General features: G+C 70.3%; 59 protein-coding genes and 5 pseudogenes (1 of these 64 only partly in view). 33 read left to right on the forward strand and 31 right to left on the reverse strand.

The window, feature by feature from the left end:
• The 3 genes from NLX94_RS20285 to NLX94_RS20295 form a co-directional block, all read right to left on the reverse strand.
• On the reverse strand, positions 1-1032 hold a 1032-nt coding region (locus tag NLX94_RS20285; protein WP_254384397.1), incomplete at its 3' end, for an acyl-CoA dehydrogenase family protein.
• Positions 1029-1370 carry a hypothetical protein gene (locus NLX94_RS20290; protein ID WP_254384398.1) on the reverse strand — a complete coding sequence of 114 codons (342 nt, stop codon included), beginning with the start codon at positions 1368-1370 and terminating at the stop codon, positions 1029-1031. The genes NLX94_RS20290 and NLX94_RS20285, both read right to left, overlap by 4 nt.
• A 77-nt stretch (positions 1371-1447) precedes the next feature.
• Positions 1448-2005: a DoxX family protein gene (locus NLX94_RS20295; RefSeq protein WP_254384399.1), complete on the reverse strand. Its 558-nt coding sequence runs from the start codon at positions 2003-2005 to the stop codon at positions 1448-1450.
• 155 nt (positions 2006-2160) lie between these two features.
• On the opposite strand from NLX94_RS20295, the pseudogene NLX94_RS20300 reads away from it, so the two are divergent.
• The 6 genes and pseudogenes from NLX94_RS20300 to NLX94_RS20325 form a co-directional block, all read left to right on the forward strand.
• Positions 2161-2319 (forward strand): annotated as a pseudogene (locus tag NLX94_RS20300) (NAD-dependent epimerase/dehydratase family protein); the annotation flags it as partial.
• 206 nt (positions 2320-2525) lie between these two features.
• Complete coding sequence (locus tag NLX94_RS20305; RefSeq protein ID WP_254384400.1) at positions 2526-2936, forward strand: DUF3291 domain-containing protein; 411 nt, start codon at positions 2526-2528, stop codon at positions 2934-2936.
• Positions 2937-2991: 55 nt separating this feature from the next.
• Positions 2992-3702, forward strand: a complete 711-nt coding sequence (locus NLX94_RS20310; RefSeq protein WP_254384401.1) for a glycosyltransferase family 2 protein — start codon at positions 2992-2994, stop codon at positions 3700-3702.
• Positions 3699-4331, forward strand: coding sequence for a DUF2064 domain-containing protein (locus tag NLX94_RS20315; RefSeq protein ID WP_254384402.1), 633 nt, complete (start codon positions 3699-3701; stop codon positions 4329-4331). The genes NLX94_RS20310 and NLX94_RS20315 overlap by 4 nt, the downstream gene beginning before the upstream one ends.
• Before the next feature lie 572 nt (positions 4332-4903).
• Positions 4904-7597: a DNRLRE domain-containing protein gene (locus NLX94_RS20320; protein WP_254384403.1), complete on the forward strand. Its 2694-nt coding sequence runs from the start codon at positions 4904-4906 to the stop codon at positions 7595-7597.
• A 28-nt stretch (positions 7598-7625) separates the two neighbouring features.
• Complete coding sequence (locus NLX94_RS20325; RefSeq protein WP_254384404.1) at positions 7626-8165, forward strand: hypothetical protein; 540 nt, start codon at positions 7626-7628, stop codon at positions 8163-8165.
• Between the two features lie 95 nt (positions 8166-8260).
• On the opposite strand, the gene NLX94_RS20330 is transcribed toward NLX94_RS20325, so the two are convergent.
• Positions 8261-8827: a DM13 domain-containing protein gene (locus NLX94_RS20330; protein WP_254384405.1), complete on the reverse strand. Its 567-nt coding sequence runs from the start codon at positions 8825-8827 to the stop codon at positions 8261-8263.
• A 151-nt stretch (positions 8828-8978) separates the two neighbouring features.
• Positions 8979-9668 (reverse strand): TetR/AcrR family transcriptional regulator, encoded by a 690-nt coding sequence (locus tag NLX94_RS20335; RefSeq protein ID WP_254384406.1) that lies wholly within the window; start codon positions 9666-9668, stop codon positions 8979-8981.
• Between the two features lie 63 nt (positions 9669-9731).
• On the opposite strand from NLX94_RS20335, the gene NLX94_RS20340 reads away from it, so the two are divergent.
• The gene (locus tag NLX94_RS20340) at positions 9732-11108 is read left to right on the forward strand and encodes an 8-oxoguanine deaminase (RefSeq protein WP_254384407.1); all 1377 of its coding nucleotides are present in this window, start codon (positions 9732-9734) and stop codon (positions 11106-11108) included.
• A gap of 4 nt (positions 11109-11112) precedes the next feature.
• On the opposite strand, the gene NLX94_RS20345 is transcribed toward NLX94_RS20340, so the two are convergent.
• Entirely contained in the window at positions 11113-11310 is a 198-nt protein-coding gene (locus NLX94_RS20345; RefSeq protein WP_254384408.1) for a hypothetical protein, read from the reverse strand.
• 126 nt (positions 11311-11436) lie between these two features.
• Here NLX94_RS20345 and NLX94_RS20350 point away from each other — a divergent pair, with 126 nt between their 5' ends.
• The 14 genes and pseudogenes from NLX94_RS20350 (at position 11437) to NLX94_RS20415 (ending at position 28622) form a co-directional block, all read left to right on the forward strand.
• Complete coding sequence (locus NLX94_RS20350; protein WP_254384409.1) at positions 11437-11613, forward strand: hypothetical protein; 177 nt, start codon at positions 11437-11439, stop codon at positions 11611-11613.
• Between the two features lie 92 nt (positions 11614-11705).
• On the forward strand, positions 11706-12794 hold the full coding sequence (locus tag NLX94_RS20355; protein WP_254384410.1) for a helix-turn-helix domain-containing protein: 1089 nt from the start codon (positions 11706-11708) through the stop codon (positions 12792-12794).
• A 109-nt stretch (positions 12795-12903) separates the two neighbouring features.
• A complete protein-coding gene (locus NLX94_RS20360; protein WP_254384411.1) occupies positions 12904-13509 on the forward strand; it encodes a hypothetical protein in 606 nt (201 codons plus the stop codon).
• Between the two features lie 58 nt (positions 13510-13567).
• Positions 13568-15628: a flotillin family protein gene (locus NLX94_RS20365; RefSeq protein WP_254384412.1), complete on the forward strand. Its 2061-nt coding sequence runs from the start codon at positions 13568-13570 to the stop codon at positions 15626-15628.
• 92 nt (positions 15629-15720) lie between these two features.
• Positions 15721-20583 carry a DNA repair ATPase gene (locus NLX94_RS20370; protein ID WP_254384413.1) on the forward strand — a complete coding sequence of 1621 codons (4863 nt, stop codon included), beginning with the start codon at positions 15721-15723 and terminating at the stop codon, positions 20581-20583.
• A gap of 28 nt (positions 20584-20611) precedes the next feature.
• Entirely contained in the window at positions 20612-20839 is a 228-nt protein-coding gene (locus NLX94_RS20375; protein WP_254384414.1) for a hypothetical protein, read from the forward strand.
• Between the two features lie 423 nt (positions 20840-21262).
• Positions 21263-21427, forward strand: a pseudogene (locus NLX94_RS20380) (D-alanine glycine permease); the annotation flags it as partial.
• 139 nt (positions 21428-21566) lie between these two features.
• Positions 21567-22883 carry a Na+/H+ antiporter NhaA gene (nhaA, locus tag NLX94_RS20385; RefSeq protein WP_254384415.1) on the forward strand — a complete coding sequence of 439 codons (1317 nt, stop codon included), beginning with the start codon at positions 21567-21569 and terminating at the stop codon, positions 22881-22883.
• A gap of 13 nt (positions 22884-22896) precedes the next feature.
• Positions 22897-23160, forward strand: coding sequence for a hypothetical protein (locus NLX94_RS20390; RefSeq protein ID WP_254384416.1), 264 nt, complete (start codon positions 22897-22899; stop codon positions 23158-23160).
• Positions 23161-23362: 202 nt separating this feature from the next.
• Entirely contained in the window at positions 23363-24634 is a 1272-nt protein-coding gene (locus NLX94_RS20395) for a sodium:proton antiporter (RefSeq protein WP_254384417.1), read from the forward strand.
• Entirely contained in the window at positions 24621-25100 is a 480-nt protein-coding gene (locus NLX94_RS20400; RefSeq protein ID WP_254384418.1) for a CBS domain-containing protein, read from the forward strand. Before NLX94_RS20395 ends, NLX94_RS20400 begins: the two co-directional genes overlap by 14 nt.
• Positions 25097-26395: an ArsB/NhaD family transporter gene (locus NLX94_RS20405; RefSeq protein WP_254384419.1), complete on the forward strand. Its 1299-nt coding sequence runs from the start codon at positions 25097-25099 to the stop codon at positions 26393-26395. The genes NLX94_RS20400 and NLX94_RS20405 overlap by 4 nt, the downstream gene beginning before the upstream one ends.
• A 116-nt stretch (positions 26396-26511) precedes the next feature.
• Positions 26512-28038, forward strand: coding sequence for an FAD-dependent monooxygenase (locus tag NLX94_RS20410; protein ID WP_254384420.1), 1527 nt, complete (start codon positions 26512-26514; stop codon positions 28036-28038).
• Positions 28035-28622: a TetR/AcrR family transcriptional regulator gene (locus tag NLX94_RS20415; RefSeq protein ID WP_254384421.1), complete on the forward strand. Its 588-nt coding sequence runs from the start codon at positions 28035-28037 to the stop codon at positions 28620-28622. Before NLX94_RS20410 ends, NLX94_RS20415 begins: the two co-directional genes overlap by 4 nt.
• A 38-nt stretch (positions 28623-28660) precedes the next feature.
• Here the strand turns inward: NLX94_RS20415 and NLX94_RS20420 are convergent, their stop codons facing one another.
• From NLX94_RS20420 to NLX94_RS20430, 3 genes are all read right to left on the reverse strand, one after another.
• Positions 28661-29383, reverse strand: coding sequence for a TrkA family potassium uptake protein (locus NLX94_RS20420; RefSeq protein ID WP_254384422.1), 723 nt, complete (start codon positions 29381-29383; stop codon positions 28661-28663).
• Positions 29376-30749 (reverse strand): potassium transporter TrkG, encoded by a 1374-nt coding sequence (locus tag NLX94_RS20425; RefSeq protein WP_254384423.1) that lies wholly within the window; start codon positions 30747-30749, stop codon positions 29376-29378. The genes NLX94_RS20420 and NLX94_RS20425 overlap by 8 nt, the downstream gene beginning before the upstream one ends.
• Positions 30750-31038: 289 nt before the next feature.
• Positions 31039-31584: a CGNR zinc finger domain-containing protein gene (locus tag NLX94_RS20430; protein ID WP_254384424.1), complete on the reverse strand. Its 546-nt coding sequence runs from the start codon at positions 31582-31584 to the stop codon at positions 31039-31041.
• Positions 31585-31689: 105 nt separating this feature from the next.
• On the opposite strand from NLX94_RS20430, the gene NLX94_RS20435 reads away from it, so the two are divergent.
• Together NLX94_RS20435 and NLX94_RS20440 are read left to right on the forward strand one after the other, a co-directional pair.
• The gene (locus tag NLX94_RS20435; RefSeq protein WP_254384425.1) at positions 31690-31989 is read left to right on the forward strand and encodes a hypothetical protein; all 300 of its coding nucleotides are present in this window, start codon (positions 31690-31692) and stop codon (positions 31987-31989) included.
• Positions 31990-32017: 28 nt separating this feature from the next.
• On the forward strand, positions 32018-33112 hold the full coding sequence (locus NLX94_RS20440) for a DNA alkylation repair protein (RefSeq protein ID WP_254384426.1): 1095 nt from the start codon (positions 32018-32020) through the stop codon (positions 33110-33112).
• A gap of 181 nt (positions 33113-33293) precedes the next feature.
• Here NLX94_RS20440 and NLX94_RS20445 read toward each other — a convergent pair whose 3' ends face one another.
• The gene (locus tag NLX94_RS20445) at positions 33294-33710 is read right to left on the reverse strand and encodes a hypothetical protein (protein WP_254384427.1); all 417 of its coding nucleotides are present in this window, start codon (positions 33708-33710) and stop codon (positions 33294-33296) included.
• Positions 33711-33848: 138 nt separating this feature from the next.
• Between NLX94_RS20445 and NLX94_RS20450 the strand changes: the two genes are divergently transcribed.
• Positions 33849-34412 (forward strand): TetR/AcrR family transcriptional regulator, encoded by a 564-nt coding sequence (locus tag NLX94_RS20450; protein WP_254384428.1) that lies wholly within the window; start codon positions 33849-33851, stop codon positions 34410-34412.
• Here NLX94_RS20450 and NLX94_RS20455 read toward each other — a convergent pair.
• On the reverse strand, positions 34409-35026 hold the full coding sequence (locus NLX94_RS20455; RefSeq protein ID WP_254384429.1) for a TetR/AcrR family transcriptional regulator: 618 nt from the start codon (positions 35024-35026) through the stop codon (positions 34409-34411). The two genes, NLX94_RS20450 and NLX94_RS20455, sit on opposite strands and share 4 nt — an antisense overlap.
• Positions 35027-35132: 106 nt before the next feature.
• Here NLX94_RS20455 and NLX94_RS20460 point away from each other — a divergent pair, with 106 nt between their 5' ends.
• Positions 35133-35687 carry a carboxymuconolactone decarboxylase family protein gene (locus NLX94_RS20460; RefSeq protein WP_254384430.1) on the forward strand — a complete coding sequence of 185 codons (555 nt, stop codon included), beginning with the start codon at positions 35133-35135 and terminating at the stop codon, positions 35685-35687.
• On the opposite strand, the gene NLX94_RS20465 is transcribed toward NLX94_RS20460, so the two are convergent.
• The 3 genes from NLX94_RS20465 to NLX94_RS20475 form a co-directional block, all read right to left on the reverse strand.
• Positions 35620-36513 carry a cytochrome c biogenesis CcdA family protein gene (locus NLX94_RS20465; RefSeq protein ID WP_254384431.1) on the reverse strand — a complete coding sequence of 298 codons (894 nt, stop codon included), beginning with the start codon at positions 36511-36513 and terminating at the stop codon, positions 35620-35622. The genes NLX94_RS20460 and NLX94_RS20465 overlap by 68 nt on opposite strands.
• A gap of 7 nt (positions 36514-36520) precedes the next feature.
• Complete coding sequence (locus NLX94_RS20470; protein ID WP_254384432.1) at positions 36521-37111, reverse strand: redoxin domain-containing protein; 591 nt, start codon at positions 37109-37111, stop codon at positions 36521-36523.
• Between the two features lie 96 nt (positions 37112-37207).
• Complete coding sequence (locus NLX94_RS20475; protein WP_308402470.1) at positions 37208-38020, reverse strand: Crp/Fnr family transcriptional regulator; 813 nt, start codon at positions 38018-38020, stop codon at positions 37208-37210.
• Here NLX94_RS20475 and NLX94_RS20485 point away from each other — a divergent pair.
• On the forward strand, positions 37947-38603 hold the full coding sequence (locus NLX94_RS20485; RefSeq protein WP_254384434.1) for a hypothetical protein: 657 nt from the start codon (positions 37947-37949) through the stop codon (positions 38601-38603). The genes NLX94_RS20475 and NLX94_RS20485 overlap by 74 nt on opposite strands.
• Here NLX94_RS20485 and merB read toward each other — a convergent pair.
• The 3 genes from merB to merA form a co-directional block, all read right to left on the reverse strand.
• Positions 38533-39201: an organomercurial lyase MerB gene (gene merB / locus NLX94_RS20490; RefSeq protein ID WP_374684000.1), complete on the reverse strand. Its 669-nt coding sequence runs from the start codon at positions 39199-39201 to the stop codon at positions 38533-38535. The genes NLX94_RS20485 and merB overlap by 71 nt on opposite strands.
• A gap of 97 nt (positions 39202-39298) precedes the next feature.
• Positions 39299-39658: a MerR family transcriptional regulator gene (locus tag NLX94_RS20495; RefSeq protein WP_254384435.1), complete on the reverse strand. Its 360-nt coding sequence runs from the start codon at positions 39656-39658 to the stop codon at positions 39299-39301.
• Between the two features lie 21 nt (positions 39659-39679).
• Positions 39680-41098 carry a mercury(II) reductase gene (merA, locus tag NLX94_RS20500; protein WP_254384436.1) on the reverse strand — a complete coding sequence of 473 codons (1419 nt, stop codon included), beginning with the start codon at positions 41096-41098 and terminating at the stop codon, positions 39680-39682.
• A gap of 116 nt (positions 41099-41214) precedes the next feature.
• Here merA and NLX94_RS20505 point away from each other — a divergent pair, with 116 nt between their 5' ends.
• The 3 genes and pseudogenes from NLX94_RS20505 to NLX94_RS39635 form a co-directional block, all read left to right on the forward strand.
• A complete protein-coding gene (locus NLX94_RS20505; RefSeq protein WP_254384437.1) occupies positions 41215-41589 on the forward strand; it encodes a helix-turn-helix transcriptional regulator in 375 nt (124 codons plus the stop codon).
• A 22-nt stretch (positions 41590-41611) separates the two neighbouring features.
• Positions 41612-41836, forward strand: coding sequence for a mercury transporter (locus tag NLX94_RS20510; protein ID WP_254384438.1), 225 nt, complete (start codon positions 41612-41614; stop codon positions 41834-41836).
• Positions 41837-41866: 30 nt separating this feature from the next.
• A pseudogene (locus NLX94_RS39635) lies at positions 41867-42022 on the forward strand (DUF1707 domain-containing protein); the annotation flags it as partial.
• 151 nt (positions 42023-42173) lie between these two features.
• Here the strand turns inward: NLX94_RS39635 and NLX94_RS20515 are convergent.
• Positions 42174-42752: an SRPBCC family protein gene (locus tag NLX94_RS20515; RefSeq protein WP_254384439.1), complete on the reverse strand. Its 579-nt coding sequence runs from the start codon at positions 42750-42752 to the stop codon at positions 42174-42176.
• Positions 42753-42855: 103 nt separating this feature from the next.
• Between NLX94_RS20515 and NLX94_RS20520 the strand changes: the two genes are divergently transcribed.
• Positions 42856-43572: a CDP-alcohol phosphatidyltransferase family protein gene (locus NLX94_RS20520; protein ID WP_254384440.1), complete on the forward strand. Its 717-nt coding sequence runs from the start codon at positions 42856-42858 to the stop codon at positions 43570-43572.
• Here NLX94_RS20520 and NLX94_RS20525 read toward each other — a convergent pair.
• From NLX94_RS20525 to NLX94_RS20540, 4 genes are all read right to left on the reverse strand, one after another.
• Complete coding sequence (locus tag NLX94_RS20525) at positions 43559-43879, reverse strand: MmcQ/YjbR family DNA-binding protein (protein ID WP_254384441.1); 321 nt, start codon at positions 43877-43879, stop codon at positions 43559-43561. The genes NLX94_RS20520 and NLX94_RS20525 overlap by 14 nt on opposite strands.
• Before the next feature lies 1 nt (position 43880).
• A complete protein-coding gene (locus NLX94_RS20530) occupies positions 43881-44249 on the reverse strand; it encodes a hypothetical protein (RefSeq protein ID WP_254384442.1) in 369 nt (122 codons plus the stop codon).
• Between the two features lie 573 nt (positions 44250-44822).
• On the reverse strand, positions 44823-45578 hold the full coding sequence (locus NLX94_RS20535; RefSeq protein ID WP_254384443.1) for a nucleotidyl transferase AbiEii/AbiGii toxin family protein: 756 nt from the start codon (positions 45576-45578) through the stop codon (positions 44823-44825).
• Positions 45578-45904 (reverse strand): hypothetical protein, encoded by a 327-nt coding sequence (locus tag NLX94_RS20540; protein ID WP_254384444.1) that lies wholly within the window; start codon positions 45902-45904, stop codon positions 45578-45580. The genes NLX94_RS20535 and NLX94_RS20540 overlap by 1 nt, the downstream gene beginning before the upstream one ends.
• A 1087-nt stretch (positions 45905-46991) precedes the next feature.
• On the opposite strand from NLX94_RS20540, the pseudogene NLX94_RS20545 reads away from it, so the two are divergent.
• Together NLX94_RS20545 and NLX94_RS20550 are read left to right on the forward strand one after the other, a co-directional pair.
• A pseudogene (locus NLX94_RS20545) lies at positions 46992-47120 on the forward strand (glyoxalase superfamily protein); the annotation flags it as partial.
• A 247-nt stretch (positions 47121-47367) separates the two neighbouring features.
• Entirely contained in the window at positions 47368-47979 is a 612-nt protein-coding gene (locus NLX94_RS20550) for a hypothetical protein (protein WP_254384445.1), read from the forward strand.
• A 21-nt stretch (positions 47980-48000) separates the two neighbouring features.
• Here the strand turns inward: NLX94_RS20550 and NLX94_RS20555 are convergent, their stop codons facing one another.
• The 9 genes and pseudogenes from NLX94_RS20555 to NLX94_RS20595 form a co-directional block, all read right to left on the reverse strand.
• Positions 48001-48705 (reverse strand): 4'-phosphopantetheinyl transferase superfamily protein, encoded by a 705-nt coding sequence (locus NLX94_RS20555; protein ID WP_254384446.1) that lies wholly within the window; start codon positions 48703-48705, stop codon positions 48001-48003.
• Complete coding sequence (locus NLX94_RS20560) at positions 48684-49523, reverse strand: acyl-ACP desaturase (protein ID WP_254384447.1); 840 nt, start codon at positions 49521-49523, stop codon at positions 48684-48686. The genes NLX94_RS20555 and NLX94_RS20560 overlap by 22 nt, the downstream gene beginning before the upstream one ends.
• The gene (locus NLX94_RS20565) at positions 49520-50380 is read right to left on the reverse strand and encodes a cyclopropane-fatty-acyl-phospholipid synthase family protein (protein ID WP_254384448.1); all 861 of its coding nucleotides are present in this window, start codon (positions 50378-50380) and stop codon (positions 49520-49522) included. The genes NLX94_RS20560 and NLX94_RS20565 overlap by 4 nt, the downstream gene beginning before the upstream one ends.
• A complete protein-coding gene (locus NLX94_RS20570) occupies positions 50377-50637 on the reverse strand; it encodes an acyl carrier protein (protein ID WP_254384449.1) in 261 nt (86 codons plus the stop codon). The genes NLX94_RS20565 and NLX94_RS20570 overlap by 4 nt, the downstream gene beginning before the upstream one ends.
• Positions 50612-51169, reverse strand: a complete 558-nt coding sequence (locus NLX94_RS20575) for a PaaI family thioesterase (RefSeq protein ID WP_254384450.1) — start codon at positions 51167-51169, stop codon at positions 50612-50614. The genes NLX94_RS20570 and NLX94_RS20575 overlap by 26 nt, the downstream gene beginning before the upstream one ends.
• Positions 51159-52826, reverse strand: coding sequence for an AMP-binding protein (locus tag NLX94_RS20580; RefSeq protein WP_254384451.1), 1668 nt, complete (start codon positions 52824-52826; stop codon positions 51159-51161). Before NLX94_RS20580 ends, NLX94_RS20575 begins: the two co-directional genes overlap by 11 nt.
• A 188-nt stretch (positions 52827-53014) precedes the next feature.
• Positions 53015-53356 (reverse strand): annotated as a pseudogene (locus tag NLX94_RS20585) (transposase); the annotation flags it as partial.
• A gap of 155 nt (positions 53357-53511) precedes the next feature.
• Complete coding sequence (locus NLX94_RS20590) at positions 53512-53958, reverse strand: nuclear transport factor 2 family protein (protein ID WP_254384452.1); 447 nt, start codon at positions 53956-53958, stop codon at positions 53512-53514.
• 52 nt (positions 53959-54010) lie between these two features.
• Positions 54011-54895, reverse strand: a complete 885-nt coding sequence (locus NLX94_RS20595) for an SDR family oxidoreductase (protein WP_254384453.1) — start codon at positions 54893-54895, stop codon at positions 54011-54013.
• A gap of 417 nt (positions 54896-55312) precedes the next feature.
• Here NLX94_RS20595 and NLX94_RS39385 point away from each other — a divergent pair, with 417 nt between their 5' ends.
• Positions 55313-55656, forward strand: partial view of an EF-hand domain-containing protein gene (locus NLX94_RS39385; protein WP_254384454.1) — the 5' portion only. The gene runs 208 nt beyond the window's last position; 344 of the gene's 552 nt are visible here — the first part of the coding sequence; it begins with the start codon at positions 55313-55315; its stop codon lies off the right edge, out of view.

Consider the following 55656-nt stretch of genomic DNA (forward strand, 5'->3'; position numbering starts at 1 on the left):
ACGGAAGAAGCGTTCGATGGACAGGTGGTGGGAGAACGCTGCTCCTCCGCATACCCGCATGGCGTCGTCGGTGACGGCCAGGGCGGTGTCGTTGGCCAGTGCCTTGACCCCGAGGACGTAGAGCGGAGTCTGCTCGTCGGGGGCTGCGATGCTGGCCGCCGCGGCACGCAGGTAGGCGGTCGCGGCCTCCAGCTGCAGCGACATGCGGGCCAGGCGGGCGCGGATGGTGGGCAGCTCGGCGAGGGTCTGGCCGGTGTGCTGGAGGGTCGCTCCGCTGGTGTGCCGCACGGCGGCATCGAGTGCGGCACGGGCCAGACCCAGGGAGACGGCCGCGTTGCCCAGGTTGAACCAGGGCATGACCGTCTCGGTCATCAAGGTGAGTCCGCTGCCGGGCGCACCGAGGCGCAGACTGTCAGGGACTGTCATGTCGAACCGCATCGGTGAGGACGCGTTGCCGCGCAGGCCCAGCCCCTGGAAGGTCCCGGTGACGGCAACGCCCGGGGCGTCCGCCTCGATGGCGTACAGGTCGACGGTGCCCGCCTCGTCGGCGGAGAGCACGGACGTGACGTAGATCTGTGCGTGTCCGGCGGAGGTCACCCAGCTCTTGTCGGCGGTGAACCGCGCCTCGTGGCCGCCGTTGCGCTTCGCCTGGGAGATGGGCGCCCAGAAGTGCGAGCGGGAGCCGGGCTCGCTGAACGCCAAAGTGGCCAGTGCCTTGCCCGTGGCCAGGTCGCCCGGCAGGGCCGGCATCCCCGGTGGGGGTGCGGCGAGTACCGTCATGGCGCCGCTGACGTGCATCAGGTAGACCATGGCCGCCGATCCGCATGCGCCCGCCAGCTCGTCTGTGACCTGGGCGAACTCCTCAGGGCCGGCTCCCAGACCGCCCTCCCGCTCGGGCAATGTCAACCCCAGCAGGCCGGACGTGCCCAAAGCCGCTACCGCCTCCTTGGGGAACCGGCCCTCCGCGTCAACGGCGGGCGCGTGCTCCGCGGCGGCGGCCAGAACCGGCTGCAACAGGCTGTCGAGGTTCATGCGGGATCGTGCCTTCCCGTGACGGGAGTGGGGGCGGCCGGGCTGTCGGGTATGGGAGCAAGGCCGAGGGCGAGCAGGCCCACCGCGAACCCGAGCAGCAGGGCCACGGTGGAACCGTCGCCCCCGAGCAGGTTCGCACCGGTCCAGCCGATCTGCACCAGCTGCAGGACGGCAGCCGCCAGGAAACCCGCCCCGGCCAGGGCGATCAGCGAACGCACCCCTGAGAGACCCGCCGCCACGGCCGCCGCGGCCAGGAGCAGCAGCACCAGAGTCCCGGCATCACCCAGCGCGACGAGCCCCCAGGGCGGGCCGTCGGCGATGGCCAGGACGCTGCTCACCGCAGCGCCAATACCCAACCCGACGGCCGTCCGGCCGATCGCGGATCGTTGAGTCCGCATCGAAACACCCCTCTCTTTCAGGACGCCGCGAGCAGCAGCCGCGACAGCCTGCTGCCCCGCTGCCGCCATACGGGGCGCAGGGCGCCGTCCACGCCGTAGGCGCGTCCCGCTGCGGTGGCCAGCAGCGCCAGGTGCACGGCGTACATCAGGAAGTACGACCAGAACCACTCGTGCGGGGTGTTCAGCACGGAGAACAGGATGGCGGTCGTCTGGACCAGTCCGACCGCCGCCCAGAAGCGGGTGGCCAGGCCCACCAGCAGGAACGCGCCCAGGCAGGCCTCGATCGCGAAGGCGCCCCAGGCGAACACCGCGAAGTTCGGAATGATCACATGCTCGACCAGCCACGCCCACGGGGCGAAGACCTCGTTGTCGACCCCTTTCAGGGTCCAGGCGTACAGGTCCTGCGGGGGGTCGCTGTCGTTCCCAAAGTCCGGCGGGCGCTTCCAGGAAAGGTTCTGGATCCACAGCAGACCGACCACGACGCGGCACACGGCCAACAGCACCCGGGAGACGCGGGACGAGCTCAGCGGCTCCGGCTCCGGCTCGGGAGCCGAGGACCGATTGGTGACGGCCATGCCGAACGACCTCTGATCTTGTTCCAGGAACTCAGGGAGTCCTCTGCCGTACATCCATCGACTCACGTCGGTACCCGCTCGGCAAGCCGCAGGGGCTTGTGTCGTCCCGGCGTGCACACGGGCAGCAAGGCGCAGCATCGCCTAGCGTCCCCGGCATGCGTGTACTGGTCACCGGAGGCGCGGGATTCATCGGCTCACACATCGTGACCGCGCTCGCCGCGCGCGGCCATGAACCCGTCGTCCTCGACGCACTGCTTCCCACGGCGCATACGGCCGTCCCCACGGGGTCCATGGTCGTATACGGAGAGGGCCGCTACGACTGCGAATGCGACGACCAGCGCCGCGTACTCACCCCCGATCGTTGACCACCGCTGCCTGCTCCTAGGCCGCGGCTTCTGTCCGGGCGCCTTGGCTCGTGTCACCGGTACGCCCCGTTCACGTCGCGGCCAGACCGGCAGCGGGTCACGCTGGGATGGCTCGGGGATCAGACCAGGCCGACCGCGGATGAGGAGGGACCGGGATGCCGACCTTGCCCTGGATCGCCACGCCGGCCGCAGCCGGCACAACCGGGTCGCTTCCGGACGAGGTGCTGGTCCTGGGTTCGCGCCTGCTCCTGCGCCGTGCCCGGGACATTCCGCGCTTCATCGCCGCAGCCCAGGCCATTCGACGTCAGGTCATGGCGGCCGACGGGGCTCTCGGCCTGTCCCTGCGGGCCGAGCCGTTCGCCAAGACCTTCTGGACACTCTCGGCCTGGCGTGACCAGGAGGCGCTGGACTCGTTCGTGGAAGCCCTGCCGCACGAGCGGACCATGAGGGACTTCCACCTCCGGCTGCGCGATCCGGTGTTCGTCGCCTGGACTGTGCCCCGCAACGCTCTGCCGGTCGACTGGTCCGATGCCGTAAGCAGGATCGCCGGACACGCACCCCGATGATCCCGAACTTGCCAGAAAGCCCTGGATGTGTGGTTTGGGTGAGTACGGTGAGGGGGTGACCGACCCGGATGCGACGACGGTGGACGTCGTCTTGCCGTGCCTGGACGAAGCCCGCGCCCTGCCCTGGGTGCTGGAGCGCATCCCGCCCACCTGGCGCGCGATCGTCGTCGACAACGGCTCCAGCGACGGTTCCGGCGCGATCGCCTCCACGCACGGCGCCACGGTCGTCTACCAGCCGGAACGTGGCTTCGGCGCCGCCTGCCAGGCGGGGCTGCTCGCGGCGGAGGCCGAGTTCGTCTGCTTCTGCGACTGCGACGCCTCCCTGGACCCCGGGCTGCTGCCCGCCTTCGTACGGGAGGTGGCCGCCGGGACGACCGATCTGGTGCTGGGACGACGTCGGCCGCAGGGGCACGGCACCTGGCCCCTTCACGCCCGGGCCGGGAACCTGGCCCTGTCCCGGATGATGCGCAGGCGCACCGGACTGCGGCTGCACGACCTGGGGCCCATGCGCGCCGCCCGGCGTGAGCCGCTCCTCGGCCTCGGGCTCACCGACCGGCGCAGCGGCTACCCCCTCCAGATGGTCGTACGCGCGGCCGACGCGGGCTGGCGTGTCAGCGAAATCGACGTCCCCTACCTTCCGCGGACAGGGAGGTCGAAGGTCACCGGCACCTTGCGCGGTACCTGGCAGGCGGTGCACGACATGCGCGCGGTACTTGCGGAGCCACCGCTGACCGCCCCCGCATCCGGTGGGGCGGGTGCGCGGTGACCACGCTGCTCATCCTTGCCAAGGAACCGGTGCCCGGGCGGGTGAAGACCCGGCTCACTCCGCCGTACACGCCCCAGGAGGCGGCCCTCCTGGCCGAGGCCATGCTCACCGATTCCCTGCACGCCATGCTCGCGGCCCCCGTACAGCGGCGTCTGCTGGTCCTAGAAGGCGCGCCCGGCTCCTGGCTGCCGCCCGGCATCGATGTCGTGCCGCAGGGGCGGGGCCGGCTGGACGAACGGCTGGCCGCGGCCTTCGGACTCTGTACCGGTCCCGCCGTCCTGATCGGCATGGACACCCCGCACGTCACCCCCGCCATCCTCGCGCCCGCACTGGCCGAGGACGCCTGGCGGACCTGCGACGCCTGGTTCGGCCCGGCTGAGGACGGTGGTTTCTGGGCACTGGGACTCGCCGAACCCGATCCTGCGCTGCTACGCGGAGTGCCGATGGACGTATCCGACACGGGAACCCGGCAACGGCGGCGGCTGACCGAGGCCGGACTGACGGTGCGCGAACTGGAGGTGCTGCGCGATGTCGACACCGCAGCCGACGCGCTGGCGGTGGCCGCCGAGGCCCCGCACACCCGCTTCGCCTCCACCCTGGCCTCACTGACACAGGCCGGGCCGCGATGACCACCAACGTCACACCGCGACCACGCCCGGCAGGCGCCCCGGTACGCCGATGCGCCCCTATCGGCCCGACACGCACCCATGACCCGCCACGACGGTTCGATGCCGCCCGCCGGTCGTTGGAACGGTGCGCGCGTCACACACGCCGATCGAGAAGGACGCCAGCTGCGAACCCGTGATCAACCCGCCTGCCGTCCGCACCGGGACGCCCTGGTAGGCAGATCTCGCACATAGCACGGCAAGCCGTCATTCTTCTCTCACCTCCTCGGAGTTCCCGGTTCCGGGGTCGCCATGATCACTCCCATGCGCTGAGAATCCACGTGGACACCAACCAGTGTTCGTTGACAGCATCCGCACGTCTGTTCCCAACTTTCCAGGATTTTCTAGGAGTTGACAGCGTGCAGAGACCAAACGGGGTAGTCGGCCGGTCCCGTGGACCGGTACGAAAGGCCCTGCGTAGCGGGGGTGTGGCTGTTCCCCTTGCCCTGATTCTGCTGGCCCAGGCGGGCAGCGCGGCAGTCGCCGCTCCCACCGCCGGCGCTGCGGATTTACGCTCGGCCGGGCAGGGCAGTGCTGTGCGCAGTGTCCAGGACCGTGAGGAGACCGCTGCCCGTCTGACCGCGCAGGCGCAAGGGCGCCGGATCGAGGTCGTGGAGGCGCGCACGGAGAGCACCTCCGTGTGGGCGAATCCCGACGGGACGATGTCGGTGGAGTCCTTCGCCGCACCTGTCCGCTACCGCGAGAACGGCACCTGGGTGCCGGTGGATGTCTCTCTCGTGAAGGACTCCGATGGTTCGGTGCGGTCGAAGGCGCACCCCCGTGGTCTGAAGCTGGCCGGGCGCACCGGTCCGGCGGGCGGTGACCTGGTCACGCTCGGCAGTGGCGACCAGGCAGTCGCCTTGGGCTGGCAGGGCTCTCTGCCCGATCCGGTTCTGGAGGGCTCGAAGGCCACGTACCCCGACGTGAGCGCCGGCACCGATCTGGTGGTCGAGGCGACCCGGACCGGGTTCGAGCAGTACCTGGTGGTCAAGGACCGTTGGGCGGCCGGGCAGGCCGCTTCGTTCACGCTGCCGGTGCGGGCCAAGGGCCTCAAGGTCGGCCAGGGCGCGGATGAGACGGTCACCTTCACCGATGCCAAGACGGGGAAGACGGTCGGCCAGTTGCCGACGCCCTTCATGTGGGACGGCTCCCGCGACAAGTCCGGCCGTGAGGGCGCCAAGCGTGCCCCTGTCGACCTCGACGTCGTACCCCGGGGGGAGGAGTTCGACCTCAAGGTCACCGCGGACAAGGGCTTCCTGGCCGCCGCGGATACCCAGTTCCCGGTCACCATCGACCCCGCGGTGTACTTCGGCACCAACTTCGACACCTTCGTCCGCAACGGCGACACCGCCGATTTCTCCGGCGGCATCGGGCTGAGCGTCGGCCGGGAGTGGCAGCGCACCGAGGCCCGCTCCTTCATCAACTTCCCCCGGCACTCCTCGGTGACCGGGCAGGACATCCTCAACGCCGAGCTGAATCTGTTCGCGACGTGGTCGGACTCCTGCGAGCCCCGCTCGTGGGAGATCTGGGACACCGGTACCGCCTCGGCGGCGACCCGCTGGAGCACCCAGCCTGCCTGGCGCTCCAAGGTGACGGCCTCCACGCAGACGCACGGGCACGGCGACTGCGGGCCGCGCTGGCTGTCGGAGGACATCACCCCGCTGGTCAAGCAGTGGTCCCAGACCAGCCGGACCGTGGACACCATCGGGCTGCGGGCCACCGACGAAGCCGACTACAAGTCCTACAAGATCTTCGCTTCCGCCGACGCGCCGGCGAACGCGCCCTCGATCCTGGTGACGTACGAGGCTCCGGCCGACCCGGTCAAGGACCACGTCGTCTACTGGAACGACGTCCTGCAGGAGACCTACCGCCAGGTCGGAGGCGCGCCGGGCCCGCTGGCCCGAGCGGGCGCCATGATGCACGGCGCCGTCTACGACGCGGCCAACTCCGCGCGCTGCGCCGAGGGCGCCACCAAGTGCCTGGGTGACCCCTACCTGGTCAAGGCGAGCGCGGCCACCAGCGCTGTGCCGGATGTGAACAGTGCCATCGACCACGCTGCCTTCGAGGTTTTGAAGTCGCTCTACCCGCAGTACAACTTCGACGACGAGATCGCCGCGGCGCGCTCCACCATTCCGGCTGCCGTCACCGCCGAGCAGCGCGCGGCGGGCACCGATGTCGGTCAGAAGGCCGCCGCCGCGATGATCGCGAACCGGCAGAACGACGGCTCGGCCGCGGCCGCCCCGTACACGGGCAGCACAGTTGCCGGGAACTGGCGTCCGACCGGAACCGGGAACGGCGCCACCCCGGAATGGGGCAAGGTCAAACCCTTCGGCATGGCCTCCAGCGCGCAGTTCCGCCCGGCCGGCCCCGCCGGTCACACCGTGATGGACACCCTGCTCAAGAGCCAGCCCTACACGGACCAGTTCAATGACGTGAAGAGCCTGGGCGGAGCGACCTCCACCACCCGTACGGCCGACCAGACCAAGGCCGCGCTGTTCTGGGCCAACGACCTGGACCTGACCTACAAGCCCCCGGGCCAGCTCTTCGAGCACACCCAGATCCTCTCCCGCCAAAACGGCCTGACCGTCGCGGGCAACGCCAAGCTGTTCGCCCTCACCGCGTTCGCCATGGCCGACGCCGCGGTCACCGCCTGGGACGCGAAGTACCAGACCGACATCGACCTGTGGCGACCCGAGAGCGCCATCCGCGTGGACGGCGACGGCAACCCGAACACAACCGGCGACGCGAACTGGCAGCCACTCTCCCAGGACCGCAACGGCAACCACTTCAGCCCTGCCTTCCCTGCGTACATCTCCGGCCACGCCACCTTCGGCGGCGCCTGGGCCAAGGCCATGCAGGACTGGTTCGGCACCGACCAGATGAGCTGGACCGCCACCACCGAAGACCCCAATGCCCTCGGTGTGACCCGCACGTTCACCACCTTCTCGGCCGCGGCCACCGAAAACGCCGTCGGTCGCGTCTGGCTCGGTGTGCACTATCGCTGGGACGGCACCGACGGCGTCAGCGCCGGCAGCAAGGCCGCCGCATACGTGTCGGCCAACAAGCTCAAGGCCAACACCGCCGCCACCTGGGTCAAGTACGAGGACCTCAACAACCGCGCCGGCTGCGAGGCACAGGGCAAGCGCCTGCTCGCCGAACACCGCTGGACGGCCTACCAGTGCACCCAGATCCAGGCCCCCAGCCCCGACCACACGCTCTACGTCAAGTAGCCCGCCCATGACAAGGAGAGACACCACCATGCGTGTGAGATACACACCCCGGACACGTGCCGGGCGGGCCGTTCTGGCCGTCGTAGCAGCCCTCGCGATCGGCGCCGCCGCAGCGCCCCTGTCCAGCGCCGTCTCCGGACCGGACACCCAGTCCGCGGCCGCCCGCAACGACGGCCCCAACGACCGGCTGCTGCGCACCCCCGAAGCACCTCGGATATCGGACGGCCCCTACGCCGGATTCCAGGTCTGCGGCGGCGGCATCAAGCCGGTCGTCACCAGCGTTTCGCCGACGCTGGCAGCCACCCTGGAGTCGGTGGCCCCGCCCGGCACCGTCGAAGACGGCACAGAGACCGGCCCGCGCCGGAAGGTCGTCTTCGAAGTCGACGCCGCCGACGGCAAGCCGGCCGTGCGCAAGCAGCTGACCAGTGACAACAGCCACGACGCGGGCTTCCAGCTACCCGAGGGCAAGCTCACCGAAGGCGAGTACCGCTGGCGGATGAAGGTCAAGGACGGCTCCGCCGTCTCCGAGTGGACCGCCTGGTGCGACTTCACCGTCAAGCGCGCCTGACCAGGCATGTGACCCGCACCTGGTGAACCTCGCCGCGCCGTGCGGACCGCGGCCCGCCGACTACACGTCGGCGGGCCGCTGCCGTTGCCGCTCTGTCAGGCCTTGGCGAGTGCCGCGGCGCCGAAGGAGACGTTGAAGCGGTCGCACCAGATGCTCACGCTCGTGTACTGGGAGAGGTCCACATCGGCGGGAAGGACGTAATTCTGGTCGCCCTTGTTGCCCTTGAGCTTGCCCAGACTGACGTACTTGCCGTCATCGAAGACCTCCCAGCCCGCCTTGCCTTCCTTCACCGGAGCATCGGTCAGCCACACGTGCAGGTCGGGACCGTTGCTGGTGTCGAGGTTCTCCAGGCGCAACGTGTGCGAACCGTCCGCCAGACGGACGATCTTCACTGTGCCCGTCGTGGTGTGCTCATGACTGATCAACTGCCCCGTAGAGACCGTCCGGGGCTCAGGCTGCGCCGGCGGCGATGTCGAACTCGTACCGGACGGGGGCGGCACAGTCGGCGCGGTCGCTGCTGTGGAGGGCAGGGCCTCCTGCACCGTCTCGTCCTGCCACAGCTTCCAGGGCTGAAACAGGTACATGCCCACGCCGATCACAGCGACCGCAACCACCGCGACGGCGAGAACAACCGGCCTGCTCGATATCCATCCACGCGCCATAAAACGCCTCCCGCAGCATCAGACTCCCGCCCGACATTAGACGGCATCCACCACCGGCGTGAGCTTTGATCCAGACTCCGGACCGCCCCCTGGGCGGACCAAGGCCGACTTCGCGGTAGGTGCACGGCAGCGGCCTTACGGTTCGGTGACGTCAGCCGGCCGCGTCCTCCCGTCGTTCGGTATCGGCGGTGCGGCGTACTCGGCAGGCGTCCAGGTGTCGCATCGCCATCGCGACGGCATCCCTGAGCGGAGTCGCGTCGTCGTGGAGGCGGGCCATCATGATGCCGCCCTGGATGGCGGCCATCACGGCCCGTGCGAGCCGCGCGGGATCGGCCTCGGGATGCAGTTCGCCGCGTTGCCGCAGCTTCGTCAGCCCTCGGGCGAGGTGGGACTCCCAGGTCGTGTACGCCGCTTCGAGCTGCCCGCGCAGTGCGTCGTCCCCGTCCAGCTCGCCGGCCAGCTTGCCGAGCGGGCAGGCGTGCGGCCCGCTCGGGCCGAGCCGCAGGGCCACGAACTCCTCGGCCCACGATTCGAAGTCCGCCCAGGTCTCCAGGGCGGTCAGGTGCGGCTGGAGGGCGAGTGTGTGCTCCAGGTGCCAGTCGATGACCGCCTCGGTCAGCCCCTGCTTGTTCTTGAAGTAGTGGTACAGCTGCGACTTCCCCGCGCCGCTCGCCTCCAGCACCTGGTCGAGTCCGGTGCCGGCCACGCCCTGCCGGTACATGAGATCCCCGGCCGCCCGGATGATCGCCGCACGGGTCCGCCGGCCCTGCTCGGTGCGCGGCAGCGGGCGGGGCGCGACCGGACCGGCCGCCCCGCCAAGATCGTTCCCTTGCCTCTGCATGTACCGAACAGTACAGTCAATGTGTTGTACCGATTGGTACAGACTTGCTGGGAGGGATTCGACATGCCCGAAAACCGGATCGTCATCGAGAATGCGTACATCGCCACTGTGGACGCGCAGGACACTGAGATCGCCTCAGGGCATCTGGTCGTCAACGGCAACCTGATCGAGGCGGTGGGTGCCGGTCCCGCCCCGGGGCTGGAGGGTGTCGTTCGCCGGGTGGACGCCGCAGGCCACCTGCTCACTCCGGGGCTGGTCAACACCCATCACCACTTCTACCAGTGGATCACCCGCGGCCTGGCGCAGCAGTCCGACCTCTTCGGCTGGCTCACCCGCCTCTACCCGACCTGGGCCCATCTCGACGCCGAGATGAACCACGCTGCCGCCCTCGGCTCCGCGGCGGCGCTGATGAAGTCCGGCTGCACCACGTCCATGGACCACGCGTACGTCTTCCCGCGCGAGGGAGGCGATATCCTCGCGGCGGAGATCGAGGCGGCCCACGCACTGGGGCTTCGCTTCCAGCCCACCCGGGGTGCCATGGACCGGGGCCACAAGGACGGCGGCCTGCCGCCGGACAACTGCGTCGAGGACACCGACGAAGCCCTGGCCGCGATGGAAACGGCCGTCGACCGCTGGCACGACCCGTCCTTCGGCTCGATGCTCCGCATCACCCTCGCACCCACCTCCCCCTTCTCCGTCACGCCACAACTCCTGCGCGGGGCGGCGGAACTGGCCCGGGCCAAGGGTGTGCGCCTCCACACTCACGGCTCGGAGACGGTGGAGGAGGAGAAGTTCTGCCACGAGCTCTTCGGCATGGGCCCCACCGACTACCTCGAATCGGTCGGCTGGCTCGGCGAGGACGTGTGGATGGCGCACTGCGTCCACATGAATGACTCCGACATCGCCAAATTCGCGGCCACCGGCACCGGCGTCGCCCACTGCCCCTCCTCCAACGCCCGCCTTGCCGCCGGGATCGCCCGCGTCCCGGACATGCTCAAGGCCCGCGTGCCCGTCGGCCTGGGCGTCGATGGAACCGCGTCCAACGAATCCGGCGAGCTGGGAACCGAACTACGCAACGCCCTCCTCGTCAACCGCCTCGCAGCCGGCCCGGACGCGCTGACCGCCCGCTCCACACTCCGCCTCGGCACCATGGGCGGAGCCCAAGTCCTCGGGCGCGAGAACGAGATCGGATCCCTGGAGCCCGGCAAGCTCGCGGACCTGGCCCTCTGGAAGATGGACGGCGTCCTGCACGCGGGCATTGCCGACAAGGTCGCCGCCCTCGTCCTCGGCGCGGCCGCCCCCCTCGCCCTGCTGCTGGTCAACGGCCGGCCTGTGGTGGAGGACGGCCTGCTCACTGGCAAGGACGAAGGAGAAATCGCCCGCAGCGTCACCGCCGCCTCGGCCCGCCTTACGGAGAAGGCGCAGCGTCTCGGAGGCTAGGGGCTCAGCGGGCGACCGTGGTGAACGGCGTCACCAGCGGCCCTTCGACGTCCACGTCGAGCGCCTCGTTGACATAGTTCGTGGCCGGCCGGAGGACCGGGTAGTGCTGGCCGCCACCTGACGGGGCTTGGCCGGCCTGCTCAGTGGCCGCCGCGCTGCGGAACCTGCCTCGCAGCGGCGGGACCGCGACCCCAACGTTCACGGGTGATCGCCGCGGCCGGCCAGCCGTCACCGTACCGACTGGGGGACCGGCCGGGGCCCGGGCACGCCGTCCGGAGCCGGTGTGCGAGTCTGGGACGGCGATCCTTCCTCCCCGCCAGGAGTCAGCATGTTCCGCCGTCCCGGGCCCCGGCCCGCGTCTCCGCTCTTCGCCTTCGGCGCCGTCCTGACGGTCGCCGGTGCCGTGCTGTATGCCATACCCGGCCCGGGCACGCCGGTGCTCGCCCTCGGCGCGCTGATCCTGGCCGTCGCGACAGGGCTGTGGCTGGCCGCTCGGCAGGGCTGACCGCCGCCTCAGCGCCGGCGCTTTCGCATGGCACCCTGATGCCCGTGTCAAGAACGCGTACGGGAACTCGCGTCGGTAACGGGGGAGGGTTCGTGGAGAGCCGGGAGATACCGGAGGAGTTTCTGGCGGGGTACGCCGAGATCCTGCTGAGCAGCGGTGCGACGGGTCGTCGGCTCACGCGGGACGAGCTGGCGGACCGCCGGGCCCAGGGGGAGCGGGCCGCGGAGGCGGGGTACGGGCTGCGCGGGCTGGTGCGCGCGCACCTGACCGCGGCAAGGGAGCTGCCGGGGCCGATGGCGGGCGCCGCGTTCGGGCACCTCCTCGGGGTGGTCGAGCAGGCGGTGGACGCCTTCGCGGAGGGCTACGAGCGTGCCCAGGGGCAGGCGATCCGTCAGGAGGAGGCCGCCCGCCGCGAGTTCATCGACGACCTGCTGTACGGGCGGAGCGACCTCGGGCGGCTCGCGGAACGGGCCGCGCGGTTCGGGCTGCGGCTGTCGCAGGCCCACGCGGTGGCCGTGGCCCAGGGCCCGGAACCGTACGGGGACGGCTATCCCGTGGCGCGCGGCATCGAGACGGCGGTTTTGGCCCGGTTCGGGAACCGGCAGATCCTGCTCACCACCAAGGACGGCCGGCTGATCTGTGTCGCGCCCGGCGACCAGCCCGAGATCCTCGCCTACTTCGCCAAGCAGGCGCACGCCGCGACCGACGGCGGTCGGGTCGCGATCGGGCGGGCCCACCCGGGCGCAGGGGGTGTCGTGCACTCGTACGAGGAAGCGCTGGGCGCCCTCGACCTCGCCGAGCGCATGGACCTGGAGGGCCCCGTGCTCCGGGCGGCCGACCTCCTGGTCTACCCCGTCCTGACGCGCGACCGGGAGGCGATGGCGGATCTCGTGGAGAGCGTGCTGGGGCCGCTGCGCCAGGCCCGCGGGGGAGCGGGGCCGATGATCGACACCCTCACCGCGTACTTCGACACCGGATGTGTGGCCACCGAGGCGGCCCGCCGCCTGTCCCTGAGCGTGCGCGCCCTGACGTACCGGCTCGAACGCATTCACACCCTTGCGGGCGTCGATCCGACGGACCCCGCCCACCGGTACACGCTGCAGACCGCTGCCATCGGCGCCCGGTTGCTGGGCTGGCCGGACGGCGATGGCAGGGAGCGGAGCGGCGTTAAGGCACCGTAAAGATTGCCGGTCACCGGCAATGTGAACGGGCAGGCACGCGGGGCAGGATGAGCCGCGGCCGCCCGAAGCGGGCGGCCGACGGTGACGGCATCCAGAAGGGGGCGGACGCGTGGACGAGTTCATCGGTGCCGCTCGCGGCTTCCCCACTGTGGTGTTCACCGCCGCCCTGGTCGTCGTCCTCGGTTTCTGGCTCCTGGTGCTCTGCGGGATCTCCGAGCACGACGGCTTCGACGCCCGTGTGGGCAGCGCCGCTTGGGGCATCAGCGGTGTGCCCGTCGCGGTGTCGGCTTCGCTGCTGATCGCCGTGGCCTGGTTCCTGAGCCTTTCCGGCTCCGTACTGCTGGCCCGTACGGGATGGCCCGGCGTGCTGGTCCATGTCTTGGGAGCGGCGCTGCTGTTCGCCTCGCTCTTCCTTTCCTGGCGTGTGACGAGGCTGCTCGTACGGCCTCTGGCCAAACTCCTTCCCGATGAACCTGGGCCGTCTCGGCTCGACTTCGTCGGTCTGACCTGCGTCGTCCGCACGGGGCGGGTGGACGCGGGCTTCGGCCAGGCCGAGGTCAGGGCCGCGGACGGCTCCACCGCGCTCGTCCAGGTCCGCCAGCACGGCAGCGATCCGCTCACGCTCGGCAGTACCGCGCTGCTCTACGCGTACGACGACGCGGGCGAATTCTTCTGGGCAGCGCCCTTCGATGAGGCGCTCGACCCGCGCAGCTGACCGCTGCCCCTTCTCGGCTGCCCCTTCTCAGCTTCGACTTCTCACGTGGGGATTCCTCATGGATGCCATCTCATTGGGCCTTGGCACGCTCGTCATCGTCGTACTCGTCGTCGTGGTCGCCACTCTGATCGTGCTGACGCGGCTGTTCCGCAAGGTCGAACAGGGCAAGGCCCTGATCGTCTCGAAGATGCGGAAGGTCGATGTGACCTTCACCGGGCAGGTCGTGCTGCCGGTACTGCACAAGGCCGAGATCATGGACATCTCGGTGAAGACGATCGAGATCTCCCGGACCGGCCGGGACGGTCTGATCTGCAAGGACAACATCCGGGCCGACATCCGTATCTCGTTCTTCGTCCGCGTCAACAAGACGGTCGAGGACGTCATCAAGGTCGCCCAGGCCATTGGTACGCAGCGGGCCTCGGACAAGGCGACCCTGCAGGAGCTGTTCAACGCCAAGTTCTCCGAGGCGCTCAAGACGGTCGGCAAGCAGCTCGACTTCACCGACCTCTACACCATGCGCAACGAACTGCGCGACCGCATCATCCACATCATCGGCACCGATCTGAACGGCTACAGCCTGGAGGACGCGGCGATCGACTACCTGGAGCAGACCCCGCTCTCCCAGCTGGACGCCGGCAACATCCTCGACGCCCAGGGCATCCGGAAGATCACCGAGCTGACGGCCATCGAGAGCGTGCGCACCAACGAGTTCCGCCAGCACGAGCAGAAGGAGCTCACCCGCCAGAACGTCGACGCCCGCGAGGCCATCCTCGAACTGGAGCGCCGCCAGGCCGACGCGGAGATCAAGCAGCGCCGCGAGATCGAGACGGTGCGGGCGCGGGAGGAAGCGCAGACCGCGAGCGTGGTGGAGGAGGAGCGGCTGCGGGCGCAGAGCGCCTTCCTCAAGACGGAGGAGCAGCTCGGCATCCAGCGCGAGAACCAGGCCCGCGAGGTCGCCGTCGCGCAGAAGAACCGCGAGCGGGTCATTGCCATCGAGAACGAGCGCATCGAGAAGGACCGCCTGCTGGAGGTCATCGCCCGGGAGCGGGAGACCGCTCTGAGCCGGATCGCCGCAGACAAGGAGGTCGAGACCGAGAAGCGGGACATCGCCGACGTGGTGCGCGAGCGGATCGCGGTGGACCGTACGGTCGCCGAGCAGGAGGAGTCCATCAAGCGGCTGCGCACGGTGGAGGAGGCCGAGCGGACCCGGCAGGCGATCGTCATCGGCGCCGAGGCCGAGGCGCAGGAGAAGCTCGTCAAGGACATCAAGGCCGCAGAGGCCGCCGAGCAGGCGGCCGTGCACCGGGCGGCCGAGGAGCTCACCCTCGCCGAGGCCCGCAACAAGACCGCCGACCTCGACGCCCGCGCCAAGATCCGCCTCGCCGAGGGCATCCAGGCGGAGGCCGCCGCCGAGGGCCTGGCCGCCGTCGCCGTACGGGAGAAGGAAGCGGACGCGATCGAGAAGACCGGCCGGGCCGAGGCCGGGGCCACGACAGCACGGCTGAAGGCGGAAGCCGACGGGGCCCGCGAGATGGCGCTGGCCGAGGCGACCGCCATCGGCGAGAAGCTGAAGGCGGAGGCCGAGGGCCTGACCGAGAAGGCGGCGGCGATGGCCGCCCTGGACGAGGCCTCGCGCAGCCACGAGGAGTACCGGCTGCGGCTGGAGGCCGAGAAGGAGATCCGGCTCGCCGGGCTGGACATGCAGCGGCAGGTCGCCGAGGCGCAGGCCACCGTGCTGGCGAAGGGGCTGGAGAGCGCCGACATCAACATCATCGGCGGGGAGTCGGCGTTCTTCGACCGGATCGTCGGCGCGATGTCGATGGGCCGGGCCGTGGACGGGTTCATGGACAACTCCCAGACCGCCCGCACACTGGCCGGGCCCTGGCTCGACGGCACCGCGTCCTTCACCGGGGACCTGACGAAGGTGCTGGGCTCGGTCTCCACCTCCGACGTGCAGAACCTGACCGTGTCCGCCCTGCTGATGAAGCTCATGCCGACTGGATCGGGGCAGCTGGACGAGCTGATGGCCAAGGTCCGCCAACTGGGGCTGGCCGACCTGCCGGTATCCGAACTGGCTGGGCAGAACGGCACCGTCATCAACGGCGCCACCAAGAGCTGACCGCCACGGGGGTGCGGTCACGTTCCGGAGCTGCCGCGGAGGGGGCGGCGGCTCCGGAAACGCACCACTTCGCATACGAGGGAGCTGGACACATGACCACGGACGCGGCGATGGACGCGGGCACGTACGAGGTGCTGCGCGACCGGCTGGCGGCGCAGGCCGGCGAGCTGGCCCGGCGGGCCGAGGCCCTGAACGCCGCGCGGATCGCCGAGTTCGGGTCGACGGAGCTCTCCCTCGCGGGCTCCGGGCGTTTGCGCACCGAGGGCATGCCGGTGGTGCCCCGCGATATCGTCGCCGTCGGGGACTTGCTGCTCTTCGGCTACGGCAGATCCGCGGGCTCGGGTGCGGAGCGGGCCGTGCCCGAGGTCTTCGCCCTGTACGACCGAGACCTGAACCCGCTTCCCGAGGACGCGGCACCCGGTCTGCTCGACGACCCGGCCTTCGTACGGGAATTCGGCGCTCTCCACCGCTACTTCCAGGGCGCGAGGCTCCTGCAGCTCCGCCGTGTCGACGGCAAGCTGCTGGCCGTCTTCCAGACCGGTGAGCAGGCCGAGGACATCCGCGTCCTGCGCTGGTCCCTCACCCCGTCCGGCGAGGCGCGCTTCCTGGACGCCCGGGGCGAGCGCGACCACGTGTTCCCCCGTGCGCACGACGTCGAGTGGACGCAGACGACGCGCGAGGACCACATCCTGGGCCGGTACCCGCACGTCTCCCTCGGCGGCCGGCTCTTCGTTTCCACGGTCGGCGGGGCACTAACCGTCAAGACGGTGAACGACACCGAGGCTGACGAGGGCATCCACCGCGAGCCGGTCCACGAGCCGCTCCAGTCGCTCGCCGACGCCGACATCGTGTATGCCACCGTGGGCCCGCTGGTCCTGCTGCGGATCCTTCCCTACAAGGAGGAGACCAGGCGCCACCTGGTCTTCAACTCCGTCACCAACACCGTGGTCCGCCTGGACGGCATGGGCCAGTCCTGCCGCCGGCTGCCCGAGGATCAGGGCATCGTCTTCCCGGGTGGCTACTGCCTCGCCTCGGGCACCGTGAAGACCTTCGAAACGGACACCACTGACCTGGAGTTCGAGCGCGCCGTACGTTCGCCCAACGGCGAGGACGTGCTGTACGTCTTCCACGCCCGCGCCCAGGGTCGCGGCCTGCTGCTGCCCTACAACTTGATCCGCAAGGAGGTTGCCACTCCGATCCCCGGCCACGGCCACGCCTTCTTCGACGACGGCACCCTCGTCGTCCTGCGCGCCGAGGGCGCCGAGCCGGCCCGGACGCACCCGGTGCAGATCTGGCGCACCCCGTACGTCGCCGACACCCACCCGGTGGCCACCGGAGACGGCCCGCTCGGCCGGATCGGAAACGCCGATCTGGTGCGGGGCATCGCCGACTGCCTGTCCATCGCCCGCCAGGCCACGGAGACCGGTATCGCCTCCACCGGGGCGGTCTACGAGACCCTGGTCGCCGCCTGCGTCCGGGCCGCCGACCTCCACCACTGGCTGGGCGACGCGGAGGCCGGTGACCTGCGCGTCCCGCTGGAGGAGGTGCGGTCCACCGCCGCACAGGTGCTGGAGGAGTTCGAGACCGTTCGGAACCTCACCCGGCAGGCGGCCGACGCGCTCGCCGAAACGGCCCGGCGGATCGCGGCGCTGGTCCGGCGCATCCGCGGTGAGTCCCCGGCCGGCGCCGAGGAGTGGATCGAGCGCATCACCGAACTGCGCCGCGCACAGGGGCACCTGCTCACCCTCAGCGAGATGCGTTACGCGGACACCTCGGGCATCGAGGTCCTGGCCGGCGACCTGGAGGGCGACATCGCTTCCGCCGCCCAGCGCGCCGTGGCCTTCCTGCACCGTGAGGACGCCTTCACCGACCACCACGCCCAGGCCGAGCAGCTCACCGCCGACGCGGAGTCGATCACCACCGTGGCCGGGGCCACACCGCTCGCCGAGCGTCTGGAGGAGCTGGCCTTCGGGCTGCAGACCCTCGTCGAGGTAGTCGCGGGACTGGACATCGGCGACGCGACCGTCCGCACCACCATCCTGGAGCGGATCGCCGAGGTCCTCGGCAGCCTGAACCGCGCCCGCGCGACGCTGGACACCCGCCGTCGCGAACTCCTCGACCAGGAGGGGCGAGCCGAGTTCGCTGCCGAGTTCGCGCTGCTCGGCCAGGCCGTCACCGGCGCCCTCGCCGCCGCGGGTACGCCCGAGCAGTGCGAGGCGCAGCGTGCCCGTCTGCTGCTCCAGCTGGAGAACCTGGAGTCGCGCTTCGCCGAGCACGACCGCTTCCTCGCCGAGATCGCCGAGAAGCGGACCGAGGTCCACGACGCGTTCTCCGCGCGCGAGCAGACCCTCCAGGACGCCCGCGCCCGCAGGGCCGAGGGCCTCGCCGACTCCGCGCGCCGGGTCCTGGAGACGGTCGCCCGTCGGGCCTCGGTACTGGAGAGCCTCGATGACATAAGCACCTACTTCGCCTCCGACACGATGGTGGCCAAGGTCAGCCGCACCGCCGACGAGCTGCGCCGGCTCGGTGATTCGGTACGGGCGGAGGAGCTGGAGGGCCGCCTGCTGGCCGCCCGCCAGGAGGCCGGACGCGCCCTGCGCGACCGCACCGAGCTGTTCGACGACGACGGCAACACCATCCGCCTGGGCCGCCACCGCTTCGCCGTCACCCGCCAGGCCCCCGAACTGACCCTCGTACCGCACCAGGACGGCCTGGCCCTCGCCCTGACCGGCACCGACTACCGCCGTCCGGTCACCGACCCGGAGTTCACCGCGACCCGCCCCCACTGGGACCGGCTGCTTCCGTCCGAGTCACCCGAGGTGTACCGGGCGGAGTACCTGGCCGCACGGCTTCTTGCCGAGCAAGGCCCCGAAGCCCTTGCCGCCGCGGACCTGCCCATGCTCGTACGGCAGGCCGCCGAAGCCGCGTACGACGAAGGCTACGAGCGCGGAGTCCACGACCACGACGCCACCGCGATCCTGGGTACGCTGCTGCGGCTGCACGAAAGCGCCGGACTTCTGCGCTACCCGCCTCGCGAGCGAGCGGCGGCCACGCTCTTCTGGGCCCACGGCGCGACGGACGGCTTCCGTGACTCCTTCGCCCGCCGCGCCGCGTCCCTCGCCCGGGCCCGCGACACCTTCGGGCTCGCGTCCGCCATCGACGGCCTGCGCGCCGAACTCGCCACCGAGATCGCGCGGTTCGCGGACGGGCAGGCCGATCCCGATCCCGCACGCGCCGCCGAGTACCTCTTCGAGGAGCTGGCCTCCGGCCCCACCGGATTCGCGGTGTCCGCCTCGGCCCGTACCCTCCTCGACAAGTTCCGGCGCAGCGTCGGCACGTCCGCCTACGACGAGGACCTCGCCGCCCTCCCGGACCTGCGCGTACGCCGGCACCTCGTCGAGGGATGGCTCACTTCCTACGCGGCAGCCTGCGGAGAGGACATCGAAGCGGGCGACATCGCCGAGGCGGCCACCGTCGAACTGTGCCGCGACCTTGAGCGCTACGACGCCACCGGAGCAACCACGGCCACCGTCACCGGCCTGCTCGGCGCCCACCCGAGGATCAGCGGACGCTCCCTGGCCCTGCGGCTGGACGAATTCCTCTCCCGCACCACGGACTTCACCGCTCACGCCGTCCCGGGCTTCCGCGCCTACCAGCAGCGGCGCAGCGCACTCCTCGCATCCGAGCGCACGCGGCTGCGCATCGACACGTACCGGCCCCGGGCCATGTCCTCCTTCGTACGCAACCGTCTCGTCGACGAGGTCTACCTCCCCCTCATCGGCGACAACCTCGCCAGGCAGCTGGGCGCGACAGGGGACGCCAAGCGCACCGACAGCAGCGGCCTCCTGCTGCTCGTCTCACCACCCGGCTACGGCAAGACCACGCTGATGGAGTACGTAGCCGAACGCCTCGGGCTGCTCCTGGTCAAGGTGGACGGGCCGGCCCTCGGCCACCACACCACCTCGCTGGACCCGGCCGAGGCCCCGGACACGGCGGCCCGCCGTGAACTGGAGAAGATTGCTTTCGCGCTCGCCGCCGGCAACAACGTCCTGCTCTACCTGGACGACATCCAGCACACCTCGCCCGAGCTCCTCCAGAAGTTCATCCCGCTGTGCGACGCGACCCGCACCCTGAACGGCAACGACCTGCGCGGCAAGCGCTTCGCCGTCTGCATGGCCGGCAACCCCTACACCGAGTCCGGGCAGCGCTCCCGGATCCCCGACATGCTCGCCAACCGCGCCGATGTCTGGAACCTCGGCGACGTCCTGACCGGCAAGGAGGACGCCTTCGCCCTCAGCTTCATCGAGAACGCCCTGACCGCCAACCCGGGCCTCGCCCCGCTGGCCGCGCGCGACCGCGCCGATGTGGAGCTGCTCGTACGGATCGCCGACGGCGACCCCACCGCCCAGCGCGACCGGCTCTCCCATCCGTACGCCCCGGCCGAAGCGGACCGGATCCTCGCGGTGCTCCGCCACCTGCTCACCGCCCGGGAGGCGGTCCTCGCGGTCAATGAGGCGTACATCGCTTCCGCGGCCCAGAGCGAGGAGAGCCGCACGGAGCCGCCCTTCCAGCTCCAGGGCTCCTACCGCAACATGAACAAGATCGCGGCCCGGATCTCGCCGGCCATGAACGACGCCGAGCTGACGGCCGTGATCGACGACCACTACACGGCGGAGGCCCAGACCCTCACCACCGGAGCCGAGGCCAACCTCCTCAAGCTCGGCGTCCTACGCGGCACGCTCACCGAGGTCCAGGCGGCCCGCTGGGCCGAGATCACCGCCCCGTACGTCCGTGCCCAGGCCCTCGGCGGCTCGGCCGATGACCCGCTGAGCCGTGCGGTGGCGGTCCTCGGGCTGCTCGCCGACCGGGTGGCCGCCGTGGAGCACGCCATCACCCGCTCCACCATCTCGCCCGCCCTGCACGCCTCTCGCGAGCAGGACGGCAACCGGCCGTGACCACCGTTCATAGAAGGAGGGGAAGACGATGGCGAAGCCAGTGCATGCTGCGATCGGGGACACCTGGCTCAGGTGCCTGATTTGCCAGAGTGACGAGTTCCGCGAGAGGCAGGTCAAGCTCAACAGCTTCGGTCTGGAGCTACTGAAACTGGCCTGGGCCGACGAGTCGGCAACAGGACTCATCTGCTGGCAGTGCGGCTACGTCCACCTCTTCGTCAACCGCGACATCCGGCTGTCCCGTGTCCGGAGGAAATGAACGAATCTGGCCAGCCGGGACTTGGGGGAGTGTTCGCTCAGCAGAGCCTCAGATCTGGATAACGATCGGGTTACCTAACCTGGTGAAATGCGGCAAAACGGGCCGCTGGCTGATGTGCGTCACTAAAGATCCCGTAGAGACCGTGCTAGGAATACACAACTCCGCTTCGGCCCACCCCTCGCCGAAGACCGGAGTGCCGGCACGCACCGGCCGCACCACAGCACGACCACGACGTCTCCACGGTCCGACTCCGCGGACCGGACGCCACGGGTCGCCGATCGGAACAACGGCGTTCGCCCAAAGCCCGCACTCACACCGTCGCACCGCACTGCGCCGGTCCTGCGACATCGAGGTTTCGCCTGATGTCACTCGACTCATTCACCAGCTCCGTCGACGAAGCCGTCAGCGGATTCTTCGAGCCCATTGTTCATGCTCGCGGTCATCAACATCATCGGCCTGTACCTGCTGGCCCCCGTGGTCAAGCGGGAGCTGAACAACTTCCTCGAGTTCGTCCGCCGGCGTGACGCCGGCCTCGAGACGGACTCGGACGAGGACGCAGACCAGGAGCCGGTGAAGACCACCGTCTGACCGCCCCCGCGGCCCGGTTCCTTCGAGAGGGTTCGTACGCACCTTGCGCCTTGGTGCGTACGAACCCTCTCGCCCTTGTGTCACCACCCGGCGGGGCCCGCACCCCCGGCCCCGCCGACTCCCCGGAGGTACATCCGCCATGACCGCCGTCCCGCCCCGGCGTCCGGCCTTCCTCGGACTTCTGCCCTGGCGCGAGCGCCGCGCCGTCGCCGAAGCCCTGCGCACCGAGACCGTCGGCGGCCTGGTCCTGCTGGTAGCGGCCGTGGTCGCCCTGCTGTGGGCCAACAGCCCCCGGAGCGGCACGTACGAGGCCCTGCGCGACGCCCATTTCGGCATACCCGTCCTGGGCCTGGACCTCTCCGTCGGCCACTGGATCTCCGACGGCATCCTCACCGTCTTCTTCCTCGTAGCGGGCATCGAGCTCAAACGCGAGCTCGTCGTGGGTGAACTGCGGTCGCCGGCCACCGCCGCGCTGCCCGTCATCGCCGCCGTCTGCGGCATGGCCGTACCCGCCGCCCTCTACGCCCTCATTGCATCGGCGGGCGGCGGCAGCCTCGACGGCTGGGCCGTGCCCATGGCCACCGACATCGCCTTCGCCCTGGCCGTCCTCGCGGTCATCTCCACCCACCTGCCGGCCGCCCTGCGCGCCTTCCTCCTCACGCTCGCCGTCGTCGACGACGACCTCGGCGCCATCCTCATCATCGCGATCTTCTTCACCGCCGACCTGAACCTCGCCGCCCTCGGCGGCGCCTTCGCCGGCCTGGTCCTCTTCTACGTCCTCCAGCGCCTGCGTGTACGCGGCTGGTGGTGGTATGTACCGCTCGGCCTGGCGATCTGGGCGCTGATGTACCACGGCGGCGTCCACGCCACCGTCGCCGGCGTCGCCATGGGCCTGATCCTGCGCACCACCCGGGACAAGGGTGAGGACGCCTCACCCGGCACCCGCACCTCACACCTCCTGCACCCCTTCTCCGCCGGGGTCGCGGTACCGCTGTTCGCCCTGTGCGCCGCAGGTGTGGGCATCTCCGGTGCGGCTCTCGCCGAGGTGTTCACCGGTCCCGAACCGCTCGGGGTCGTCGTGGGCCTGGTCCTCGGCAAGATCGTGGGAGTCTTCGCCGGCACCTACCTCGCCGCCCGCTTCACCCGGGCACGCCTGAACCCCGACCTGGCCTGGGCAGACGTCTTCGGACTGTCCGTCCTCGCCGGCATAGGCTTCACCGTCGCCCTGCTCATCGGCGAACTCGCCTTCCCCGGCGCCGAGGTCGCCGAGCGCGTCAAGGCCGCCGTACTCCTGTCCTCCCTGACCGCCACCGCCGTGGCCGCCGTCCTGCTCCGGCGTCGCAACAGCGTCTACCGTCGCCTCTACGAAGAGGAGACGATCGATGCGGATGCCGACGGCATCCCCGACATCTACCAGCGCACCCCGGCGACTTCGGGCACGTCGAACGTGAACTGAGGAGGTCACCACGATGGCCACCACCGTGCTCGCCATAGCGATCGTCCTCGCGGCGCTGGTGATCAGGACGGCCGTCGCGGAGCTGCGCGTGCCGGGCAGCGGCCGCGGACAGTGGTCCTTCCTCTCCGACCGGCGAGCGTTGGCCACGGGAGCCGCCACGGCCGTGCTCCTCGGCTGGGTGGGGTGGGCGGCCTCCGGCCCGGCCGCCACCGCCTGGGCCGTGCTCGCCGGTCTCCTCACGGCAGCAGTCGTACCTCCGGACGGACGCGACGACTGACGACGCCAGACCCAGGCAAGGTCAGCGGCCTCGGCCGTCCGGTGTTGCATCCCTGCTGACCGTCGGCAAGAAGCGGCACTGCGAACTGCCGTCAGGATCCCGCCAGAAACGCGTAAGGAATGTGTAAAGTGGCCGCCGGTGTGCCGGGAAGCCTGGTCGGCGAACAGGGGACAACTCTCTTCGCAGATCGGGGCTGGACGCCATGGTGCTCGTCGCTGTCTTCGGTGTGGCACTGCTGATCGTGGTGCTGCTCTCCGGGCTTGCCGCCCGCACGGTCCTCTCGACCTCCCTCCTCTTCCTCCTGGGCGGAGCACTCGTCAGCGACGGGTTCCTCGGGCTCATCCACATCACGGCGGACAGTGGGATCGTCGCGGTCACCGCCGATCTGGCCCTCTTCTCCGTGCTGTTCACCGACGGCATGCACGTCACGTTCACGAAGCTGCGGCAGAACTGGAAGAACCCGGCCCGCGCGCTGGGCCTGGGGATGCCGCTGGCGATGGTCGGCATGGCCGTCATCACCCACTACCTCGTCGGGCTGGACTGGACGACCTCGTTCCTGGTCGGCGCGGTGCTGGCTCCGACGGACCCGGTGTTCGCCTCGGCGATCGTGGGCCGCAAGGAGGTTCCCGCGAAGCTGCGTCAGCTGCTGAACGTGGAGAGCGGGATCAACGATGGGCTGGCCCTGCCGGTGGTCCTGATCCTCATCGCCGCCGCCGGACCGACCTCTGGCATGGCCGATGCCTCCGTCGCCACGATCGCGCTGGAACTCGGCCTGGGACTGGTCTTCGGCGTCGCGCTTCCGCTGGCGGTGGCGGCGCTGGTGCGGCTGCGGCTGCTGGGCGCGGAGCCGAAGCTCCAGCCGTTGCTTCCGCTGGCGACGGGGATCATCCTCTATGCGGCATGCCACCTGACCCACGCCAACCCCTACCTGGCGGCCTTCTCCGCCGGTGCGGTGCTGGCCGCCGTATCGCCCGAGGCGAAGGTGGTCTTCGCGCCGCTCGGCGAGGCGCTGGCGGAGCTGGCGAAGTTCGCTGCGCTGCTGGTGTTCGGCGCGCTGCTCACTCCGCAGCTGTTCGGCGGCCTGTCTGTGGGCGGCTACGTGGCGGTGGTCCTGGCCATCGTGCTGATTCGCCCGGCCTCGCTGTTGTTGTCCCTGATGGGCAGCCGGATCGAGCGGCGGGAGAAGCTGGTCGCCGCCTGGTTCGGTCCCAAAGGCTTCGCCTCCGTCGTGTACGGGCTGCTGGTCCTCCAGGCCGGTATCCCGCAGGGCGAGGCCGCCTACATCCTCATCGCTGTATGCATCGCCTTCTCGATCATCGCCCACAGCAGCACCGACGTCCCCATCGCCCGCCTCTTCCATGTGGACGACCTCGCCGGCATCCCGGCCCAAAGCCCCGTGACCGGCGTCCGTACGACCGATGTTCTCGCCCCGAGCAGTGCACCCCACGAGGAGACGCGCCATGCCCGCCCGTGATCTCGCCGAGCCCTACCCCCACGTGACGACCGACGACGACGCGATCGACGCGGTCCGCCTGCTGGCCGAAGGCAACCTGCCCGCGCTGCTGGTGCTGGACGCCGACGGTCACCCGTACGCGGTCGTGCCCGGATCCCAGCTGGTCCGGCAGCTGGTGCCCGAGTACGTGATGGAGGATCCGCTGCTGGCGCCCGTCATCGACGAGCGGCACGCCGAGGCGATGGCCGAGGAGCTGGAGGGCAAGACGGTGGCAGAGTGGCTGCCCGCGCGTACCTTCAAGCCCCCCTACGTCGGCCCGGACGCGGGGACGATGGAAGTCGCGGCCGCCATGGCCCGGACCCACGTCCCGCTGGTCGCGGTCGTCGAACACAGCGGCGACCAGAGCCGGCTCCTCGGGGTCGTCTCGGCCGCCGGCCTGATGCGCCACCTCCTCGCCGCGGTCGGCCGGGCGGGGGACGAGGCGTGAGCGGTTGGCAGAGCTGGGCCGCGGTCGCCGTCTTCGCCGGCGCCTACATCCTGATCATCAGCGAGTGGGTGCACCGGGTCGCCGCCGCCCTGGGCGGCGCGGCGCTGATGCTGGCCATCGGCGCCACCGACGACACCGCCGCCTTCCACTCCGACGAGACCGGCATCGACTGGAACGTCATCTTCCTGCTCCTCGGCATGATGATGATCGTCGGAGTGCTGAAGCGCACCGGCCTCTTCGAGTACCTGGCCATCTGGTCGGTCAAGAGAGCCAGGGCCCGCCCCTTCCGGGTGATGACCATGCTCGTCGTCATCACCGGCGTTTCCTCCGCCCTGCTGGACAACGTCACCACCGTGTTGCTGGTCGCACCCGTCACCCTTCTGGTGTGCGACCGGCTGCGGCTGCCCGCCGCGCCCTTCCTGATCGCCGAGGTCTTCGCCTCGAACGTCGGCGGCACCGCCACCCTCGTCGGCGACCCGCCCAACATCATCATCGCCAGCCGCGCCGGCCTCACCTTCAACGACTTCCTCGTCCACCTCGCCCCCCTGTGCGCGGTCCTCATAGTCATCCTGGTCCTCCTGTGCCGCCTGATGTTCGCGAGCACCTTCGTCTACGACGAGAAGCGCGCCGCCGAGCTGATGGAACTGCGGGAGCGCGAAGCGATCCGGGACCCGCGCCTGCTCGCACAGGGTTTGGGCGTCCTCGTGCTCGTCGTCGCCGGGTTCGTCCTTCACCCGGTGCTGCACTACGAGCCGAGCGTCGTCGCCCTGCTCGGCGCCGGCCTGCTCGTCGCGATCTCCAAGGTCGAGACGGGCGAGGTGCTCGGCGAGGTGGAGTGGCCCACCCTCGCCTTCTTCGCCGGCCTGTTCGTCATGGTCGGCGCGCTCATCGAGACGGGGGTCATCGGTGAACTCGCCGGTTCCCTCGCGGACGCCATCGGCGGGGCCGAACTCGGCGGGACCATGCTGCTGCTGGGCGGCTCCGCCGTACTGTCCGGGATCGTCGACAACATCCCGTACGTGGCCACCATGGCCCCCGTCACCGACCAACTGGTCACCGACATGGGTGGCGGCCCCGACCACGTCATGTGGTGGGCCCTCGCCCTCGGCGCCGACCTCGGCGGCAACGCCACCGCCATCGGCGCCTCCGCCAATGTCGTCGTCCTCGGCATCGCCGAACGTAACCGTACGCCGATCACCTTCTGGCAGTTCACCAAGTACGGCCTGATCGTCACCGCCGTCACCGTCGCCGTGGCCGCCGTATACCTGTGGCTGCGCTACTTCGCCCTGGCCTGAGCGCCCATCGGCGTCCCCGTGGAGGGCGCGGCGAGCGCCGTCCCTCTGGCCGACTGCGGGCGAGGAGGTTAGGTTAGTTTCTAACATTAGTTAGTCAATAACGTGAGGTGGTGGTCATGCCTTTGACAACCGTGGTCGTGACCGGTGCCGGGCCGACCGGACTGGCCCTGGCCTGCGCACTGCGCGCTGCGGGAGTCGCCGTCCGGGTGCTCGACAAAGCGCCTGGACCGGCGGTGACCTCCCGAGCGCTGGGTCTGCAGCCGCGCGGGGCCGAGGTGCTCGACCGCCTCGGGGCGCTCGGCGACCTGCCCGAGCGATCCGTACCGATCGCCCACGTCCTCACGTACGTCGACGGCAGACCGCTGGCGCGACTTTCCGTTGGCGTGCCTACGAAGCTGGTAACCCGCCCCGGCCTCCTCATGTCCCAGTCCGAGGTCGAGGCGCGCCTGCGCGACCGCCTGGCCGCGCTCGGTGTCCAGGTCGAATGGGATCGTGAGCTGCTGGGCCTTCGCCAGGACGCGGACCGAGTCGTCCTCCGCCTCGGCGAGGGTGAGGAAGAGGCCACCTGGCTGGTGGGATGCGACGGTGCACACAGTCGCGTACGCAAGGCCGCAGGCATCGGCTTCCCGGGCGTCCCCGTCGTCGAACGCTTCCTTCTGGCCGATGTGACGGCCCGTCTGCCGATCCCGAGGGACTCGGTCGCGGTCTGGCTGCGCGGAGACACGATGCTCGGGGTGTTTCCGCTTCCGGGCGAGGACGTGTGGCGGCTGATGGCACCGGGGCCGCCCGGATCGGGCGCGGAACCGATGCCGGCGCTGACGGAACTGCTCCATCGGGAAGCGGGCGTTCCCGGCGACTCCGTGCGCGAGGTCCTGTGGACGTCCACCTTCCGGATCCACCGGCGCCTGGCCTCGTCCTACCGTCAGGGCAGGATCCTGCTCGCCGGCGACGCCGCCCACATCCACAGCCCGTTCGGGGGCCAGGGCATGAACACCGGCCTGGGTGATGCCGAGAACCTCGCCTGGAAGCTCGCCCTGGTCGCCGTCGGCCGTTGCGGGGACGGTCTGCTCGACACCTACGAGACGGAACGCAGGCCCGTCGCGCGCGAGGTCCTGGCCTCCACGAGCGCCATGACCGGCATGATCCTCGGACAGACCGCACGCGCCCGGGCGCTGCGCGATCACGTGTTCGTGCCCTTGCTGAACCGGCCTTCGGTGCAGAGCCGGCTCTGGGAGAAGTCCTCCCAGCTGACCCTCACCTACCGCCGCGGCCCGCTCGGCGCCGGCCGCCGCCTCCCCGGCTCCGGGCCCCTGCGCGGCGACCGGGTGCCCGACTGCTCCTGCACCCGACAGGACGGCACCCTCACCCGCCTGTACGCGGAACTGCGGTCCGGCTGGGCCCTCCTCACACCTGCCGGGGCCGGCGCGGACCACGAGACGGCCGCCCGTCGGCACCTCGGTGAGGACCGCGTCACCGCCCTCACCGTGGCGGGGAGTCGGCGGCACGCCATGCTGGTACGGCCTGACGGCCACCTGGCCTGGCGCGGAACCTCTCCGGAAGCCCTCGGCAACGCCCTGGCACGCATACTCGACGTCGGCAAAGGAAGCAGGCGCAACGATCGTCCGGAGGCGACAGGCCCATGAGTACATCCCCCACGCCGCCGGGGCTGCGGGAGCGCAAGAAGGCGCAGACCCGCCGGACGATCCAGGAGAACGCGCTGCGGCTGTTCCTGGAGCGGGGTTACCAGAACACCACCGTAGAGGAGATCTCCGCCGCAGCCGGGGTCTCCCACATGACCTTCTTCCGGCACTTCCCCACCAAGGAAGCGGTCGTCGAGTCGGACGACTACGACCCGCTCATCGTCCGGCTCATCCAGGCGCGGCCGCCGCACGAGGACGGCCTCGCCGCCCTCCGCAACGCCCTCAGCCAGGGCCTGGAGGCGGTGTACGCCACCGGCAGGGACACCCTGCTCGCCCGCACCCGCCTCATCTTCGAGACACCGGCCCTGCGCGCCCGCACCTGGGACACCCAGTACGCGACCCAGCAGTTGTTCGCCGATGCCCTCAGGTCACGAAACCCGTGGGAGAGCGACCTCTCCACCCGTGTCACTGTTGCGGCCGCCCTCGCCGCGGTGACCACGGCCCTCGCCGCCTGGGTCGAAAGCGACGGCGCTCTGGAACTGCCCGCGCTGGTCAGCGAGGCGTTCAGTGCGTTGCGTCCCGCCTGACGGGGAGCAGTGGGTGGCCTGTGAGCAGTCCAGCCGGCTCAGCTCAGCTCGGTGAAGCTTTCGACGGCGCGGGTCTTGCCGGTGACGACGATGACGTCTCCCCTTTCGACCACGGTCTCGGCCGTGGCGTAGGTGAAGTCCTGGCCGGGCCGCTTGATTCCTACGACGGTGATGCCGTACCTGCTGCGCACTCCGCTCTCGCCGAGAGGGACGCCCGTGATGGTGGCGGGGGCGACGGTCTTGACCAGGGCGTAGTCGTCGTCGAATTCGATGAAGTCGAGCATGCGTCCGGTGACGAGGTGGGCCACTCGCTCGCCCATCTCGTGTTCGGGCAGGACGACGTGGTGGACGCCCAGGCGCTCCAGGATCTGGCCGTGCTGACGGCTGGTGGCCTTGGCCCAGATGTTGGGGACCGCGTCCTCCAGAAGGTTGGAGGCGACGAGGATGCTGGCCTCCATGTCGGTGCCGATTCCCACGACCGCGCTGGTGAACTCGTGCACTCCCAGCTGCCGCAGGACCTCGGGGTCCGTGCAGTCGGCTACGGCCGTGTGCGTGAGGAGATCGCTGTGCTTCTGCACAAGGGCGGCATCGGTGTCGATGCCCAGGACGTCCCAGCCGCGGCGGGTGAGTTCGTTGGCGAGAGAGCTGCCGAACCGGCCGAGACCGATGACGGCCACGCGCTGGTCGCCTGCTGTGGGGCCGCCGGTGTCCAGGAGCCGCTTGCGGCGGCGACGGCGCAGGGAGTGCAGGTAGTTACCCAATGACGGGTCGCTCCTCGGGTAGCTGGTATCGGCGGGTCCGCTCGCGCAGGGCGAGCGAGGAGACGAGCGTGATCGGCCCGAGGCGGCCGACGAACATCAGCAGGATCAGGATCAGCTGGCCGGGTACCGGAATGTCGGCGGTGATCCCGGTCGACAGGCCGACCGTCCCGAACGCGGAGACGGCCTCGAACAGCACGTCCTCCGCGGGGGCCTTGGTGACGGTCAGCAGGGCCAGGGTGGCAGCGATGACCAGGCCGATACCCAGGAGCGCCACGGTCAGGGCCTGCCGCAGGGCGTGGGGGGCGAGGCGTCGGCCCATCACGGTGGAGTTGGGCTCGCCGCGCACCTCGGCGAGCATGGCGGCGGCGAGCACCGAGAAGGTGGTGACCTTGATTCCGCCGGCGGTGCCCGCGCTGCCGCCGCCGATGAACATCAGCGTGCAGGTGAAGAAGATGGTCGCGGCGTTCAGAGCGCCGATGTCGATGGCGTTGAAGCCCGCGGTACGGCTCATCGTGGAGTAGAAGAAGCCGTTGAGGATCTTCTCGTCCCAGTCGAACGGTCCCAGGGTCCCGGGGTTGGTCCACTCCAAAAGGCACGTCATTACGGTGCCCACCAGCAACAGGACGGTGCTGGTCACGACCGTCAGTCTGGTGTGCAGCGACCAGTTCCGGCGCCCCGTCGTGCGGCGCCGGGTGCGGTGGCGCAGGACCTCCAGCAGGACGGGGAAACCGAGGCCGCCGAGGATCACCGCCGCGGCGATCGGCAGCGTGACCCACGGATCCTGCGCGTAGGGCGTAAGGCTGTCGCCGTGCAGTCCGAAGCCCGCGTTGTTGAAGGCCGAGACCGCGTGGAAGAACCCCGAATAGGCGGCCTCGCCGAAGGAGCGGTCGTAGCCGAAGCGCAGTCGCAGCGCCAGGAACGCGCCCACCGCGAGTTCGACGATCAGGGTGCATCCGGCGACGCCGAGCAGCACCCGCCGGATGTCGCCGATGCCGAGGCTCTTGGTCTCCGCCGCGGCGGTCAACTGCATGCGCAGCCGCAGCTTTCCCGACACCAGCAGCGCGAGCAGTGAGGCCATGGCCATGATGCCGAAGCCACCGACCTGGATCAGCGCCAGGATGACGCCCTCGCCGAATCCGCTCCAGTGGGTAGCAGTGTCCACGACGACCAGCCCGGTCACGCACACCGCCGAGGTGGACGTGAAGAGCGCCGTCAGGACGCCCGTCGTCGAGCCGTCCTGGGACGAAACCGGCAGCATCAGCAGCACCGTTCCGACGCCGATCACCAGCGCGAAAGCCGACACCACCGTGCGCGCCGGGTGGGCGGTGAACAGTGAATGCCATACCCCCGCAACACGTCCCGGCACCCGCCCGCCCTTCCTCCGTCTCGCACCACCGTGGGGTCCGAGCGTCAAAGACACGTCAAGGACCGCGGCGTCACCCTACCTTCGAGAGGTCGCAGGCCCCGGGACCGTGGGCGGATGTCGGCGACGGCTCATTTGGGGCCGGTCTGAACGGTTCAATCGTGGGCCTGGTCGTCGGCGAAGGCGGCAACGACGCCCCGGCGCCGGCCGCCAGGTCCTTGAAGGCTTCCTGCGCGGAGTCGAAGCGGCTGCCTCAGGGCTCTCATGCGTGCGGGGACTCCCGCGGTGGTGATCAGGCGGGAGCCTGCGGCTTTCGTCTGGCCGAGCGCGCCCGGTTCCCGCAGCCGAGCGAACACCATGCCTGGTCGCGGCGCCGGGCGAGGAAGAACATGCCGCAGCTGGGCGCGTGGCAGCGCCGAAGTCTTGCCTGTTCCGGCCCGGCTGCGAGGAGGAGTGCCTGCCGGGCGGCGGCCGCCTGGGCGGGGCCTCCTGTGTCGCGTTGATCGAGCCGGCCGTCAGCGGTGACGAGGAAGGTCACGGGGGCGGCGGAGGCGAGTTCGTTCAGTTCGGTCCGCACGCTCTCCGGCAGGGCGCGTTGCCCGGCAGAGGCGTCCAGCGCGGCTCTTGTCAGGTCACGCAGCACCGTGAGGTCTTCCAGAGGCAGGAGAGCCAGTCGGCGTTCCGTCGCCCGGGCCCGCCAGCTCGCGGTGAGCTCGGCGTCGGCGAAGAGGTCGATGTCGGCGTGCGTGGGCCCTGCGCCACAGATGACCGTGTTGGCGAGGTCCAGGACCGGGTCCTCGCCGATCCACGGCATCGCGCGAAGGTTCCGGATCGTCATGCCCCCAACCTACCGGACTACCGGATTCAATCCACCAAAACCGTGATAACTTCAACTCACGGATTTAAAGATCTGAATACGTGAGTCCAATGGAGGGGTATCGCGATGAGCGCGACCATCGAGTACGTCCGGTTCGAAACGGCCGATGCCGCGGAACTGACAGCGCACCGCGAACAGCTCGTCGCCCTGTTGAGGGAGCGGTACGGAGACGGCTTCCTGGGGGCGCACCTGGCCCGGTTCGAGGACGGCACGATGCTGGACTTCATCGTGTGGTCTTCCGCTGAGGTCGCCGCACGCGCGGCGAAGGAGATGCCGGGCGATCCCGCCGCGCAGGGGTTCTTCAGCAGGATCGGTACGGTCCACGAGATGCGGCACGCTCAGGTGCTGCACAGCGCCCGGCCGTAGTCACCGGAACCAAGGGGAGGTGAGTGCCGTGCCGACGGCGGACGAACTGCTCAGCGCGGACATCGTCAGGGACCTGGCCGACTGCCTCGCCGCGGCGAACGGCGGGACACCTACCGGGCAGCTCCGGCGGTGCGGCGCCCTTCTCGCGGGCCTGACCTTCAGCGGGCGCGTCACCGCCGTCAAGGAGGCGATACTCGCCGACCTTCCCGACGCCTACCCGGACTTCGCGGAGGTCGTACGGGCCGCCCTGAAAGACCCCGGTTTCACCGGTTGGATGATCTTCCCCGTCACCGAGGCCGTCGCCGAGCGCGGGCTGGAGGTCTTCGAACCCGCCCTCGGCCTCCTCGCCGAACTCACCCCGTGCCTGACCGCGGAGACCGCGATCCGCCACTTCCTCCGCACCGACCTGCACCGCGCACTGCGGACGATCGAGGAATGGACCAGTCACGCCGACCCGCACGTACGCCGGCTCGCCAGCGAGGGAACGCGGCCCCGGCTGCCCTGGGCACCTCAGCTTCGCGCCCTCATCGCCGACCCCGCGCCGGCGCTGCCCGTGCTCGACGAGCTCTACCGCGACGAGTCCGAGTACGTACGCCGGTCGGTAGCGAACCACCTCAACGACATCAGCCGTGACCACCCCGCGATCGCCGTCGCCACCGCCGCACGCTGGCTCGACGACCCGGCTCCCACGACGAGCGGCCTGGTCCGGCACGGCCTGCGCACCCTCGTCAAGGCCGGCGACCCGGACGCCCTCGCCCTCCTCGGCCACGACCCGGACGTCCCGGTCTCCGTGGAGGGGCCGCACGTGCGCACCCCCGCCATCCGGATCGGGGACCACCTGGAGTTCGACTACGCGGTCACCAACACCGGCGACCGGACCGCGCATGTGGTCATCGACTACGTGATCCACCACATGAAGGCCAACGGCACCCGAACCCCCAAAGTCTTCAAACTCACCACCCGGGCACTGGCCCCCGGCGAGCGGTGGACCGGTACCCGCCGGCATTCCCTCAAAGCCATCACGACGCGCCGCTACCACCCGGGCCTCCACCACGTGCAGATCCAGGTCAATGGGCGGCCCCACGGCGAAGCCCCGTTCACGCTGGACCTGCCGGCGGAGTAATCCCGGGCATGAGCCGTCTCGTTGACGGGAGACGGATTTCGTAGGTACCCGGTCGGAGTTCCCTGATGTGCAGCCCGACCGGTCACCGATCTCGCCGAGGGCAACCAGCAGGGCGGCACTTGCTGCCCACGAGATCGCCCGTCCCCGGCGGTGGGGACGGGCGATCTCGTGGGCAGAACGCCTAACCCTGACTGATCGCGGCCACGAGCTGGTCACCGGTGTATGCGCGACCGCCGATCCCCCAGCCGCCGTCCGGGGCGTTGATGATGTTGACCCAGATGCCCTCCCTGTCGTGGCCGTCGACCGTGAGGGATGCGGCAATGTCCGTCGCGTTCGCGATGAACGCGGCGCGGGCCTGCGGAGTGCCCAGGCCGATGTTGGGCAGCTTCAGCTCGATCATGACCACCGGGCGGTTGACGCCCCCGGCGTAGATGTCTTCGGGCGCCAGGACATGCACGCTGCCTCCGACCATTGAGCTGAAGAAGCGGTTGCCGGTCAGGCCGCTCGCCTCGATGAGGGCGGCGGTGAGCCGGGGCAGGATCTCGCGTTCGCCCTCATGCGTGAGGGTTCCGCGCGGCGATGTGACGGTGATGGGCATGGAAGGCGTGCTCCCTGTCTGAAGAAAAGCGTCGGTGCCGAGTGGTGCGGCGAAGCGGTCGCTAGCTAGTACGTGCGTACTACTTTTGGAGTCTGCAGTAGGATGGCCGTCCTAGTCAAGGGAGAAGGGTGGCCGGGCATGGCGAAGGACACGCGGGCGCGGATGGTTGCCGCCGCTGTCATGGCGTTGCAGCAGCGCGGCCTGGAGGGGATGTCGTTCACTGATGTGCTCGCCCGCAGCGGTGCGGCACGTGGGGCGATCTACCATCACTTCCCGGGGGGAAAGGGTCAGCTGGCGGCAGAGGCGGCGGCCCAGCATGGGCGCGAAGTCCTGGCCCGCATGGCCGAACTCTCCGGCTCCACGCCCCGGGCGGTCGCGGAGGCTTTCGTCGACTTCGCCCGCCCGGTCGTCGAGGCGTCAACCCGCGGCAGCGGGTGCGCCATTGCCGCTGTGACCCTGCCGGCGGACGGGGGCGACCATGAGCTGTGCCGGGTGGCGGCCACCGCGTTCGCCTCTTGGTCCGGACAATTGGCGGACGCCCTCTCCGATTCCGGACTCTCGCACGAGGATGCCCAGGACAAGGCGGCCCTGCTGATCGGTCTGCTCGAAGGGGCTCAGGTGCTCAGCCGTGCGGCGGGCAGTACGGCGTCCTTCGAGCGGGCGGTCCGTGCCGCGTTGCCCCTGTTCGAGGCGAAGCTCTAACCTGCCCCGGAGGTGGTCGCCGCCTCCCGAGCGGTTTCCGGGCGCAGGTGTGCGGCCAGCAGGAGCTCGGCGGTTGACCGCGCGGTCAGGGCGGCAGCGGGGGAGTCGTCCAGGTGTGCGGACGTGATGGCTCCGTCGCACAACTGGACGAGTGAGGCGATCAGGGCGCCGTCCTCGCCGGCGCCGAGTGGTCCCAGCAGGCGGGCGAACAGGGCGGGCAGCCAGGCGCGGTCGTCGGCGATGGCGGCCCGGATGCCTTCGTGGTGGGGGTACTCGGCTGCGGCGTTGGTGAACGGGCAGCCTCGGAAGCCGGGGTCCTGGAACGCCTCGTGGAAGACGTCGAAGACCGTCAGGACCCTGGTCAAGGGGTCCCGGGTTCGCGCCTCCACCTCCCGCGCAACGTGCGTCCGCCAGCGGTCGCTACGACCTCGGAGGTACGCCTCCACCAGGTCTTCCTTGGTCCGGAAGTGGACGTACATGGAGGACTTCGAAACGCGGCTCTCGGCGATGACGCGGTCGATTCCCACCGCGTGGATGCCTTCGGCGTAGAACAGCGCGTCCGCGGTGGCGACCAGCCGTTCCCGTACCGGCAGGGTCCCTGCCTTCATTCCCATGCCCCAAGTATCGAACAGACAGATCTGTTTGACAACGCAGGCAGGCGTCCTTAGCTTGATCACATCGAACGGACAGGTCTGTTCGATGTGATTGCAAGGAGCTTCGATGTCCCGCGTGCACCTCATCGACCCGGCCACCGCGACCGGCAACGCCGCCGAACAACTGGCAGCCACCCAGAGCACGTTGGGTGTCATCCCGAACATGGCCAAGGCGATGGCCCACAGTCCGGCCGCACTCAAGGGCTTCCTCGGCCTGTTCGGCGCGCTGAAGGAGGGTGTGCTCTCCGCCGGCATACAGGAGCGGATCGCCCTCGCGGTGGCCGAGCTCAACGGCTGCAGCTACTGCCTGTCAGCCCACACGATGGTCTCCCGCAACGTCGCCCAGCTCCCCGAGGAGGAGATCGAGGCCGCCCGGCGGGGCACCAGCGCCGACCCGAAGGCCGCCGCCGTACTGCGCCTCGCGGTGGCGATCACCGAGAACCGGGGCCGGATCGCCGACGAGGCCTTCGCGGCGGCCCGTGAGGCCGGGCTGACGGACGAGGAGATCGTCGAGGTGATCGCCAACACCGTCCGGAACATCTTCACCAACTACGTCAACGAGGCGCTCGACGTCGACGTCGAATGGCCGCTCGTGACACCGTACTCCCGCGCCGCCGTCTGATCCCCGACAGCGCCGCGGCACCGACCAACAGGGCCGCGAACAGCGCGACCAGGGTCACCGGTCCGATGGAGTCGAGCAGGTCGGCGATCGTGCGCTGGAAGGATCCGGCCGCGTCGATGACCGGGTCCTGGGTGGCGGGGTCGCGCTGGGCGCGGATCTCATACCAGCCGTAGTACGCGACGTACGCGCCGACGAAGAGCAGCAGTCCGCCGCCGATCCGGGGCGCGAGTGCGCCGGCACGGCGCAGGTGGCTGACGGCGGTGGTGCGGGTGACGGCGACGGTGAGGGAAGCGACGCCGACGATCAGGCCCATGCCAAGGGCGTACGCGGCGAAGAGGAGGACGCCCTCGGTAGGGGAGCCGCTGCGGAAGGCGGAGACGACGATGGCGAGGAACGGCGCGATCGTGCAGCCCAAGGAGGCCGTGGCGTACGCCATCCCGAACAGCGCCATGGAGGGGATCGACCGGGTGAGAGCGGGGGCCCGGCGGAGTTTCGGTGCCAGGGCGGGCAGTTGGCGGCCCAGCAGCAGCCAGATGCCGGCGGCGGCCATGAGGACGCCGAAGGCGATGGTGAACCAGGGCAGGTGTTCCTGGACCTGGCCGGCCACGGGCTGGATCACCAGGCCGAATATGCCGAAGAGGGCGGCGAAGCCGATGGTGATCGAGGCCGTGGCTATCAGTGCGCGGCCGATGGCGACCGCGCGAGTGGGGGAGTCGTCGCCCAGGACGAGCAGGGACAGGTAGGCGGGGAGCAGGGCGAAGCCGCACGGGTTGACGGCGGCGAGGATGCCGGCGGTGAGCGCGAGCGCGAGAGGCAGTTCGGACATCGTCAGCTCAGCCGGCGAGTCCGGCGACCTTCTCGGCCAGCCCCTTGCCAGCGGGCAGGACGCCCTCGTAGACGGTCTTGCCGTCTTTGTCGAGGATGACGTAGCGGCTCTGCTCGGTGACCTTGAACCGCTTCCAGGCCTCGCCCTTCTCGTCGGACAGCTGCGGGAAACCGCTGGTCTTGGTGTCGGAGATGAAGTCCTTCATGGCGGCGTTCTTGTCGAGGCCCGCGACGCCGACGACGTTGGCCTTGCCCGCGTAGTCGGCGGCGACCTTCGCGGTCTCGGCGGCCTGGGCCTTGCACTTGGGGCACCACGGCGCCCAGAACCACAGCACGGTGGGCTTGCCCGCGAGGGTCTTGGCGTCGAAGGGCTTGCCGTCCACGGTGGTGGCGGTGAAGTCCAGCACTGCGGGGACCGGGGCGCCGGCGGCGCCGGACATGCCCGGGTCCGAAGGCGCGGGCGACTCTACGGGCGCGGATGCGGTGGATGACGGCGCGCCCGCGCCGGTGCCCGCGGCCGGGCCGTCGTCCGCGGCACACCCGGTGACGGCGAGCAGGGCGGCGGCGAGCACGGCCGGGGCGAGGGTGCGGGGGCGCATGTCGACTCCTGTGTGTTCGGGGCGGGGCGGGGCGGGAGCGACTGTAGGGCCATCTTCGCGCCGGGTGGACGGTGAGGGCCTTACGGTTTGGTGACGTCAGCCCGCCGCGTCGCGCAGGTGCCCGGTGTCGAGGACGGTCACGCGGCCACGGGCAAGTCGGAGCAGGCCGTGGTCGGCATACTCGTGCAGCACCTTGGTGCAGGTCTCGCGGGAGGTCCCGGCGAGTGCGGCGAGCTGCTCGTGGGTGAGCGCGATCTGGGGGTGGCGGCCGCCGGGGCGCAGCGGGCTTGCCGGGGGCTGGGCGCCGGCCAGTATCGTCAGGGTGGTCGCGATCCGCTGGGCCACGCTCTTGAACACGCTGTCGGACAGTCGCTGTTCCAGGTCGGCCAGGCGGTGGCCGAGGATCTCGGTGATGCGGGCCGCGATGCGCGCGTCGGTCAGCAGGAGCCGGTGCACGTCGGCCCGGCTCATCACGCATACCGTGACGTCGTCGAGGGCTTCGGCGTAGCTGTGGAACATGTGCTGTCCCAGCAGCACCATTTCCCCGAAGATCGTGCCCGGAGCGATGATCGCGGTGGTGAGGGCCCGGCCGTCGGCGGACACCCGGAAGACGCGGACCCAGCCCTGCTTGAGGATGAACAGCACCTCGCTGGGCTGGGTCGGCGCGTACAGGATCTGGCCGGCGCCGTGGCGTCCAGCTGGAAGCGCGCTGGGACGCGGCGCTCGACACCGCCCGGGTCCACCGGCTGGTCGGCGACCGCTGGCAGCCCGCCGACCACCTCGACGCCATGTGGTTCGCCTGGTACGCCTTCTACCCGAACGGCCAGGTGCGACAGTGAGCAGGCTGCTCGGCGTCCTCGCCGGGGCCGGGGACGCGTGGGACGTCGTGGTGACCGCGACCGCGGCCACGCCCCCGCATCTTCGCGCCGCGTTGGGCGTACGCCGCTACCGGCGCACGGGGCTGGCCGCGGCGGCTGTGGTGCTGGTGGCGTACCTCTTCTCCATCGGTGACCTCGCGGTCTCGGCCTCAGGCCGGTTCGCCGGCGTCCCTGTCGTGCGGACGGCGCCAGGGCAGCTGTTCCAGGCGCGGGCGCCGTACCTCTTCGAGCCGGTGCTCGCCCTGCACCCGGGCCCGTACGTGGGGGTGTTCCTCAGTCCGGTCAACCTGCTGCTCGGAGCCGTGGTGGCCGCCCTGGTCGGCGCCAACGTCGCGGTCGCGGGGTTCGCGGCAGGTCAGGCGGCCGCCTGTAGGGGCACGCGGTACGCGCGGCTGCTCGGCGTCCTCCCGGCCTTCCTCCTCGGCTTCGCCTGCTGTGTGCCGGCCTTCCTGCTCGTCCTCGGCACGGGCACGGCGGCAGCCCTCCTGCCGGTGCTGATCCCGCTGCGCCCGGTGTTCTACCCCCTCACGCTGCTGATGCTCGTCAGCACGCTGGTGTGGGGCACGTCCCGGCTCCACCGGCAGGTCCCGCCCCGCCCAGGATCGCCTCGATGAGTGGGCGGCCGAGCCGGAAGGCGTCGGCGACGGGGAGGACTGACATTCCGGGACGGTCGCTGAGCCAGTCCGCGGCGGCCCCGGCGGAGGCGAAGAAGTGGACCTCGTTGCAGAAGGCGGTGCGTACGGAGGTCATGTCGTCGGGGGTGACGATCGAGACCACGGCTTCGGCCGGGTCGAGGTCCGTGACACCGTCGGGGGTGACGGTCAGCCGGATCGGGGCTCCGGTCGCGCGGCACGGGGATTCGACGTGGGCGGTGGTACCGAGGAGGGTGGGGAATGCCAGGGTGTCCAGGGCGCACCAGGTGTAGAGCTGCCGCCCGCCTGTCTCGAAGCGGTGCGGCGTGGGACGCTGCGTCAGGCCGCTGCCGACGATGCGCCCGTTCTCGTCGTACTCGGTGTCGGGCATGGCGGTCAGCGCCTCGCGGACCTCGGCTTCGGTACGGCCGGTCGCGGCGGCGAGCTCGTCGGCGCCGACGGGCCGACCGGTGGCCAGGAGTCGCAGCAGGTGGGCCCACAGAGGTCCGCCGATGAGGGTCCCGCGGTCCTTCAGGAGGGCGGTGAGGCTACCGGCGAGCTGTTCGACGGAGGCGTTGATGGTCAGGGGGTCCTTGTCCTCTCGGAGGGTGGCGGGCGGTCGGCCGACGTACCCGCCGGGCCGCTGCCGACCGTACGGTCTGACCCCGGGGGGAGAGTCAAGCGTCGCTCCGTTGGGCGGCCTCGAAGGCGTTGATCCGGTCCCGCGTCCGTTCCAGCTCCGCGATCCGGTCCTCGGTACGGGCCCGGGCCGCGCGCAGCCGCTCGACGAGCAAGGGGCCCAGGGCAGCCCGGCCGCCCCGCGCGCAGTCGCCGCCGAGGAGTTCGCGGATCTCGGCCAGGGTCAGTCCCAGGCCACGCAGCTCGCATATCATCCGTACGCACGACAGGGCATCGGCGTCGTACAGGCGGTAGTTCCCGGCGCTGCGGCCCGGACTGTGGATCAGCCCCCAGTCCGTGTAAGTGCGGAGCGCCTTGACCGGCACTCCGGTGCGCCGGGACAACTCCCCGATGGTCATGGGCGCGTCACCTCCCGGTTCTCAGCCCGCGCAGCAGGACAGCTTGGCGACGTCGGCGGTGAAGGTCTGGGCGGCCAGCTTCAGCGCTTCCGCCATGGTCAGGTAGGGGTGCCAGGTGTGGGCGAGCTGGTCGACCGTGAGCCCGGCGGTGAGGGCGTACGTGGCCGCGGTGATGATCTCTCCCGCGCCGTCGGCGAGTACGTGGGCGCCGATCAGGCGGCCGGTGCCCTGCTCGGCGACGAGTTTGACCAGGCCCCGGGTGTCGCGGTCGGCCAGTGCTCGCGGCACATACTCGAAGGGCAGGGTCCGGCAGTCGCACGGGATTCCGGCCTCGGCGGCCTCGGCGTCGGTCATCCCCACGGAGGCGATGGCCGGGCTGGTGAAGGTGACGCGGGGCAGGGCCGTGTAGTCCAGGGTGCGTTCCGCGCCGCCGAGGGCGTTGTCGGCGACGAGGGTGCCGTGGGCGGCGGCGACGTACACGAACTGCGGGTGGCCGGTGACGTCCCCGGCGGCCCAGATCCGCTCGGCGGTGGTGCGCAGGTATGCGTCGACGATGACTTCGCCGTGCGGTCCGGTTTTGACGCCCACCGACTCGAGGTTCAGGCCGGCGGTGACGGGCCGCCGCCCGGTGGCGATCAGCAGGTGCTCGGCGCGCAGCTCTGCTGCCGACGAGGTCGTGAGGGTGTAGCCGGCTGCGTCGCGATGGACGGCCGTCAGCGTGGTGCCGGTGTGTACGGCGATACCCTCGTCGGCGAGCACGGATTCCAGGGCGGCGGAGATCTCGGGCTCTTCGTTCGGGGCGAGGCGTTCCAGCGCCTCGATGACGGTGACCTGCGTGCCGAGCCGGGCGAACAGCTGGGCTTGCTCCAGCCCGACCGCGTTGCCGCCCACCACGACCATCGACTCCGGCAGGGCGTCGAGTTCCATGGCGGTGGTGGAGGTCAGGTATCCGGCGGCCTCCAGGCCGGCCAGGGGTGGGGCCCAGGGAGTGGAGCCGGTGGCGATCAGATACCGGCCGGCCTCGATCCGTACGGTCCCGCCCTCGGCCAGGTCTACGTCCAGGGCAGGCCCGTCAGCGAACGCGGCGTTCCCGCGCACCACCTCGAAGCCGAGCTCGGCGGCCAGGTCCGCGTACTTCTCCGCCCGCATCCGGTCGACCAGGGTGTCCTTGCCCCCGATCAGCGCCCGGAAGCCGACGGGCGCGGTGTGAGCCCGGATGCCGGGGAAGCGGGAGGCGGCCTGGGCGCCGTGCCGGGCCGTGGCGGCGGCCAGCAGCGCCTTGGACGGTAGGCACCCGATGTTCACGCAGGTGCCGCCGATGGTGCCACGCTCGACCAGCACCACGCGGGCGCCCTTGCCCCGCGCGGCGATGGCGGCGGCGAAGGCCGCCGAGCCCGAGCCGACGACCGCCAGATCGAATCCGGATCGCACCTCGGTCATGGTGTTGCCTCCTCGCATGGCGGCCCGGCTCCCAGCAGTGGGACCTATTCGCTTTGGCGTATAGCAGAATCCCAGCTTACTATTCGTATAGGCGAATATCTGGATGTGGAGGCCCCATGAAGTCCGCACTCGTCGATCCGGTGGCCGAGGTCCTGGTCGAGCTCGTGCCGTGCACTCACCTGGACACCACGGCCCGTTTCTTCCGGGCCCTCGCCGACCCCAACCGGCTGCGGCTGCTGGAGTTCATCCTGCGCGGCGAACGCACTTCAGCCGAGTGCGTCGAGCACGCCGGCATCTCCCAGCCGCGGGTCTCGGTGCACCTGTCCTGCCTCGTGGACTGCGGCTACGTCGCCGCCCGCCGGGACGGAAAGAAGCTGCGCTACTCCGTCGGCGACCCGCGCGTGGCCGACCTCGTCGTTCTGGCCAGGGCCCTGGCGGCGGACAACGCCAAGGCCTTGGCCTGCTGCGAGCGCATCCCACCCGCCGAGTAACCCGAAGCCCCCGAGGCCCGTGATGACTGCCCCCACGCCACCACCCCCGCACCGCGACCACACCGTGATCGGTGTCATCGGCATGGCCGTGCTGGTGCTCGTCTGCTGTGCCGCGCCCGTCCTGATCGCCGCCGGTGCCCTGGGCGCGCTCGGAGCATGGTTGACCAGCCCGTATCTGCTCGCCGCCGCGGCTGCCCTCGCGCTGATCGCTCTGGTCGCCGGAGCGACCCGCCGCAGACGCCGCTGACGGCCGGCCCTGCACGGAAGGAGGATCGCCGTGCCATCACCACGCATCGGCGATGCCGAACGAGAACAAGCCGGCGAACGCCTCAAGGAGGCCTACGCCGAAGGCCGGTTGGACGAGTCCGAGCTCGAGTCCCGCACCGAGGAACTTCTGCGAGCCCTTACGCAGGACGACCTGCAACTCCTCCTCGCCGACCTGCCCAGCCCTGTGGCCGGGGCCCCCGCGTCGCTCGGCGCCCGGATCGCCGACGGGCTGACCCGAGCCCTCAGGTGCGCGGTCTTCTGCTGGCTCCCCCCTGCACAGCCCGGGCGGAGCTCGACCCGGCCCGCGGTGAATGCGGTCACCGGTCGGGGGCGCGCCGCTCAGCCTCCCGCTTCACCGCCGCCAGGGAGGCCGCGACCGTGGCCTCCCAGCGTTCGGCGACCACGCCGCCCCACCAGTGGCCGAGCGCCCACAGATCCGTGCCCATCTCGCCCGCGTACTCCAGCCGCGTCCCCCCTTCGTACTCGCTGAGCCGGAAGGACTCGACGACGGCGGGGACCGGCCCGCGTACCAGCCGGAAGCCGACCCGGTCCGGCCGGTCGAACCGTACGGTCTCCACGGTTCGTGCCGTCAGCCACCCGGCCGCGACGGGCGTGAAATGCTCGGCGAGCACCATGTCACCGCCCTGCTCCAGCACCCGTACCTTCTCCCGCATCGCCCGCATCGCCCGCATCGCCCGCATCGCCCGCATCGCACGCCCGAGATAGGGCTGGGCGATCACGCCGAAAACCACGTCCCGCGGCGCTTCGATGTCGACGGCCTGCGGCCCCAGCGGCCGGGTTCGCCGACCCACACCCACATCAAGGGGCAGCGCCCCGGTCACCAGCCCCACGTACCCGGCTGCGAACCCGCCACCGACGCCCGCCGCGACAGCCACCCGCCCGATCCACCCCACGCCTGCGTCCCTTCTCGGTGCCCGTCCGCCTAGGTGGGGGCAGAACACCCACCGCGTCACGCACGCCACGCAAAGGGCCGACGATGTGGCCGTACCGGATCTCGCCGACAGCCGCTCCAGCCGTGCCGCGACCGACGCCCTGCTGGGGCTGCTGAAGGAAGGCCGCTGGCACCCCGCCGCCATCGCCCGCTTCCTGGGGTTGGCCGTGGACCGATCGGTACGGCAGGCGGCCCGCCGCCCCCAGGCCCTGGCACAGACGACCGCCCAGCATGCCCTTTTGTTCATTCCCGCCCGTGGTCGTCCGGGCCGGAGATGGGTGGCCGCCAGCTGGGCCCTCACCGCCCTCCACCTGGGCCTCCTGGAAGAACGGATCCGGCTGTCGCCCGCCGATGTGCTCACCCTGATCCGCGGCAACCTCCCCGCGACGGCCCTCGGGCCGGGCCGCTGGTCCGGGGCGCTCGTGATCGCATCGGACCTGGCCGACGGCCGCCTGGCCCGGCACCAGGACACCGTCTCCGCGTTCGGGGAGCACGCCGATTCCCTCGCCGACGCCGCGTTCTGGACCTGGCTGGTCTTGCGGAACGAGCCGAGCCGCACGGTACGAGCGGCAGCGATCGCCGCATGGGCTGCGCCGGCTGTCACGGTCACCGGCATCGCCATCATTCGCGGCCGCATACCGGAGCTGCCCCGTCCCGCACTGATCCGCCCCGCGGCCGCGATGCAGGGCATCGTGGCATTGCGTCAACTCCTCCGCAGCCGCAGACCGCCGGACGGCATCCCGTACTCCGCTACTGCCCGCTGACGAACACACGGGCCTCGTCGATGAGTTCGGCCCAGCGGTCCGCGTCGCGGTCGCCGATCACGACCCACTCGCGGAAGGTCCGGCCGGCCGGGGCGAACGGGCCGCCGGCACCCGACGCGATGAGCTGTTCGACGCGCTCGCGGGGTAGCTTCACGATCAGGTCGCCGGACCGGGGATCGCAGGAGGCGAAGAACGCACCCGAGACCCGCAGGCACGGAAATCCCATCATCGTGCCGGTCGCCACACCGGGTTGGGCGAGCGCCGAGGCGCTGATCTCGGTGAAGAAACCGGTCGGCGCGCCGGGCATGTCAGCGGTCGAGATGGAAGGTGAGCAGCGAGGCTTCCTGGCCGTTGGACTTCGTGGGCGTGCTGTCCACGTAGCCGCCCGTCCCGCTGTACTCGCCAGTACCGCCGACGACGGTGAACGTGGCCTTCTTCATGACGTTCGAGAACTCCTCGCCCCCGGCGAACACGAGATTGCCCTCGTCGGTCAGCCGCACGGTGCAGTCCAACAGGAAACTGCCGTCCTTGAGTACGTGCACGCGCGTCAGCGAGTCACCGATCGCCTTGCCCGAGTCCGGATCCACCGCGGGATCCTCGAAGAGCAGGACGTCACCCGGCTGCGGATTGGCCATGTTCCCGAAGACGGGAGGCTTGTTCTGTAGAACGACCTTCACGGTCTGATCCTTGCTGCTTTCGCTGCCGCTTGCCGCCGCCGGACCGGCCGTCACGGTTCCGGCCAGCAGGAGCGCGAAGACGGCGCAAACCGCTAGTGCGAGCCGACGAAGTCGGCCGGGTTCAAAGGTTCGCATGGGGATGTCCTTCCTCTCCGCCCACACAGAAACGGCGGAGCGTGCGGGACTTCCCGGCGCGCTCAAGCCCTGAGGGCGAGGCGACACAATCCCATGATGGCGCGAGACCGGCTGCCCCGCCATCAGGCCGGACGCGCCCCATGGGTGCCCTGCTCGCCGGTACGGAGAGGCGGCGGCCAACGAAGGGCCGGTCACCTCGGGGCAGAGGCGGGTTCGGGCGCTACGCAGCGGCATGTCGGCTCGGTGCGGTAGCGGGGCGGGGTGGTTCTTTCGTTCGATCCCGACGAGCTTCCCGTCGACCGTTCGCCGAGGACGAAGGGCAGCCCAGCGAGACCCGCCGATGCCGCCCGGCACGGCGGCTGCGCTTCCTGCCGCGGCCCACGCAGGCCATGGAGACCAAATGGGCAGGGTGGGGGGCAGGCCTAGCGCCTGGTGGGCCTACCCGGGTGGGGGCGGCGGCGCAGGGAGTGGACTTTCGGCCGGCTTCCCAGGTAGGGGCGTGGACGACTCAGCCTGCGGCGAGCGAGTAGCCGCGCCCTCGGCGCTCACTCGATCGGTGAGCTCGCGGTGCCAGGCGGCGAACTCCTCGCGGATGGCGGCCGCGGCCTTGGCATCGAGGCCGTATGCGGCGAACTGTCTGTCGGTGTGGTGCTGGACGCGGGCGAGGGCAGACGCGTACTCGTCGAGACTGGGTTCGGCCTCGTTCTGTGCCGTGAGTTCCATCAGTCGAGCGCGGGTGTAGCCGGCCTTCAGCAGGGCGTTGACGTCGATGGCATCCCGGACTTCGGCACGGCCGAAAAGAGCCCCGGTCTTGGCGGCGGCGAGGTCGTCGAGGTGGAGAACCGGGCCGAGGTCCGATTCGACCGGCGGGTGATGCAGCAGGTCGCCGACCAGCTCCACCTTTGACTGGGCGCCCGAGGCGGGATCCGTGACGTGCAGGCGCGCGTACACCTGCGCCTGCTGGGTGACCTGCACCAGGTACCCGGCAGTGCGGTACGCGTCGACGAGGCGTGCGATCGCCTGTGGCAGCTCCCCCTCGGCGCGCCCGATCGGGGTGAACAGGTCGACGTCGTCACTGACGCGGCTGACGAGACGATGGGCCTGGACGGCGTATCCGCCCGCGAGCCGGTAGCCGAAGTCCTCAGCGAGCGCTTCCAGACCGATGCGGATGAGCCGATGGTGCAGATCTTCCACTACGCGGCCGCCGCCGGCGCACTGGCGAGCTGGGGGAAGCGAGCCTCCCAGGCGACCCTCGCCGGGCCGGGCAGGAACAGGGCCCGCCAGTGGCTCCGCAGCACGTCGGCGTTGAGGTGAGCGTGCAGGTCCTCGGCCGTCTGCGCCTCGCGGATCACGCGCTCGTACATCAGTACGACGTCGGCGTCGTCGGCCAGGTCGTACTCGTAGTGCGGGCCCCAGTCCAGGTGCCGGGGCAGGACCACAAGGCCGTCCGCCGGCCCGCTCAGCTCCCCGAGCGAGCCCGGCAGGGTGTACGGCCGAAGCTGTGCGTACCTGCTGCTCATGCTCACCAGCATGCCCGAAACCGGGGTCCCGCGGTACGCATACCTGCGATGGCGGGCTCCAGGGAGCCCGCCGAGGCAGGGCGCGTGGGTCGCTCGCCTCGCCGTTCCAGGCATCGGACCGGGCTGGGTCCGGGCGTAGGAGCGTTAGTCAGGCCGGCACGGTTCTCCGGACGCCCTCGTGGAGCCCACGCGCCCCCCTCGTGCCTGACCCGCTCTCTGGGCGGCTCGGGGCCCCGCTTGCCGCGACAAGGGGCGGGCAAAGAGCGTCAGCTTGCCGTACATAGCGCCCACTCTGCACGTAACGCACACCGGCAGACTGTCCAGTTTGCGCCATGCAGGCCGCTGACCTGCGGTTTTCTTTAACATGTTTTCGCTAGATCTTATTTCGATGACGCACCACGTGGAGTGCGTGGCGATTCTTGAACCGGTGCGGGAAGGCTCCTGACCTGTAGCTTTGTCGAAGCGCATTATGTGCGCTGTGGGCGTTACGGGCGATATCTTGACGCTGATCTGACGCTCGTGACGCTCGTCTGACGCTCGCCCCGGCAGTTTGTTGACGGAGTGTCAGCCGTGTGGGGCCGCCATCTGGACCTGGCCGGGCGCCCCGATCGGGGCGCCCGTGCCGCCCTCCCCAAGGCGGCTTCCTGCATGCGGTGGAGGTACCGAACGTCGGCATTGGCGGCGGGAGGTCGGAGCCGTACGGTACTTACGCTCTGTAGTGAACTGCGGCGTGGTCGCTGATGATTGTCCTCGCTTCCACCGGCGGTAGGACTGCCCGCGCCTTCCGGCACCGCCATCCACACAGTGAGCGGTACTGGTGGCAGTGATCAACAGATCGTCTCGGACCAGTCGGACCTCGGCGCCAGTGACGGCCGCGATGCCCGCGCGTGACCGCCCTGACCGGCCGGCTCAACGCCCCGCCCGCGACCGGGAGGTCTTCGCCAGGCGTCTCTGCTCGCGTGAATGATGTCGGATGCCGAAAGTGGACCCAGCGTCCATTCCGTCCATTGTTGGCGGGCGTGCCTCGTCCAGGGCGGCCCCCGCACCAGGCAACGTTTGCCCGGGAGCGGTCTGCGGCGATGACTCCATGGACGGGGAAGTCATCCCCATTCTCCGTATGGAGGACGCTGCGGCGGCGGTCGCGTGGCACGAGCGACTGGGCTTCGCCAAGCAGTGGGAACACCGCTTCGAGCCTGGGCTTCCCGCGTTCGTCGAGAGTTTCTTACCGGAAGCACCGCGGACGCGGCAGGAAGCCTGCTCATCGTCCGCATCTGACTTCCAGAACCAGCCGCGGGCGTAGAAGTCGCCCGCCGTGACGAATCCGTCGCCGCCGGTGTCGAGCAGCTGAAACCGCTTGGCCGGCTTGCGGTCCGCCAGGTCTCCTGGCATGTTGCTTCTTTCGCGGATTGATCACTCCGTGTTTGGGGGATCTTGCTCAGTGTAAGGGAAGGGTGGTGCCGCCTGTGGGTGAGAACGTGTGGCTTGAGACCGTCCAGCCGGACGACATCGACAGCTTCGGCCATGTCGGCACGAACAGGATCCAGTCATGGGTGCTCAACGGGCTCGTCGACACATTCTGGGACCGGGCGGCCGGTGGACCGCCCCCGCTCTGGTTCGCGGCCAGCACCCAGCTCACCATGAAGATGCCCGTCGGCTTCATCGCCGAAGCCGTGCAGATCCGGTCCACGGTGAGCGACATGCGGCGGCGTTCCGCGGAGGTCACCGCCGAGGTGCGCACCAGTGAGGGGCTGCATGCCACGTCCCGGACCGTGATGGTGGCCGTCGGTGCGGACGGCCTGGCCCGTCCCGTCCGCGAGGCGGAGTGGGAGCGTCTACGGTGCTTCGTCGGCGGTGGCCCCGCCGAGGAGGGAGCTCAGGCGCCGGACCCGGTGCGGCTCGACCGTCGGCAGGCGAAGGAACTCGCGGAGCTGCTCCGCGACATCGGTGAGCTCCTGGACGGGCGTACGGGCCTCGGGGTCCTGGCCGCGAGGAATTCCCTGGAATCTTCCCGGGAGGGAGGCGCCGCCGCCGTTCGGACTCACGCTGACGCTCTCGACCGCGCCCTTCGCACCTGACCGCGACCGAGCGGGTGGCCGTCACGAACGCGTCGGCGGCGCCCCCGCGATGGCGTCCCCGTCCTGTTCCGTGAACTCCACTCGATCGGGCGACAGTACGCAGACGGCACCGAGGTACCCCTCGCCGGGCTCCGTGTCCCGCAGCGCCACCTTGGCGACGAGGTCGGTCCGGGCTGGGAAGCGGGTCAACACGGGCGGGTCGCCGGTGATTTCGATGCCGGACATCGGCCGGCGCAGACCGTCCCCAGTCGCCTTGAGGAGGGCTTCCTTGCGGACCCAGCACCGGTAGAAGTCCTCCGCCCCGCCCGGGGTTTCGGCCGGGGAGAACACGTACCGGTCCATGCGCGGCAGATGCCCGGCCGGATCGACGAGTTCCACGTCGAGCCCGACGGGGCCCGCCGCCGTGAGGGCGACGCCCACCCGTCCCCCCGCGTGCGTGACGGACACGTGGAGGTCACTGTCATGGACCTCCGGTCTGCCGTGCGGCCGGTCGCAGTCGGGGCAGGTCCGGTCGATCCGTACCTCCTCGACCGCAAGGCCGGTGTAGTGGCTTACACACAGACGCAGCAGCGCGGCGGCCGTGGCATGGCGGCGTCGTGCTCCGGGGGTCGGCAGCCGGGCACCGCGTTCCCGCTCCTCCGGCGAAAGGTACCGCCGGCTCGACGGGGTCAGGGCGTCGGCCCACCAGATGTGGCAGGCGCGTCTCAGACCGTGATCGTTCCGCACGCCCGCACGAACCGGACGAGCTCGTCCACCTTGTCGGAGCGGGTATCCACGGCGCGCTCGACCACCCTCACGAGGTGGTCGTACGCCTCCGTGTGGTCGTACGACGCCGTGTCGGCGATCTTCAGGGCCCACCGCCAGTAGCCGCGCATGGTGTCCGCGAGGGGCATCCGGAAGTCGGCGATCACCTCTCGGATCGGCTCGACGACCTGGTCTCCGTACACCTGGAGGTAGCGGGTGAGGACCGAGGCGAAGAAGGAGAAGTGCCGGGCCTCGTCGCGGCCGAGGCGGCCGAGCACGTCGCGGAGCACGGGCTCGGGGACGACGTCGCGAAGGTGCTGGTAGTAGATCTGGGTCGCCTTCTCCTGAACCAGCGGGTACGCGAACATCTGCACCGCGCTTGTGTAGGGCAGGCCGAACTCCTTGCGGCCCTCCACGGCCAGCTCCCCACGGAGCTGCTCGGCCTCGGCGAGCCCGGTCGCGGTCTGATATGTGGTCAGGGCGCGGGCGTGGGTGTCCTCTTCCTGGCCCCAGCGGATCAGGAAGCGGTAGAGCTCCCTGTTGTGGAGGTAGGCGGGGACGTCCACCGTGCCGTCGGGTGGGAAGTGCCGTTGGTAGAGCGCGAAGTACCCCGGGAGATGGTCCTCGATGATCGTGACGAACTGCACGGCCGACCGCTGGCCCTCGGTGAGACGGTCCGCGTCCGCCGTCGCCCAGTCGAGGTCCTCCACCTCCCAGCGGCGTGAGACGGGCGTGGCCCGCATGAATGCCCGTACGGCGAGGTCCATGTCGCAGGGCGCGAGCAGTGGCCCGGTGATCACCGTGTCCTCCGGGCGACGAGGGCGTAGTGCTTGGTGGTGTAGCCCCAGCCGGCGTTGGCGACCTGCAGGTAGCGGGCGAGGCGCGCGGACGTCCCGCCCGGCTGGACGGCGTCAATACGGTCGGCGTTCCTCCGGACGTTCTCCAGCCAGTGCTCGATGGTCCGCCGGTAGTCGTCGGTCAAGTCGGTGACACCGATGACCGAGAGGCCCGCGTCCTCGGCGGCGGCCACGAGCTGGGAAAGGGGCCGCATGTCGCCGAAGCCGAAGATGTCGTTGCGTACGAAGGAGGCGCCGTCACTCTCCTGGAAGCGCCGGTAGGCGGCGGTGTTGCGGAAGCAGGTCTCGGAGACGTACACCGTGCCTCCCGGGCGCAGTAGCGTCCGGGCCTTGGCGTAAACGGCGGTCAGGTCGGGCATGTGGACGATCGAGCCGAGCATGGTGAGGGCGTCGAAACGCTCCGAGCCGAAGTCGGTCCTCTCGAACAACCCGTCCCGGAGCGTGATGTCCACGCCCCACCGGGCGGCGTGCTCCTCGACGTACGCGCGCTGCCGGCCGGCCGGGCTGATCCCGACCACCTGGCACCCGTACTCCTTGGCCATGAAGAGGGCGAGGGATCCCCAGCCGCAGCCCACGTCGAGCAGCTTCTCGCCTCCCTTCAGGCCGAGTTGCCCGGCCACGAAGTGGAGTTTCCTGGTCTGGGCCGCTTCCAGGGTGTCCTCGGGTGCGTACCTTCCCGAGCTGTACTTCAGGCGAGGGTCCAGGAACAGGGCGAAGACGTCCGGGTGGAGGTCGTAGTGCCGGTTGGTCGCCGCGGTGGTCCCGGCGCCGGTCATGGGAGTGGTCGTGGCGTCGGTCATGGCCGGGCCGCTGCCTTCTCGATCGCCGTGGCGAGACCGGCGATCGTGGCCAGTGCGAAAACGGTGTCGTCCTCCAGTTCCACGTCGAAGTGCTGCTCGGCGGTGGCGACGACGCGCAGCACCTTCACCGAGTCGACGCCGTCGATGCCGCGCAGGTCGAGGTCGGGTGAGAGGCCGCCGGACGGCACGGCGAGCACGGTGGCGACGATGTCGGTCACCGCCGAGAGGATGTCAGTGCGGGGCGTGGTGGTGGTCATCGGTCGGCCTCCAGCCGGTCTGGGTCAGGGAGTGCAGGAACCGGTCGGATTCCTGGTCGGACAAACGCAGCCGGGAGCGGGCCCGCCGCAGGTCGACGGGCTGGAATGTTCCCGTCGCCGTGGCCATCAACTGCCCCTCCTCGTCGAGGATTTCGCATCGGGCGTCGTACGGCCTGCCGACGGGCTCCCGAAGACTCGCCACGCACCGGTAGGCGGCATCGACCGGCAGCGGCGCCACATATCGCATCCGCATCGTCGCCGTGAAGACCGGCCGACCGTGGGTCAAGGCCACCAGGTTGCCCATGGTCTCGTCGCAGACGGCGCCCGTCACCCCGCCGTGCAGCAGTCCCGGGTACGACTCGAAGTCCCTGCCCGGCCGGAAGCGGGCCTCCAGCCCGCGGGGGTGGGTGAAGAAGCCGAGCCGCAGCCCGGTGCGGTTGTGCGGCGAGCACCCGAAGCAGCGGAAGTCGGGTACCGCGGTTCCCCACGGGACCTCGACGGGCTCACCGTGCGGCCGTCCTTCACCGGCCACCGGAGGCGCCTTCCAGGGCACGGATGACCTCGGGCATCGCCAGGCGGCGCAGCTTTCCGCTCGTCGTACGGGGAATCGTGCGCGGCGGCACGAGGCGTACGGACACGTCGGCCAGCCCGGTGGCGTCCGCGACGCCGGCCCGGATCTCCTCGATCAGCCGAACCCGGTCCGCCCCGTCACCGACCCGGGTCTCGGCCGCCAGTACCATGCGATCCCGGTCACCGGTGGTGTCGGCGAACGCCGCGCACGTCTGCCGATGAACCCCCGGCACCTCCCGAGCGGCCGCTTCCACGTCCTCGGGGTAGTAGTTGGCGCCCCGGACGACGATCATCTCCTTGATCCGGCCCGTGACGTACAGCTCCCCGCGGTCGGTGTAGGCGAGGTCGCCGGTCCTCAGCCAGCCGTCGTCCGTGAAGGGCTGGGCCGCGTCGGCCGCGCCGAGGTAGCCGGCCGTGACGGCCGGGCCGGCCAGCTGCACCTCGCCCACCCGCCGGTCCTCGGACGGTGTGCCGGTCCGCGGATCGGCGATGCGCAGCCGCATGCCGCGCACCGGCTGCCCGAGTCCGGCGACCGCTCGCGCCCCGGGCGCCGTACGGGAGGTGGGCACCGCACGGCCCTCGCCCGCGAGGAGTCCCGCGTCCACCCAGTCGAAGACGGGGGGCCGGCCCAGGGGCGGGAAGCTCACGGCGAGCGTGGCCTCCGCCATCCCGTACACCGGCATCATCGCCTCCGGCCCGAACCCGGCCGGCGCGAACCGCTCCTGGAACGCCTCCACGGACGCGAGGGCGACCGGCTCGGCACCGTTGATCGCGACCCGCCACCGGCTCAGGTCCAGGCCCGGCACGTTCCGCGGGGGAACGGCCGCCAGGAGGTGGTCGTAGCCGAAGTTCGGGAGCGGGCAGATCGAGTTGCCGTTCTCCGACACGGTGCGCAGCCAGGCCGCCGGGCTCTTCACGAAGGAGATCGGCGGCCAGATCATGACGGGCACGCCGGCGAGCAGCGCCGTGAGGGAGGAGAACAGCCCCATGTCGTGATACATCGGAAGCCAGACGCCCAACAGGTCCTGACCGGGCTTCATCCCGGTGCCCGCCTCCATCGAATCCAGCGAGGCGAGCACGTTGCCGTGCGTCAGCCGAACCCCCTTGGGGACCGAGGTGCTCCCGGAGGTGAACTGCACGATCGCCAGGTCGGTGGCGGTGACGGCCGGCATGCGCCGCCGGTCGTCCGCGCCCCGGAGGTCGGCGACGTGAAGGAGGCGGGCGCCGGGCAGGAGCGTGGCCAGCGCGGTCACGACATCCGAGAACCCGTCGGTCACCACGATCCGCCGGATACCGGCGACGGTCATGACCCGTCGCAGCCGGGCGGCGTACCCTTCCATGTCCCGCGACATGACGGGGAGGGGTAGGGGGCAGACGGCGGCGCCGATCCTGCTGAGCGCGAACAAAGCCTGCAGGAATGCCGGTTCGTTCGCGCAGAGCAAACCCACCCGCTCCGCCGGTCCGACCCCCTCCCGAAGCAGCGCGTCGGCCATCCGTACCGAGGACGCGCTCAGCTCGGTGATGGTGAGCCGGGAGGGGCCGGCCGGGAAGATCGCGGCGACATCGGGGTGCGCGGCCGCGACGCCGTCCAGGGCGTCGTGCAGGGTCGTTCCCGGCAAGGGCTCTCTCCAAGTCGCTGAGGCGAACACGGCCCGCGCGCGACCGATCGGACCGGTAGGCGGTGACCCAAGGGGATGGAATGATCACGGATCGTAGCAGCGGATGGAGGGGGTTCGTCCCGTATGGCCCCTGGGGGCCGACGGGCGGACCGTCCCCTCACCCGATGGTGTGCAACCCGAGAGCACGCCCCCGCCCGCCGAGGCCGGAACGCCTGATGGAGGGCGACGCTGGTGTCGACAGTCTTCGCCGACACCGGCGTGGCCCTGATCCCCCCAACGCAGCGCGTGTACCAGTCCATCGCGACGGTCAGTTCCGCCTGCAACCACTCCAATGTGACCGGGTCGAGCGTGAAGACGTCCAGGCGGTTGGTATCCATCAGCAGATGCTCGACCGGCCGTGTCGGCCGCAGCTTCCCGTAGACCCCGCCGGGCGGTGCGGCGATGTCCCGGTTCCGCTTCGTGCTCAGCCGGAACGTCGGGTGACGCCGCCCCAGTTCCTCCAGGAGGCGGTATGGCGTTGCCCGGCTGGACAAGTCCAATAGATCAGGTGCCGCCCGAGGACTGGTCGTCGCCCTGGCCCTGCCCGGAAGAGCCCAGACAGCTGCGGTCGGCGGGACGGTATGTCCCGTCGGCAAGAGAGGTGCGGGGCCGGTGACGCCTTGTGGGCCGGGCCGGGGGCGGAGGATCAGCTGGGGGCCAGCGTCGGCAGGATCTGCTTCCAGGCGAGCTCGCCGCCGGCGGCCTCCATCACCAGCCAGGGATCCCAGAAGTCGCGGAACAGCGCGATCTGGACCTGCTCGAACCGCACCACCGACAGGTAGGTCTGGTGGTACTGGCCCCCGGTGGTGAGCAGAGTGCACTCGCCGGTGAAGGCCGCGACTACCAGGCCGTCCTCGCCGGCGGTGTAGAAGCAGGGTTCGGAGAACTCGACCTTCAGCTGCTCACGGAAAATCGTCATCTGGGCGAGCAGCGCCTCCCGGCCCTGCATGCGGGTGGGAAGTCCCCAGGCGGGGTATGGGAATTCAAGGACGCCGTCCTCGGTGAAGCCGTCGACCCACTCCTCGATCCTCCCTTCCGACAGCAGGTCCAGGCCGTGCCGGAACAGGTCTTTCAGCTCCTGGGGCGTGGTCATACCGGTGCTACTCCTATCTCTGTGTTGTGGTGTCGGGTCGCGCGGATAACGGTCAGCGGGCGGGTGTGACGATGCCGCCGAGGATCCGGTCGATCGCCCGGTCGGGCAGCAGCCTGGCCAGCACGCGGGCGCCGGTCGCGTCCCGGCCGACGGTGTAGCGGGTCTTGGGCCGCTTGGCGATCAGTGCGCGGAAGACCACTCGGGCGACGTCGTCGGGGGTCGTGCGGCTGGTCCGGGCCGAGGTCTCGTTGTCCTTCATGAACTGCTGGAACGAGTGGCGGTACAGCTCCTGGACCGGCTTCGGGACGCTGTTCAGTGCCCGGTTGCCCTCGTCGGACATCTTGTCCCAGAGCGGAGTCAGGACGGCGCCCGGTTGGATCACGACGACCGGGATCCGCTGCGGGACGAGTTCGCGGCGCAGCGTGTCGCTGAGTGCCTCCTTGGCGAACTGAGCGGCGGCGTAGGCACCGAGGTAGGGGAGGGCGACGTTCCCGACGCCCGAGGAGATATTGACGATCCGCCCGGCGCCGGCTCGCAGCAGTGGCAGGAACCCTTGGACCACCTGCAGATGGCCGATCACATTGACGTCGAACTGCCGGTGCAAGAGCTCCATCGGTACGCACTCCAGCGGAGCCGTGACAGCGATGCCCGCGTTGTTGACCAGCCCCCACAGCCCGGTCCCACCGGTCAGTTCGGTGACCTTTTGCAGCGCTGCCTGGACCGACTTCTCGTCCGTCACGTCGATGATCACCGAGGTCAGTCGCCCGGTGGCGGCGACTCGGAGCCGTTCTCCGTCCTCGGGCCGGCGGACCCCGGCCAGGGCGTGGAAACCGGTCCGCGCCAAGTGGAGCGCGCAGGCTTCCCCCAGACCTGAGGAGGCTCCGGTGATCAGCACGGTCCGGCCTGCGGGTGACGTCGGGCCCCACGACTTCGACACTTTCCCACTCCATTTCGGGACGGGAGGCAGACGGGACCGCGTCAGCCGTCCGACGGCGGGTCGCCATGTCTGCTTCGCCGGGATAACCGCGGCCACGAGCGGAAGTTTCGGGTTTCCCCGCCTGTATTCGGTACGGGATGCCCCTCACCGGAGGGCGCTGTCGGAAAGGTACGGGATGAACTCCCTGGAACTACTGCCGGAAACCGATCGTGGCGCGCACGCGGGCCCGACGGCGGGGTCGAAGCCGGTCGACTGGGCCGCCGGGCACCGTGAAACTCCGCGGTGGACACGTTCCGCGGGAAGAGTTGAGTCCGAAGGGGTGAAAAGGCAGAACAGGAACCTTTCGCCAAGTTTTCCCACGTCACGGGCAAGAGAGGGTGATCACGACATCCCCGCTTTCGACCCCGAGGAGAACACGTGACCGCTGCTGCGCAGGACGTCATCACCATCAAGCTTGAGCGCACGTTCGACACCATGGACGCCAACCAGGACGGCTACCTGGACTGGACGGACTACCAGAAGCTCGCCGACCGCTACATCAAGGCGTACAAGCTCTCCAAGGACGACCGCCGGGCCAGGGCGCTCCAGACCTTCTGCCAGATCTACTGGCTGGAGCTGCTCCGTCACGCGGGCGTCGACGGGGACCGGCTCACGAAGGACCAGTTCATCACCGCCAACCGCCTCGCGGTCATCGACACCAGCCGGCTCAACGTGACCGAGGGCGGCGGTCACGCGATCTTCGACGTCATCGACGTCGACGG

This window comes from Streptomyces sp. TBY4 (assembly GCF_024213195.1).
Taxonomy (GTDB): Bacteria; Actinomycetota; Actinomycetes; order Streptomycetales; family Streptomycetaceae; genus Streptomyces.

Coding starts and splice junctions, on each gene's coding strand:
- NLX94_RS20295 (WP_254384399.1), bottom strand. CDS start 2,005: ATGGCCGTCACCAATCGGTCCTCGGCTCCCGAGCCGGAGCCGGAGCCG.
- NLX94_RS20305 (WP_254384400.1), top strand. CDS start 2,526: ATGCCGACCTTGCCCTGGATCGCCACGCCGGCCGCAGCCGGCACAACC.
- NLX94_RS20325 (WP_254384404.1), top strand. CDS start 7,626: ATGCGTGTGAGATACACACCCCGGACACGTGCCGGGCGGGCCGTTCTG.
- NLX94_RS20330 (WP_254384405.1), bottom strand. CDS start 8,827: ATGGCGCGTGGATGGATATCGAGCAGGCCGGTTGTTCTCGCCGTCGCG.
- NLX94_RS20335 (WP_254384406.1), bottom strand. CDS start 9,668: ATGCAGAGGCAAGGGAACGATCTTGGCGGGGCGGCCGGTCCGGTCGCG.
- NLX94_RS20340 (WP_254384407.1), top strand. CDS start 9,732: ATGCCCGAAAACCGGATCGTCATCGAGAATGCGTACATCGCCACTGTG.
- NLX94_RS20350 (WP_254384409.1), top strand. CDS start 11,437: ATGTTCCGCCGTCCCGGGCCCCGGCCCGCGTCTCCGCTCTTCGCCTTC.
- NLX94_RS20365 (WP_254384412.1), top strand. CDS start 13,568: ATGGATGCCATCTCATTGGGCCTTGGCACGCTCGTCATCGTCGTACTC.
- NLX94_RS20370 (WP_254384413.1), top strand. CDS start 15,721: ATGACCACGGACGCGGCGATGGACGCGGGCACGTACGAGGTGCTGCGC.
- NLX94_RS20375 (WP_254384414.1), top strand. CDS start 20,612: ATGGCGAAGCCAGTGCATGCTGCGATCGGGGACACCTGGCTCAGGTGC.
- nhaA (WP_254384415.1), top strand. CDS start 21,567: ATGACCGCCGTCCCGCCCCGGCGTCCGGCCTTCCTCGGACTTCTGCCC.
- NLX94_RS20390 (WP_254384416.1), top strand. CDS start 22,897: ATGGCCACCACCGTGCTCGCCATAGCGATCGTCCTCGCGGCGCTGGTG.
- NLX94_RS20395 (WP_254384417.1), top strand. CDS start 23,363: ATGGTGCTCGTCGCTGTCTTCGGTGTGGCACTGCTGATCGTGGTGCTG.
- NLX94_RS20400 (WP_254384418.1), top strand. CDS start 24,621: ATGCCCGCCCGTGATCTCGCCGAGCCCTACCCCCACGTGACGACCGAC.
- NLX94_RS20410 (WP_254384420.1), top strand. CDS start 26,512: ATGCCTTTGACAACCGTGGTCGTGACCGGTGCCGGGCCGACCGGACTG.
- NLX94_RS20415 (WP_254384421.1), top strand. CDS start 28,035: ATGAGTACATCCCCCACGCCGCCGGGGCTGCGGGAGCGCAAGAAGGCG.
- NLX94_RS20430 (WP_254384424.1), bottom strand. CDS start 31,584: ATGACGATCCGGAACCTTCGCGCGATGCCGTGGATCGGCGAGGACCCG.
- NLX94_RS20435 (WP_254384425.1), top strand. CDS start 31,690: ATGAGCGCGACCATCGAGTACGTCCGGTTCGAAACGGCCGATGCCGCG.
- NLX94_RS20445 (WP_254384427.1), bottom strand. CDS start 33,710: ATGCCCATCACCGTCACATCGCCGCGCGGAACCCTCACGCATGAGGGC.
- NLX94_RS20450 (WP_254384428.1), top strand. CDS start 33,849: ATGGCGAAGGACACGCGGGCGCGGATGGTTGCCGCCGCTGTCATGGCG.
- NLX94_RS20455 (WP_254384429.1), bottom strand. CDS start 35,026: ATGGGAATGAAGGCAGGGACCCTGCCGGTACGGGAACGGCTGGTCGCC.
- NLX94_RS20460 (WP_254384430.1), top strand. CDS start 35,133: ATGTCCCGCGTGCACCTCATCGACCCGGCCACCGCGACCGGCAACGCC.
- NLX94_RS20465 (WP_254384431.1), bottom strand. CDS start 36,513: ATGTCCGAACTGCCTCTCGCGCTCGCGCTCACCGCCGGCATCCTCGCC.
- NLX94_RS20470 (WP_254384432.1), bottom strand. CDS start 37,111: ATGCGCCCCCGCACCCTCGCCCCGGCCGTGCTCGCCGCCGCCCTGCTC.
- NLX94_RS20495 (WP_254384435.1), bottom strand. CDS start 39,658: ATGACCATCGGGGAGTTGTCCCGGCGCACCGGAGTGCCGGTCAAGGCG.
- merA (WP_254384436.1), bottom strand. CDS start 41,098: ATGACCGAGGTGCGATCCGGATTCGATCTGGCGGTCGTCGGCTCGGGC.
- NLX94_RS20505 (WP_254384437.1), top strand. CDS start 41,215: ATGAAGTCCGCACTCGTCGATCCGGTGGCCGAGGTCCTGGTCGAGCTC.
- NLX94_RS20510 (WP_254384438.1), top strand. CDS start 41,612: ATGACTGCCCCCACGCCACCACCCCCGCACCGCGACCACACCGTGATC.
- NLX94_RS20525 (WP_254384441.1), bottom strand. CDS start 43,879: ATGCCCGGCGCGCCGACCGGTTTCTTCACCGAGATCAGCGCCTCGGCG.
- NLX94_RS20540 (WP_254384444.1), bottom strand. CDS start 45,904: ATGAGCAGCAGGTACGCACAGCTTCGGCCGTACACCCTGCCGGGCTCG.
- NLX94_RS20565 (WP_254384448.1), bottom strand. CDS start 50,380: ATGACCGACGCCACGACCACTCCCATGACCGGCGCCGGGACCACCGCG.
- NLX94_RS20570 (WP_254384449.1), bottom strand. CDS start 50,637: ATGACCACCACCACGCCCCGCACTGACATCCTCTCGGCGGTGACCGAC.
- NLX94_RS20590 (WP_254384452.1), bottom strand. CDS start 53,958: ATGACCACGCCCCAGGAGCTGAAAGACCTGTTCCGGCACGGCCTGGAC.